Origin of the sequence: Lentzea tibetensis, from assembly GCF_007845675.1 — a bacterium.
Lineage (GTDB): Bacteria > Actinomycetota > Actinomycetes > Mycobacteriales > Pseudonocardiaceae > Lentzea > Lentzea tibetensis.
The window spans coordinates 57,672-115,342 of record NZ_VOBR01000030.1; the positions used below are offsets into that span (position 1 = coordinate 57,672).

The window sequence follows — 57,671 nt, forward strand, 5'->3', positions numbered from 1 at the left end:
GGAGGTGCGGTGCGACATGCTCGGCCTCGAGCAGTTCGCCACCGAGAACCCGCTGCGCGAGGATCTCCAGGCGCGGCTCATGCTCGCGCTGCACGCGTCCGGCAGGCGGTCGGACGCGCTCGCGGTGTACGAGCGGACGCGAGTGGTGCTGGCCGAGGAGCTCGGCGTCTCGCCCGGAGCCGAGCTGGCCGAGGCGCACCTGACCGTGCTGCGCACCGAACCCGAGCGCCGCAGGGGAAACCTGCCGGCACCGGTGAGCTCGCTGGTCGGCAGGGCGGACGACCTCGCGCGGATCGCCGCGCTGCTGGCCGAGCACCGGCTGGTCACGCTGACCGGGTTCGGCGGCGTCGGCAAGACGCGGCTGGCCGTGACGCACGCGCGGTCGTGCGAGGAGGCGTGGCTGGTCGAGCTGGACTCCGCGGCCGACCCGCTGTCCGCGCTGGACGCCGCGCTCGGGCCGAACCCGCTCGCGGCGGACCCGTTCGCGCGCCTCGGGTCGTGCCTGGTGGTGCTGGACAACTGCGAGCACGTGGTGGAGTCGGCCGCCGCGCTGTGCGCACGGCTGCTGGCTGCAGCACCGGGCGTGCGGGTGCTCGCGACGAGCCGCGAACCGCTCGGCATCCCCGGCGAGGTCGTGCACCCGGTGGCGCCACTGGACTCCGCGCACGCCGTCGAGCTGTTCTCCGCACGGGTCGGTCGCCCGGTGCGGGGTGCCGAGCGGCTGTGCCGCGAGCTCGACGGGATCCCGCTGGCGCTGGAGCTCGCCGCGGCACGGGCGCGGACGCTGACGGTCGCCGAGCTGACCTCCCGGCTGGACAGCAGGTTGCAGCTGCTCGACCGCGGCGTGCGCACCGGCCCCGCGCGGCACCGGACGCTGCGCGCCGTCGTCGACTGGAGCTGGGACCTGCTGCCGGACGACGAGCGGTCGCTGCTGAGCAGGCTGTCGGTGTTCGCCGGTGGTGCCACCGCCGAGGCCGTCACCGTCGTCACCGGCGCGGACGACCTGTGGAGCACCGTCGACCTGCTGTCCGCGCTGGTGGACAAGTCGCTGGTCGTCCGGTCCGGCGACCGGTACCGGCTGCTGGCGACCGTCCGCGAGTACGCGTCCGAACGGCTGACCGATCAGCACGTGCGCTTCGCTCACGCCGTGTACTACAGCTCGCTGGCCGCACGCCTGGAACCGGTGCTGCGCACGGCGGACCAGCTCGCCGCACTGTCCACTTCGGAGACCGAGCGCGGCAACCTCGACGCCGCACTGGACTTCCTGGTCTCCGGTGGGCACTTCGCGTTCGCGGCTCGCCTGATCGCTTCTCGCGCGTGGCACTGGCTGGTGATGACCAGACGGTTCGACGAGCTGCGGCGGTGGGCGTCGCTGGTGCCGGACGACCCGCTGTGCACCGCGCTCGCGAACCTGGGTGAGCCCGCGGCCCGTCCCGCGCTGCTGCGGTTGTGGGACACCGAGACGCCCACCGCGCTCTGCGCGATGCTGCTGACCAACGGGCAGGTGTGGGGTCAGCAGGAAGTGGCGTCCCGGCTGTGGGACCTGTCGTTCCGCATGGACGACGGCACCGACCGGTGGAACGCGGGCTTCGCCGCGTTGCTGCGCGGCGTGATCGCCGGTGAGTTCAGCGCCGGTTCCGCGCACTACGCCGAGGAGATGTACGAGGACGCGCTGCTGGAGTTCCAGGCCGTCGGCGACCGCTGGGCGATCGTGTACGCCCTGTCCTGCCTGGCGATGGTGCTCACCAACCGCGGCGCGTTCGCCGACGCTCTGTCCGCTCTGGAACAGGCGGGGTCGATCGCCGCGGAGCTGGGCGACGTGCTGGTACCGATGTCACTGCTGGTGCAGACGGCGCGGCTGCGCGCCCGCACCGGCGACCTGGCGGGCGCCCGCGCGGACCTGGACCGCGCGGGTCCGCCCTTCGACGCGCTGGAACGGGCCCGCATCGCGCAGGCCCGCGCCGACATCGCCTACTTCTCCGGTGACCTCACCGCGGCCGCGATGCTGTACCGCGCCGCACTGGCGGTCGACGTTCACGTTGCCGCACACCAGTTCCGCGCCACCCTCCACACCGGACTCGCGCTCGCGCTGACCCGGCTCGGCGACCTGGACACCGCCCGCGCCGAGCACAGCACCGCGCTGGAGGTCGTGTCCGCGTCGGCCGACGGCCCCGCTCGTGCGCTCGTGTGGGAGGGCTACGCGGACTGGCTCGGCGCCACCGGCGACCTGCCGGGTGCGCTGGCCGCGTTGCGGAAGGCCGAGTCGCTTCGTGGTGCGAACTTGAGCAGCGACCCGGCGGTGGTCGCGTTGCGCGGCCGGTGTGAGGCGGAAGTAGTCGCTGATCGCTGACCGGCCGGTCGTGGCGCTGTGTCGGTCGGGTCGGACGAGCATCGGGTTGTCGCGTGTCGTGGTGGACGGGGCCGCGTGGCTACGCGGCGCGATCCCGAACGGTGACCCGGCGGTGGTCGTGTTGCGCGGCCGGTGTGAGGCGGAAGTAGTCGTCGATGGCTGACCGGCCGATCGCGGCGACGTACCCGTCGGGCCGCACGAGCACCGGGCCGTCCGCGCGTTCGAGTGTGGTGAAGTGCGTGCCGCGCAACAGGTCGAAGACGCGGCCCTGCTCGACGAGCCCGTCCGGCATCCGGTCGCCCACCTGCAGTCCGGGCGCGTCGGGGTCGTCGCGGTAGCTGAGACTCAGCTGCAGGGTGTCCTCGTCGCGCTCGAACCTCCCGCTGGTGTGCAACCTCGTGGTGATGCCGAGCATGGACTCGGCGACCGGCTTGCGCTCGGACTCGTAGGTGTCGAGCAGCGCGTCGATGCCGAGCTTCCAGCCGAGGTTGTAGGCGTCCTGGATGCCGGTGTTCATGCCCTGCCCGCCCGCGGGGGAGTGCACGTGCGCGGCGTCCCCGGCGAGGAACACCCGGCCCACCCGGAACCGGTCCACCATGCGGATGTTGACCCGGTACAGCGAGCTCCACGTGACCTCGGTGATCTCGACGTCGTCGCGGTACCTGCCGATGATCGCCCGGAAGTGCTCCAGCGTCGGCTCGCCGTCGCCGGTCGCCTGGAACTGGTAGAGGTCGGTCGCGGGCAAGGGGCACAGCCCGACGAACCCGGTCTGGTCACCCCAGCCGTGCCAGTACTCGCGGTCCAGGCCGGTCGCCCGCACGTCGCCGACGAGCAGGCGCTGGTCCTCCCACGTCTCGCCGAGGAAGCCGACGCCGAGGTGCTTGCGCACGAAGCTCTTCCCGCCGTCGCAGCCGACGAGGTAGCGCGCGCTGACGGTCTCACCGTTGCCGAGCGTGGCGGTGACGTGCTCGTCGTCCTGGTGGAAACCCGTGAGCGCGGTGCCGAACTCGACCGCGCCGCCGAGCCGGTCGCGCAGGATCTGCTCGACCCGGAACTGGGGGATGATCAACGTGCTCGCGTACGGCCGGTCCGGTGTGGGATGGCGGCCCTCGTGCATGTCCAGCTCACGCAGGACCTCGCGGTCCCGGTAGTGGCGCATCCGCACGTGGAACCGGCCGTTCGCGAGGATCTCGTCGATGAGGCCGAGGTCGTCGAAGACCTCCATGCTGCGCGGCTGCAGTCCCTTGCCGCGCGACCCGTGGAACGGTCCCGGCGCCGCGTCGACGATGCGGAACGGCACGCCCCTGCGGGCGAGGTCGACGGCCAGCGTGAGCCCGGTCGGCCCCGCCCCGATGATCAGTACCTGCGTGTCCATGGGCCGAGCCTGACCGGCCGCGCTGTCACGCCCCTGCTGCGCCGCTGTCACGAGCTGTCCCGACATGCGAAAGGGCGCTCCCCGTGACGGGAAGCGCCCTTCAGCAGTGCGGTGTCGCTACTTCATGACCTTCAGCAGCTCGTCCACGTCCTTCGGGTCGAGCCCGCGGAACAGGGTGAGCGCCAGCTCGTAGTACGTGCGGATCGGGCTGACGTACCACTTGCCGTCGACCTCGGTGGCCACGACGCCGACGCCGTCCTTCATGACCTGGCCCGCGATGCGGCCGATCACGTCCACAGCGGCGGCCGGGATGTCCTTGCCGCCCTGCTGCTGAACGAGCTCGGTGATCTCGTTGGCGCACAGCTTCTGCGACTTGCCCTCGGCCTCGACGGTGTAGCAGTCGCCGGAGCGCGAGATGTCGAACTTGGAGCCCTCGGCCTCGATCGTCAGCTTCTTGATCGTGGCCTGCTTGCCGCCGGTGACGTCCTTGACGTCGGTCTCCAGCGCGATCAGCTTCGCGCCCGTCGCGGGCACCTTGCCGACCTGCTCCAGGATCACCGGGCCCGCCGCCTGCAGCACGCCCATCTCGTCCGGCGGCAGCAGTGCGATGACCTTCTCGATGTTGCCCTCGAGCGACGCCTCGACGATCTGCTTCGCGGCGTCACCGGCGGAAGCCGCACCGGCGGGCGCGATGCCCTGCGCCGGCCACTTGAGGTTCTCCTCCTCCAGCGCGATGTTCGCGACGGTGTAGAAGGCGCTCGGGTACCACTCGCCGTCGACGTTGATCGTCGCGATGCCGATCGGCTTGCCGCGCTTCTTGACCTCGGCGGTGATGTCGAGGGTCTCGGTCTGCGGGCCGGTCTCCAGCTTCGCGCCCAGCGCCTGGACGATCTTGTCCGTCAGCGGGATCTTCTTGGCGTCCGACGTGACCGTGATCTTGCCCTCGGTCAGCTTGTTGATCGTGAGCTTGTCGTTGATCTTCTCGGCGGCGGCCTCGTCGAACTTGATGCCCTCGCTCTTGAACTCGACGCCGCTGACCTTGTTCGGGTCGGCGTCGGCCTTGAGGATCTCGAGGCGCTTGGCCTCCTTGACGACGGCCTCGGTGTAGTCCTTGGAGAGGCTGGCCTCCGCGGGCGCCAGGCCGCTCATCACGCCGATGATGTCGCCGGAGCCGAGCGAGGTGATCAGCTTCTCGGCGGCGAGCTTCGGGGTGTCCTGGCCCGACGCCGCGGTCGTGCCGGACCTGATCACGGCGAAGTAGGTCACCGCGCCGCCGACGAGGAGCAGCACCGCGACGAGCGCGGTGATCACCAGGCCGGTGCGCTTCTTCTTCGGCGGCTCACCACCCGCGTAGCCGATGGGGCCCTGGCCGTAGGGCGGCTGGCCGCCGTACTGGTCGCCACCCCACTGCGGCTGCTGGCCCTGCTGCGGGTAACCAGGCTGCTGGCCCTGCTGCGGGAAGCCCTGCGGGCCGGTCTGCGGGTAACCCGGCTGCTGCGGGTATCCCTGCTGCGGCTGCGGGCCGGTCTGGGGGTAGCCGCCCTGCTGCGGCTGCGGGCCCGTCTGCGGGTAGCCGCCGGGCTGCTGGGGGTAGCCGCCCTGCTGAGGATGTCCCCCCTGCTGGTACGGGTCGTTCTGGGGCTGCCACTGGCCGCCGCCACCACCTGGGTAACTCACGGTCCTCCTCCTGGAGTACTCATCGCCGAGCGAGTTTTCGCGGTGAGCACCGTGATCGCCCCCACGATCGCTAGTACGGCACCACTGAGCGTCACTGCTGGTCCGGTCGTGTTGATCCCGATCAGCTGCCCCTCATCGCCCCCTTGGACGACGGCAAGTGCCGCCACCGTTCCCGTGATGGTGCCAAAAATTAGTCCGAGGCACGCGGCGAATCGGCGAAAACGGACCATCCACAGGGCGACTGCCAACACCGCCAACGGGGTGATTCCCACCCAGACCAGCGTGACTACCTGCCCAGGACCCGTGTCCAACCCGGCGAAATCACGGAGCGAGAGCACCTCGTAACTGTCCCGGTTGACGTTGCCGGACCTCAGCCACGGCAAGAAGGTTCCGGTGACTCCAGTGATCAAGCCCACGCCCGCTAGGGCCCCACCCATCCGTGTACGCACGGGGTTAGTTTGTACGGATGGTGTCGGAAGCGTGCGAGGTGGCACGGACGTTGGTCGCGTCCGCCCACCGGATCACGGTCCTGACCGGCGCCGGGGTGTCCACCGACTCGGGGATCCCGGACTTCAGGGGACACCGCGGCGGTACCGAGGTGTGGACGAACGACGCCGACACCGGCCCCGAGTTCGGCCTCCAGGCGTACCTGGCCGATCCCGAGGTGCGCAGGCTCGCGTGGCAGACCCGTCTGCACCATCCGATGTGGACCGCCCGGCCGAACGCCGCGCACAAGGCGCTGGTCGAGCTGGAACGGTCGGGCAGGCTGCGGACGGTCGTCACGCAGAACATCGACGGACTGCACCAGCGCGCCGGATCGGACCCGCACCGCGTGCTGGAGCTGCACGGCACGCTGCTCACGACGATCTGCCTCCAGTGCGGCACGACCGGACCGATGAAAGACGCGTTGAGGCGCGTCGCGGAAGGCGAATCAGAGCCGGACTGCCCGCGCTGCGGTGGAATCCTCAAGTCGGCGACCGTCTCCTTCGGACAGCCGCTCGACGCCGAGGTGCTGCGCAAGGCCCGCACCGCGGCGATCGACTGCGACGTCCTGCTCGTCGCCGGGACGAGCCTGCTCGTGCAGCCCGCGGCCGGACTCGTCGGGCTGGCCGCGAAAGCGGGCGCCTCGGTGATCATCTGCAACGCCGACCCGACGCCGTACGACGCGGTCGCCGAGGTCGTGCTGCACGAACCGGTCGGGGACGTGCTGCCCGACCTCGCCGCTGTTCCCCCATCCGGGCGAGGAACCTTCCGCTCCTGGGGCGACCCCAGTACCTGGAGGTAACCGACAACCGCGGGGACTGGGGGATCGCGGCAGGTGGTCGTAAGGTCACGACATGCGTGTGCCACTGACTGTTTCCGACTTCCTGGACCGCGCCGAGACCGTCTTCGCGGCCACGACAGCGACCGTCGACGAGCCCGACCAGCCAGCGAAGCCGGTCGACACCACCACTTACGGCGAGATGGCGACCCGGATCCGCGCCTGGCAGGCGGGACTCGACGCGCTCGGCATCGGTGAGGGCGAACGCGTGGCGATCGTCAGCCACAACTCCGCGCGCCTGCTGGAACTGCTGCACGCCGTGCCCGCGAGCGGCCGCGTCTGCGTGCCGGTCAACTTCCGGCTGCGGCCCGACGAGGTGAAGTACATCGTCGAGCACAGCGGCGCGTCGGTGCTGATGGTCGACCCGGAGCTGGAGCTCGGCGAGGTCACCGCGGCGCACCGCTTCACCCTCGGCGAGGAGACCGAGGCGCTGATGCGCTTCGACACCGAGCCCCGGCCGTGGAGCGCTCCGGACGAGGACGCCACCGCCACGATCAACTACACCTCGGGCACCACCGCGCGGCCCAAGGGCGTGCAGCTGACGCACCGCAACATCTGGATCAACGCCGTCACGTTCGCCATGCACACCCGCGCCTGGGAGCGCGACGTCTACATGCACGTGCTGCCGATGTTCCACTGCAACGGTTGGGGCATGCCGTTCGGCCTGGCCGGACTCGGCGTGCCTCAGGTGGTGCTGCGCAAGGTCGACGGTGCCGAGATCCTGCGCCGCGTGCGCGACCACGGCGTCACCCTCATGTGCGGCGCGCCCGCCGTGTGGAACGCCGTGCTCGACGCCGCCCAGGACTGGGACGGCGAGATCCCCGGCCGGGACCGGGTGCGCATCGTCTGCGCGGGCGCGCCGCCGCCCAGCCGCACGATCCAGCGCGTCTCCGAGGAGCTGGGCTGGGAGTTCCTGCAGATCTACGGCCTGACCGAGACGGCGCCGCTGCTCACGTTCAACCGCCTGCTGCCCGGCGGCGACGCGCACGAGCCCGAGGTGCGCGCGAAGAAGCAGTCCCGCGCCGGTGCGCCCGCGCTGGGCGCGCGGCTGCGGATCTCCGAGTCCGGTGAGGTCATGGCGCGCTCGAACGTCGTCATGGACGGCTACTGGGACAACCCGCAGGCCACGGCCGACGCGATCGAGGACGGCTGGTTCCACACCGGCGACGGCGGGTTCTTCGACGACGAGGGCCACCTGACGATCTCGGACCGCAAGAAGGACGTGATCATCACCGGCGGCGAGAACGTGTCGTCCATCGAGGTCGAGGACTGCCTGTTCAGCCATCCGGGTGTCGCCGAGGTGGCCGTCATCGGCGTCCCGCACGAGAAGTGGGGCGAGACGATCAAGGCGCTGGTCGTGCGGTCCGACGACAGCGAGGTCACCGAGGCCGAGCTCATCGCGCACTGCAAGCAGAAGCTCGCCGGCTACAAGGCACCGACCTCGGTCGAGTTCCGCGACTCCATCCCGCGCACGGCCACCGGCAAGATCCAGAAGTTCAAGCTCCGCGAGCCCTATTGGTCCGGGCTCGACCGCAAGGTCAACTGACCCAGTCGCGACACGCCGTAGCTGATCGGCCGAGTTCCGAGTACTCCCTGTGTTCAACTGTGACACGAGTGGTTGACGGTGTGTGAGTTCTTGCTGCGACAAATGGGTCTGATTGGTCTAATGCGGTGGGAGGTGATGGTCGGTGTTGACACGACTTTCCGCCGCGGTGGCGCTGGTGCTGACGTTCGTCCTCGCGGGGGCGGCGCACGCGGTCCCGCCGCCGCCTCCGAACCCGAGCGACGCGGAGATCGACGCCGGGCGCCGCGACGCGGACGCCAAGGCCGCGCGGGTCGGTGAGCTGACCGGTCAGCTCACCGAGGCCGAGGCGCGGCTCCAGCAGCTGAACGACGACGTCGCGTTCAAGGCCGAGCTGGCCAACAAGGCGCGCGTCGACCTGGAGAACGCCCAGAACGAGGCGGACAAGGCCAAGCAGGACGCGAACTCGGCGCGCATCGAGGCCGATGCGGCGGGCAAGGCCGTCGAGGACAGCCGCACCCAGCTCGACGAGTTCGCCGCCGCCAGCTACGCGCAGGGCAGCACGGTCGGGTCGGTCACGGCGTACTTCGGCGCCAAGAGCCCCGAGGACCTGCTGGCCCGTGCACAGCTGCTGGAGGCGGTCAGCGGATCGGGGCTCGACGCGCTCGACCGCGTGCACGCCGACCAGGCGGACAAGGCCAACAAGGACTCCTTCGCGCGGGCCGCGTTCGACAAGGCCGAGGAGAAGCAGGACGCGGCCGATCAGGCCAAGCGGGACGCGGACGCAGCGCAGCAGGTCGCGATCACCGCGCAGCAGTCGCAGGCCGGTCAGACGGCCGCGCTGGAGAACGACAAGTCCGCCGTCGAGCAGCAGCTGGCGCAGGCGCGGGGCAACGTGGGCGGGCTGGAGGCCCAGCGCAGGCAGTACGACCAGTGGTTGCAGGACAAGAAGCGCGAGGACGAGGAGAACGCGAAGCGCGCCGCCGCGGCCGCCGCTCCGGCTCGGCCCGGTCCCGTCGCGGCGGCTGCCGCGCCGTCCGGCAACCGCGTCGAGATCGTCGTCAACCGCGCGCTGGCGCAACGCGGCGTCATCTACGCGTGGGGCGGCGGCAACCACAACGGCCCGACCTACGGCATCCGCGACGGTGGCGTCGCCGACTCGTTCGGCGACTACCGCAAGATCGGTTTCGACTGCTCGGGGCTGATGATGTACGCGTTCGCGGGCGCCGGCGTGTACCTGCCGCACTACAGCGGCTACCAGTACAACGCGGGCCGCAAGGTGCCGCTCTCCCAGATGGCGCGCGGCGACATGCTGTTCTGGGGACCGGGTGGCGGTACGCACGTCGCCCTGTACCTGGGCGGCGGGATGATGGTCGAGGCGCCGTTCTCCGGTGCCGTCATCCGCGTCGCACCCGTTCGATATTCTGGGATCATGCCTTACGCGACCCGGTTGCTGTGACCGCTGCGATCATCCCTGCTGCGATCATTTTGGCAGGTGGTCAGGGCTCGCGGCTCGGCGGTGTGGACAAGGCCGCGCTGCGCTTCGGTGCCGGCACCTTGCTCGACCACGTCCTGTCCGTTGTGGACGGTTGTGCGCCGGTCGTGGTGGTCGGCCCGGAGAAGGACGTGCCCGGTGTGCGATGGGCCCGTGAGGACCCGCCCGGTGGCGGACCGCTGGCCGGGCTGGCGGCCGGGCTCGCGCACGTCGACACCGAGTTCGTCGTCGTGCTGGCCGTCGACCAGCCGGGGCTGACGCCCGAGACCGTGCAACGCCTGCTGGCCGTTGGCGACAACGCGGTGCTGTTCGACGGCAGGCAGCAGTGGCTCACCGGCGCGTGGCGCACGGCCGACCTGAAGGCCGCGCTGCCGGACGACCCGAGCGGGAGAGCGCTGCGCGCGGTGCTCGGGCCGCTGAACCCGGTGAAGGTGGCCGCGCGGCCCGGTGAGGCCCGCGATGTGGACACCCCGGAAGACCTCTCCAACCTTTAGCCGCGCTCGGGCGTTTACCGGGGTGTGGGGTTCGCGGGGTTCGAGGAGTTCGTGACGGAGCATCGCGCTGCGTTGCTGCGTTCCGCGTACCTGCTCACCGGGGAGCGGCACCGCGCCGAGGACCTGGTGCAGCAGGCGCTGACCAAGCTCGCCGAGCGGTGGGACCGGATCGGGCCGTCGCACCCGGAGGCGTTCGTGCGCACCGTGCTCTACCGCGACGCCGTGTCCGGCTGGCGCAAGCTGCGGCGCGAGCGGGTGACCGAGACCCCGCCGGACGTAGCCGGGTGGGGTGACCTGGCTGAGGACGTCACCCGGCGGCAGGAGTTGTTGCGCGCGTTGGCGGACCTCACGCCCAAGCAGCGGGCGGTGCTGGTGCTGCGGTACTTCGACGACCTCACCGAGTCCCAGACCGCGGCGGTGCTCGGGGTGCGGGTCGGCACGGTGAAGAGCCAGACGCACCTGGCGTTGCGGCGGATGCGTGAGCAGATGCAGGAGGTGACCGCGTGAGCGAGAGCGACATCAGGGACGCGTTGCGGAACCTCGCGCTGGACGCGCCCGAAGGTTCCGATGATCTCGCCACCGACGCGTGGGCGGGTGGTCAGCGGTTGCGCCGGCGTCGTTCCGCGACGCGCATCGGCCTGGCCGCCGCGGCGACCATCGCGGTGTGCGGGGTGATGCTCGTCGTCACGACACCGGCCCCCGAGGAACACCTGCCGCTCGCGCCGCCGCCGATCACGCAGACCACGCCCCGCAAGGTGTCCGAGACGCTGCCGCCGAAGAAGGACGAGCTCGCGCTGCCGCAGCTGACGACGTCCTACCCGGTGGCCGTCGACCCCGACCCGGCGCAGGCCACCCTGCTGAACGCCGATCCCGTGCGGCGTGCGCTGGCGTTGTTCCAGACCTCACCGGACATGCCCGTCGTGGTGCTCGGGGACGACGGCCGGATTCGGTGCATCGACGAGGACCTGCAGCCGATCGTCACCGCCGGTGGCGACACCGTCGGCGCGCTGCGGCCCGGTGCGCTGTCCGCCGACGGCAGGACCGCGGTGTTCCCGCAGCGCGACTCCGTCGTGCTGGTCGACCTGACGACCGGCGCCGACCGCCGCATCCCCGCTCCGGGCGCCAACGAGCAGGCGGCGCTCAGCGCCGACGGCCTGCTGGTCGCCGTCACCACCGGCAGTTCCACGTCACTGCGCCGCGTTCCGGGCGGTGAGGTGGTGACCGAGTGGCCGCGGCCCGCGCCGATGGCCGGTGGCGCGGTCGACCCGCCGTTCCACGGTGCCGGCGACGTGGGCGGCACCCCGTCCGTGTGGTCGATGGAGCCCGACGGCGAGTCGACCACGTACCGGATGCCCGACCTCGTCGGCCAGTTCTGGGGTCTGCCCGCGGTGAACCGGACCAGGCTCGCCGCCGCCGGTTTCGGCGGGTACGACACCGACGCGGTGGTCATCGCGCTGCACGACCACCACCGGGGGCCCGTGCGCGTGCTCGGCTCACCGACCACGGACGGCAGGTGGAAGGGCGGCACCCGGCCGTTGCGCTGGCTCGACGACACCACGTTGCTGCTGCTCAGCGATGGTCCGGAACCCGTGGTGCTGTCCTGGAACACGAACACCGGGGAGATCAACCGGGTGATGCATGTGAAACGGATGGGGACAATCGTCCTTTAGTTGGCGGACAATCGGTGCGTGGCGCCGAGGTCCCGGCTCGTCCCGGCCGCCGTGCTGGTCGCGGCGTTCGTGGCGACGGCTGTCGTGATGCGCCTCGAACCGTCGCTCCCGCCACCGAAACCGCCCGATGCCGTGGTGACCCGCGCGGTCGACGTCAACCTCCCGTTGCGCGGCACCGAGGACTCGCTGCGGTACCTGGACACGGACTTCCCCGCCCGCGTCGACCCCGATCCGGCCGGTGCGATGCCGCTGCGGGAGAACCCGGTCACGCGCGCGCTCGCGTTGTTCCAGACGGCCGCGTCCGCGCCCGTGCTGGTGCTGGGCGAGGACGGCTTCCTGCGGTCGCTGGACGTGCCGGCCACGGCCACCAGCTCGGGCGAGCCGGTGTGGGCGATGCGGCCCACCTCGCTGTCCGGCGACGGCCGCACCGCGGTGTTCCCGCAGCGCGACGCGGTGCTGATCGTGGACCTCACCACCGGACTGAGCAGGAGCGTTCCGGTGCCGGGCGCCAACACGCACGCCGCGATCAGCCCCGACGGGAAGCAGCTGCTCACGGTCAGCGGCCGGGGTACGCAGCTGGTGGACGCCGCGGACGGCTCGGTGATCATCCGGATGTCGGACCGCAGGCGCCCGTCGTCGTTCTCCGGGAGCGACGCGACCGCGGCGGGCGTCAGCAACGGACGGCGCAACCCGGAGATCATGCTGTCGTACTTCTACGGGCCCGAGCACATCGGCCGAACGATCAGCCACTCGCTGAAACCGCTGGTGGACGACGTGCGCGACATCCCGGCGGCGCGTGGCCAGCGGATCGCCGTCGCGGGCAACGGCGGGTACGCCGTGCCGATGGTGATCATCATGACCTACTACAGCTTCGTGCCGATGGCCGGAGCGCCGCCGCGGGTCCTGGGGGCGCCGTCCGGGGACGCTCGGGTGCTGCGCTGGTTCGACGATTCGACGTTGCTGGTGCTCAGCGGCGACCACATCCTGTCGTGGAACGTCGACACCGGCGAGATCAGGCGGGTCACGCACATCGCCCGGCACACCGAGATCGCGGTTTAACGGGACCCTTCACAGGAGTTAAACCGCACGTCGGGAAGACTCGGTCCCGTCGCACAACCATGTCCATGGAGGCCTTCCTCGTGACCGAGCCCGCCGCCGAGGCGCCCAACACGCCTGCTCGTGACGCACAGCTGCTCGAACGCACGGTGTTCGAGGTCAAGCGCGTGATCGTCGGGCAGGACCGGCTGGTCGAGCGCATGCTCGTCGGTCTGCTGTCGAAGGGGCACCTGCTGCTCGAAGGTGTGCCGGGTGTCGCGAAGACGCTGGCCGTCGAGACCTTCGCCCGCGTGGTCGGCGGATCGTTCTCGCGCGTGCAGTTCACGCCGGACCTCGTGCCCGCCGACATCCTCGGCACCCGCATCTACCGGCAGTCCAGCGAGGCGTTCGACGTCGAGCTCGGGCCGGTCGTCGCCAACTTCGTGCTCGCCGACGAGATCAACCGCGCGCCCGCCAAGGTGCAGTCGGCGATGCTCGAGGTGATGGCCGAGCGGCACGTGTCGATCGGCGGCAAGACGTTCCCGATGCCGAACCCGTTCCTCGTGCTCGCCACGCAGAACCCCATCGAGAACGAGGGCGTGTACCCGCTGCCCGAGGCGCAGCGCGACCGCTTCCTGTTCAAGATCCAGGTCGAGTACCCGACGGCCGAGGAGGAGCGGGAGATCGTCTACCGGATGGGCGTCGAGCCGCCGGAGCCGAGCCAGGTGCTCAGCCCCGAGGAGCTGGTGCGCCTGCAGGGTGTGGCGTCCCGCGTCTTCGTGCACCACGCGCTCGTCGACTACGTGGTGCGCCTGGTGATCGCGACCCGCGCGCCCGGCGAGCACGGACTGTCCGACGTGGCCGGGTGGGTCGCGTACGGCGCGTCGCCGCGCGCCTCGCTCGGCATCATCGCGGCCGCGCGTGCGCTGGCGCTGGTGCGCGGGCGCGACTACGTGCTGCCTCAGGACGTCGTCGACGTCGTGCCGGACGTGCTGCGCCACCGGCTCGTGCTGTCCTACGACGCGCTCGCCGACGGTGTGCCGATCGACCACATCATCACCCGCGTGCTGCAGATCGTGCCGCTGCCGCAGGTGTCGGCACGCCCTCAGCAGCCGGTTCCGGCTGGTAGCAGGTAGTGAGCGAGTCGAAGAAGCCAGCCGAGCGCCCTTCGTGGGCGCCACCGGTGCTGCACGGCGGTCGCATGGAGGCCGCGCTGCGCATGCTGGAGCTCGACGTCCGGCGCAGGCTCGACGGCCTGCTCCAGGGCAACCACCTCGGCCTCGTGCCGGGGCCCGGCAGCGAGCCCGGTGAGGCGCGGACCTACCAGCCAGGCGACGACGTGCGCCGGATGGACTGGGCCGTCACCGCGCGCACGACCGTGCCGCACATCCGCGAGACGGTCGCGGACCGCGAGCTGGAGACGTGGGTCGCGATCGACCTGTCGCCGTCGCTGGACTTCGGCACGGCGGCGTGCGAGAAGCGCGACCTGGTGATCGCGGCCACCGCCGCGATCGCCCACCTGACCCGCGGCGGCGGCAACCGCATCGGCGCCGTCGTGTCGACCGGTGCGTCCACCGTCCGCATCCCGGCCCGCGGCGGACTCGCGCACGCGCGCGGCATGATCCGCCGCATCGCCGAGATCCCCCGCGCCGGTGACGGCACCCGAGGTGATCTCGCCGAGCTGCTGGAACAGCTGCGCCGCCCGCCGCGCCGCCGCGGCCTCGTGGTGGTGGTCTCGGACTTCCTCGGCGGCATGGAGTGGCAGCGCCCGCTGCGCGCGCTGTCGGCGCGGCACGAGCTCGTCGCGGTCGAGGTGATCGACCCGCGGGACATCGACCTGCCCGACGTCGGTACCGTCGTGCTGTCCGACCCGGAGAGCGGCAGGCAGCGCGAGGTGCACGCGTCGGCGTTGCTGCGCAAGGAGTTCTCGGCCGCGGCCGCGGAACACCGCGCCTCGGTCGCGTCCGGTCTGCGCCGTGCCGGTGCCGGGCATCTGGTGCTGCGCACCGATTCGGACTGGATCGCGGACATGGTCCGCTTCGTGGTCGCTCGCAAGCGGCGTTGGTCGGGAGGTGTGGCATGAGCTTGTCCAGCTTCGTCGCCCCCTGGTGGTTCCTGCTGTTGCTGGTGGTCGTCGCCCTCGCGGCGGGATACGTGGTGCTGCAACGGATCCGTCGCCGTCGGGTGATGCGCTTCACCAACCTCGAGCTGCTGGAGAAGGTGGCGCCCAAGCGCGAGGGCTGGAGCAGGCACGTGCCGGCGACCCTGCTGCTGGTGGCGTTGTCGTTGCTGACCGTCGCGCTGGCCGGGCCGACCGCCGAGCAGCGCGTGCCCCGCAACCGCGCGACCGTGATGCTCGTGGTCGACACGTCGCTGTCGATGAAGGCCACGGATGTGCAGCCGTCGCGGCTCGAAGCCGCTCAGGTGGCCGCGAAGTCGTTCGCCGAGGGCCTCACGCCCGGCATCAACCTGGGCCTGATCTCGTTCGCCGGCTCGGCGACCGTGCTCGTGGCGCCCACGACGGACCGTCCCGCGGTGACGCAGTCGATCGACGGCCTCAAGCTGGCTCAGTCGACCGCGACCGGTGACGCGATCGTCGCTGCCATGGCCGCGATCGACTCGTTCGGCAAGGTCGTCGGCGGCGCCGAGGGCCCGCCGCCCGCGCGCATCGTGCTGATGACGGACGGCAAGGAGACCGTCGGCACGCGCAAGGCGTTCGACGCGGCCGAGGACGCCAAGAAGGCGGGCATCCCGATCTCGACGATCTCGTTCGGCACCGAGGAGGGCACCGTCGACATCGAGGGACGGCAGCAGCCCGTCCCCGTCGACGACGAGTCGATGAAGGAGATCGCCCAGCTGTCCGGCGGCGAGTTCTTCAAGGCCGCGTCCGCCGAGGAGCTGCGCCGCGTGTACGACACGCTCGGCGAGCAGATCGGCTACGAGAAGAAGAAGGCGGACGCCTCGAAGCCGTGGCTCATCATCGGCACCCTGTCGTCGGTCTTCGCCGCCGCGCTGGCGCTGCTGCTGGGCCAGCGACTGCCCTGATCACCCGTGCAGGCGGCGGTACTCCGCCGCCGCACCGGGGTGGAGGCCGATCCGGCCGGTGACGATCAGCGAGCGCACGTCGAGGAACTGGGTGCCCAGCGCCTGCGCGGGCACCAGCTGGGCCGCCCGCTGGACCAGCATCCGCACCACGGCACCGGCCAGCTCGTCCGGGAGCGTCGGCTTGCACACCAACAGGTTCGCCGTCCCCACGGTCGGCACCTCGGCCACCGAGTCGTACACGCCCGCGCGCACGGTCACCAGCTCGTAGACCGAGCCGTACGCGGCGCGCAGTCGGGGGATCTGCCCGTCGAGTGGCAGCAGGCGCAGCCCGCGCTCGCGCGCCAGCCGCGGTGTGGGCACGCCACCGGACCAGAGGAACGCGGTGATCTCGCCGCGTTTCAACGCGTCCACGGCGTCGTCCAGCGGCATGTGCCGCACGTCCGCGCCGAGCTCCAGCCGGGAACCCTGCAGCGCCGCACCGGAACCCAGTGCGCCCAGCGACACCGGTTTCCCGGCCAGGTCGGCGACGCCGCGCACCGGTGAGTCCGCGAGCACGACGAGCTGCAGGTAGTTCTCGTACACGCGGCCCAGTGCGAGCAGTTCGGGTGTGGCGCTGTCGGCCAGCGTCAGCGCCAGGTCCACCTCGCCGGCGCGCAGCCGGTTCAGGTTGTCCATGCTCCCGCCGCTCGCGACGGGCGTGATGCGCAGGCCGGACGGCGCGTTGGCGGCGAGCAGGCGGGCGAAGTCCAGGTACAGCCCGCCTTCCTCGCCCGCGGCGAGCACCAGCGAACCCGAAGGCTCGCCCGAGGAGCACGCGGACACGGCCAGCGCGCCGAGCAGGAACGTCCGCCGCTTCACAGCACCGGCTCCCTCGGCAGCGCGAGCGTGACCGAAAGTCCCTGTGGCGACGCGAGTTCCAGCGTCCCGCCGCGCGCGGTGACCAGGCGTTCCGCGATGGCCAGCCCGAGCCCGGTGCCGCGCCGGTCGTCGCGGCCGCGCCAGAACCGCTCGGTGGCCCGTTCGATGTCCTCAGTGGACAGGCCGGGACCGTTGTCGGACACCGTCAGCACGGCCCGGTCGTGCGTGATGGTGACGGTGTTGCCGCCGTACTTGATGGCGTTGTCCAGCAGAACGTCCAGCACCTGCGCGAGGTCGGACTCGGGGCACCGCACCAGCGACGGCATGCCGTCGACGATCGTCAGCGCCACCCCGGCCTCGGTCGCGGACGGGAGCCAGAAGTCGACCCGCTCGTGCACCACCACCCCCAGGTCGGCCAGCTCGGGCTCCCGGCCGCCCGCGGCCACCTCGGTCGCGGTGCTCTCCGCCGACGCGAGCGCGAGCAGGCCGTCCAGCAGCGACTCGAGCCGTTCGACCTCGGCGACCACGGACTCGTTGCCCGGCAACATGTCCACCCGCAACCGCAGCGCGGCCATCGGGTTGCGCAGCTGGTGCGACGCGTCCGCGATGAGCCTGCGCTGCTGGTCCGCGGCCTCGGTGACGGCGTCGGACATGCGGTTGAACGACTCGGACAAGGCCCGCAGCTCGGCCGGTCCGGCGGTGTCGACGACGTGCGCGCGCCGCTGACCGGCCGCGACCGCGCGCACCCCGCGGTCCAGCTCCTTCAACGGGCGCAACAACCAGCGCGCCACCACGAGCACCAGCAGCACGGACGCCACCGCGGCCAGCACGGCACCGGCCAGCACCCACGCCCACCGGCGCAGCACGTCCGTCGCCGTGGCCTCGGTGGACGCGCGCAGCACGACGGCGCCGTTGACCCGCGTGCCGGTGCCGATCGGGCGGGCGAACAGCACGTCGCCGCCGTTCCACGGCAGCACGGTCGGCACCGGCGCGGCGGGCTGGTTGCGCAGCGCGGACTCGATGACGTCCGGCACGTCGAGAACGTCCATTCCCGACTCGACGACCACACCGCCCGACGCGTCCACGATGACGATCTCCTCGCCGTACAACGAGGTGTAGCGGACGGCCTCATCGGCGACGACGTCGCGGGGGAGCGCGGCGAACCGGTCGAGGTCGGCGGTCCGGCTGATCACGAACTGCTGGGTGCGTTCGGACGCGGTGCTGGCGAGCAGCGGCACGGCGAACGCCGCCACCGCCGACAGCGAGAACAGCAGCAGCACGAGCAGAAGCCGTTGGCGCATCAGTCACCGAGCCGGTAGCCGAAGCCGCGGATCGTGGTGAGCAGGCCGGGCCGCCGCAGCTTGGACCGCAGCCCGGTCAGGTGCACGTCCAGCGACCGCGACACGGCCACGAACGCGTCACCCCACACCTCGTCCATCAGCTGCTGCCTGCTGACCGCGGTGCCCGGCCGCCGCGCGAGCACCGCGAGCAGCTCGAACTCCTTGGTGGTCAACGAGATCTCCTCGCCACCGACCGACACGCGCCTGCGTTCGAGGTCGATCTCCACATCGGACACCCGCACGATGTCGTCGGGCGCGGCGGACCGGGCCGCGCTGCGCCGCACGACGGCGTCCATGCGCGCCAGCAGCTCGGCCAGCCGCACCGGCTTGACCAGGTAGTCGTCCGCGCCGAGCCGCAGCCCGCGCACCACCGTGCGCTCGTCGCCGCGCGCGGTGAGCACCAGCACCGGCTGGGTGTCCACCTTGCGGAGCTTGCGCAGCACCTCGAGGCCGTCCTCGTCGGGCAGGCCGAGGTCGAGCAGCACCACGTCCGCGTCGCGGTGCGCGATCAGCGCGTCCGCGCCCCTGCTCACCCGCGTCGGCTGGTGCCCGTGCGCGCGCAGCGCCTCCACCAGGGCGTCCGCGACACCATCGTCGTCCTCGACCAGCAGCACTCGCACGCGCACCAGTATCGCGCCGGGTGAGCTGCCGGGCGGCTTAAGGGAACGTAAAGAAGCCCGTGCCGCCACTTCCGCACGCCGAAATCAAGATCGACCCTCGGCCCATCGAGCTTCCTGAAGTCGCGCCGAACCAGCTCGCGCCTCCGCGCGAGCGTGCGAAACGCGTGCGAAACAGCCCTGAGCGCAGGGAGAAGTGGCGTCGAGATCTGCTGCCTAAGGGAACGTAAAGAAGCACGCGTCCGCCTTCTTCGACACCACCAGCGCCCCTGATCGTGTGGTGATCACGCAACGGGAGGGCGACTATGGCAGTCGTTGAGCAGCGGTCCGAGCGCCGGGTGGTGGCGAACGTCCTGCGAGGTTCCATCGGCAACCTCATCGAGTGGTACGACTGGTACGCCTACACGGCGTTCAGCATCTACTTCGCGGCGGCGTTCTTCCCGAAGGGCGACCAGACAGCGCAGCTGCTCAACACGGCGGCGGTGTTCGCCGTCGGCTTCCTGATGCGCCCGCTGGGCGGCTGGATGCTCGGCCGGTACGCGGACCGCCACGGCCGTCGCGCGGCGCTGACCCTGAGCGTGACGCTCATGGCGTTCGGCTCGCTGCTGATCGCGCTGACGCCGTCGTTCGCGACGATCGGAGTCGCCGCGCCGATCCTGCTGGTCACCGCACGCCTGCTGCAAGGGCTGTCAGTGGGTGGCGAGTACTCGACCTCGGCGACCTATCTGTCCGAAGTGGCCTCGAAGGGCAAGCGCGGGTTCTACTCGAGCTTCCAGTACGTCACGCTGACGGCGGGCCAGCTGGTCGCGCTCGGCGTGCAGATCGTGCTCCAGCAGTTCCTGACGAAGCAGGAGATGCTGAGCTGGGGCTGGCGCGTGCCGTTCGTCATCGGTGCCACCGGCGCGATCATCGTCATGTACCTGCGGCGCGGCATGGACGAGTCGGAGAGCTTCGAGAAGCAGAACGCCAAGGGGACCGAGACCCAGCGCGGCACGTTGCGAGTGCTGCTCAGCTACCCCAAGGAGTGCCTGCTCGTCGTCGGCCTCACCCTCGGCGGCACGGTCGCGTTCTACACCTACACGACCTACCTGCAGAAGTTCATGGTGAACACCAGCAAGATCGACGAGTCGACGGTCAGCTGGGTCAACTTCCTGGCATTGCTGGTGTTCGTGGTGATCCAGCCGCTCGCGGGTGGCCTGTCGGACCGCATCGGGCGACGTCCGCTGCTGCTGACGTTCGGCGTGCTCGGCACGTTGTGCACGGTGCCGCTGCTCAGCACGCTCGCCACCACGAGGCAACCGGTGCTGGCGTTCCTGCTGATGCTCGCCGGCCTGGTGATCGTCACCGGCTACACGTCGATCAACGCGATCGTGAAGGCCGAGCTGTTCCCGACGAAGATCCGCGCGCTGGGTGTCGGCCTGCCGTACGCGCTGACCGTGGCGATCTTCGGCGGCACCGCCGAGTACGTCGCGCTGGGCCTCAAGAAGGCGGGCCACGAGTCGCTGTTCTTCTACTACGTCGCGGGTTGCGTGCTCGTGTCGCTGATCGTCTATGGCACGATGCGCGAAACGTCGAGGGACTCGGTGCTCGACAGGGACTGACCTGGGGGAACGGTGCGAAGACCGCTGGTGGCGCTGTGCATTGCGTTGCTCACGGCGTGCACAGCGACACCGCCACCCCCGCCATCCCCGACGACCAAGCCCGCCCCGTTCACCGAAGCGGAGAAGCTGACGAAGTCGGTCGGCAAGTCGGCGGTCGCGAAGGACTGGGTACGCACCGTGGACACGGTCACCCAGGGCGGCAAGGAGGTCGTGCGGGGCGAGTGCCTGCACCGGCTGCGCAACCTCCCCCGCCGCGACTGCCGGTTCCAGCACGACATCGCGGGCCAGCCGCGCAGCTACCGCATCGTGTTCACCCAGTTCATGTTCATGGAGCTGCCCGCGGACTGGGCCGCGCAGACGGGCAAGCCGTGGGTCCAGGTCAGCCCGTGGTTCGGCGCCTCCGCGCTCGACAAGGCGCTGGCGCCGATCGCCGACCGCTTCCCGGCACCGGCGGACCTCGACCGCGACCTGCCGCGCGGTAGCCGGATCGAGTCGTCCGGCGAGACGCTCGACGGCAGGCAGGTCACCCACTACCGCAGCACCGTCCAGTACGCCGACCTGCACGCGACCGCCACGACCGAGCGGGAACGCGGGGAGCTGAAGCAGCTCATGGACGCGGGGCTCACCGAGATGAGCACCGACGTGTGGGTCGACTCCGAGGGGCTGCTCGTCCGCGTGGAGACCGACCGGCCGGTGCTCGGCGGTGGCCGGCGGATCGCGACCAGGACGTTCACCGACTGGGGTGCGCGCGGCGTGATCGAGGAACCGGCCGCCGAGCAGCTGGGATCAGCTCCCGAGATCAACTGACCGACCTGGGGGAACGATGAGAGGAACGCTGGCGGCGCTGTGCGCTGCCCTGCTGACGGCGACCACGGCGTGCACGGCCGCACCGGCACCACCGGCACCACCGACGTCGACCAAGCCCGCCCCGTTCACCGAGGCGTACGCGCTGACGTCGGCGGTGAGCAAGGCGGCGGTTGCGAAGGAATGGGTCCGCACCGTGGACACGGTCACGGAAGGCGGGGTGGAGAGCTCCAGAGCGGAGTGCCTCCACGCGGTCCGCAACCTGTCCAGCCGCGACTGCCGCTACGAGCACCAGTTCGGCAGCCAGCGGCGCGGCTACCGCATGGTGTTCACCAACTACATCTTCATGGAGCTCCCCGCGGAGTGGGCTGCGCAGACCGGGAAGCCGTGGACCAAGGTCGACCCGTGGTACGGCAACTCCCCGCTCGACCGGACGCTCGCCACCATCGCCGACCGGTTCCCCTCACCGGCCGCCATCGACCGCGACCTGCCGCGGGGCAGCCGGATCGAGTCGTCCGACGAGGTGCTCGACGGCAGGCAGGTCACGCACTACCGCAGTGCCGTGCAGTTCACCGACCTCCACGCGACCGCGGAGTCCGACCGGGAGCGGGCACACCTCAAGCAGCTGATGGACTCGGGTCTGTCCGAGATGAGCACCGACGTGTGGGTCGACTCCGACGGGCTGCTCGTCCGGCTGGAGACCGACGAGCCGGTGCTCGGTGGCGGCCGGAGCATCACGACCAGGACGTTCACGCAGTGGGGTGTGCCCGGTGTGATCGAGGAGCCGGCCCCCGAGCTGCTGGGACCGGCTCCCGAGATCACCTGATCAACGTGCCGCGATCTCCGTCGCGAGCACCTCGACGTGCGGGGCGGCCAGCATGGTGAAGTGGTCGCCCGGCACGGTCACCACCTCGATGGGCTCTCGTGAGAACTCGGCCCACCCGCGCCACTGCTCGGCTGTGTCGCCCGCGTCGTGCGCGCCGAAGTACACGATCCGGCCCTCGAACGGTTCGGCAGGCGTGTAGGTGCTGCGCTGGTCGGCCCACAGGGTGCGCAGGAAGCCGGTGAACCGCTCGGCGTCCATCTCCGGTGGCAGCAGGTCGAGCGCCCGCATCCGGGACCGCAGGTGCTCTTCCTGCGCGGCGTCGTCCAGTCCGGCGACGTCCGCGGCCCGGACACCCGGATCGCGGCCGTAGAGCCGGTGGAACAGCACCGCGACCGACTCGATCCACTCGGCGTGCGAGGCGGGTTCGGGAACGGGTGTCCGGCCCGGTGAGAACGTGTCCGCCATGCCGAGCAGGGCGACCTCCTCGCCGACTGCGCGCAGCCGGGTGGCGATCTCGAACGCGACGCCGCCGCCGAACGAGTGCCCGACGAGGCGGTACGGGCCGTGCGGCTGCACGGACCGGATCTCGTCGAGGTACGCCGACGCCAGGTCCTCGACCACGCTCGACCCCGTCGTGACGGGCTGCAGGCCGTACACCGTGAACGCCTGCGGCAGCCGGGTGACCAGGTCGTACAGCGACACCAGGCTGCCGCCCGCGCCGGGCAGCAGGAACAGCGGCACCGAGCCGGACGTCCGCAGCGGCACCACGACCCGCGGGTGGTCGAACGTGTCGAGCAGACGCACCAGCCCGGCCACCGTCGGCGCCTGGAACAGCGACGACAGCGGCAACCGCTCGCCGAACTCCCGTTCCACCGCGGCCAGCAGGCGCACCGCCAGCAGCGAGTGGCCGCCGGTGCGGAAGAAGTCGTCGTGCACGCCGATCGGGCGCACGTCGAGCACCTCCTCCCACAGCGCGGCCATCCGCAGCTCGCGGAAGTCGCGCGGTGCCACCGAGTCCGACATCGAACCGCCGGGCGTCGGCAACGCCCTGCGGTCGAGCTTCCCGTTCGGCGTGTACGGCAACGACGGCAGCGGCACCACGTGCGACGGCACCATGTACTCCGGCAGCCGTTCGGCCAGGAACTCCCTGACGTCCGAGGCGTTTCCGGTCACGTACGCGACGAGACGCTCGTCGCGCAGCACCACCGCGGCCCCGGTGACGTGCGGGTGCTCGCGCAGCACCGACTCGATCTCACCGAGCTCGATGCGGTAGCCGCGCAGCTTCACCTGGTCGTCCGTGCGGCCGAGGAACTCCAGCACGCCGTCACGCCGGTACCGCACCAGGTCACCGGTGCGGTAGATCCGCCCGTCCCCGAAGGAGTTCGGGAGGAACCGCTCGGCCGTGAGCTCCGCCCGGCCGAGGTACCCGCGCGTCACGCCCGCGCCGCCGATGTGCAGTTCTCCCGGCACGCCAACGGGAACGGGCTCGTGGTGCGCGTCCAGCACGTACAACGAGGTGTTCGCGATGGGCCGTCCGATGGCACACGTGTCGCCGGTGGTCGACCAGATCGTCGTCTCGGTCGGCCCGTACATGTTGCGCACCGGCACCAGCTCGGTGAGCTCCTCTGCGAGCGGCGGCGACAGGGCCTCGCCACCGACCAGCAGAGAGCTCAACGAGGACAGGGCTTCCCTGCCGCCGGGCTCCAGCAGGATCATCTCCGCCTGCGACGGCGTGCACTGCAGGTGCGTGACCCCGTGCGCGCCGATCAGTCCGGGCACGGACGTGTCCGCGGCGCGCTGCGCGTGCAGCGATCGCGCCTCCGCCAGGTGTTCCAGCGACGCCAGCACCTCGTCCTCCGGCACGCCGAAGTCGATGAGGCACGCGACCTCGTCGACACCGGCGTCCGCGATGGCGGCCAGCTTCTCCGCGCACTGCTCGGGCGTGCCGAACAGGCCGGACGAGTGGTAGTGCCGCTCGAACGCCCGGTCCAGCAACGCCTCCACCTCGTCGTCGGACGCCGTCACGAGGTTGCGCATCAGGTTCGCGGACGTCGCCAGGTAGCGCCGGAACGGATCACGCACGACCGAGCGGACGACGTCCGCGTCCGGGCCGACGAACGCGTGCACCATCAGCGAGACGCGTCCCGGCCCGTCATGTCCGGCCCGAGCGCGTGCCTTGCGGTACAACGACACCCGCTCGGCGAGCTGGTCGAGGTCCTGGCCGAGCAGGTGGGTCAGCAGGTTCGACCCGCTCTCGCCCGCCGCCTCGAACGTGGCCGGGCTGCCCGCCGCGGTGAGCCACACCGGCAGCTCGGGCTGCACGGGCGCGGGGTGCACCCGCACGTCGATCTCCTCGCCCTCGCCGTTCATCCGGCTCACCGAGCCGCCGCGCCACAGCGTGCGGATCTCGTCCATCGCCGACATCATCACGTTCTTGCGGTCGGCGTAGTTCTCCGGTGCCAGCACGAAGTCGTTGGCCTGCCAGCCGGACGCGAATGACACACCCACCCGGCCACCGGACAGGTTGTCGACGACCGACCACTCCTCGGCTACCCGCAGCGGGTTCTGCAGCGGTGCCACGACACTGCCAGCCCGGATGCCGATTCGCGACGTCACGGCCGCGATCGCCGCGCCGACGACCGCGGGGTTGGGAAACGGCCCGCCGAACTCGTGGAAGTGCCGCTCGGGCGTCCAGACCGCCTCGAAACCGTTGCGGTCGGCGAACTTCGCCCCCTCCAGCACCAGCCGGTACGGGTCGTCCGCTACGGACGTCCCGAAGTAGAACAGGCTCAGGTCCGCGACCTTGCCCGGTGTCGCGGCCGCGTCCGGTTGCAGCACCACGGTCGTGCCCGCGGTGAGCGTCCAGAGCAGCTCCAGCACGGAGATGTCGAACGACACCGTCGTGACCGCGAGCCACTTCGCCGGCCGGTCGAGCACGTCGTCCATCGCCGCGCAGAAGTTCACCGCGTTGCGGTGCTCGACCATGACGCCCTTGGGCCGCCCGGTCGAACCCGAGGTGTACATGACGTACGCGAGGTCCTCCGGTTGCGGTCCCTCGAACGCCACTCCGTCCAGCAGCTGCAGTGCCCGGAGCTCGTCGGCGTCCAGCACCAGCGCCACCGACGCGTCCCGCGCGATGTGCTCCCGCCGGGCGGGTGGTGCGGCCGGGTCGAGCGGCAGGTACGCGGCACCGCAGCGCAGCACCGCCAGCAACGCCGTGACCAGCGATGCCGTGCGGGGCAACAGGATTCCGACGAGCGAGCCCCTGCCGACGCCGCGCTCGGCGAGCCGGGCGGCCAGCCGCCCGGACTCCTCCCACAGCTCGGCGTAGGTCAGCGCCGCCGAACCGGCGTGCAACGCGATCGCGTCCGGGGTGCGCGCCACCTGCTGTGCCACCAGTTCGGGCAACGTCGCCTGAGCGACTGGCCGCGACGTGGCGTTCCACTCGACGAGCAGCCGGTGCCGTTCGGCCGAACCGAGCATCCCGAGCTTCGACACCGGCGTCTCCGGTGCGCCGAGTGCGTTGCGCAGCAACGTCTCCCAGTGCTCCAGGTAGCCGGCCGCGGTCTCCGGGTCGAACAGGTCGGCCGCGAACTCCAGCGCGCAGCGCAGCTCGTCCGGGTGTTCCTCGACGGTGAGCGTCAGGTCGAACTTCGACGCGCCGCCGTGCACCTCCTCGGGGTGCGCCACGAGGTCGCCGATCGTCGTCGTGCGGATCGGTGCCTCGTACTGGATGAACATCGTCTGGAACACCGGCGCGTGCCGCAGCGAGCGGTCCGGCCGCAGCCGCGCGACGACCTGCTCGAACGGCACGTCCGCGTGGTCGTAGCCCGCGAGGCAGCGGGTGTGCACCCGGTCGAGCAGCGCGCGGAACGACGGGTCGCCCGCCAGGTCGACCCGCCACGGCAGCGCGTTGACGAAGTACCCGACGAGCGGGGTCGTCTCCGGCCGCTGCCGGTAGCTGACCGGCGAGCCGATCACCAGGTCGTCGGTGCGCGCGTACCGGCCGAGCACGGCCGACCACGCCGACAGCAGCACGGTGTACGGCGTGACCCGCGCGGCCTTCGCCAGCTCGCGCACGCCGCGCACCACGTCCTCACCCAGCACGCGCTTGGCGACGCCGCCGCGGTAGGACTGCTGCGCCGGACGCGGCCGGTCGGTCGGCAGCTCCAGCAGCGGGGGAGCGCCGTCGAGCACGTGCTGCCAGTACGCCAGCTGCCGCTCTTCGTCCACAGGGGACAGTGCGCGGTGCCGCCACACGGCCACGTCCGGGTACTGCACGGTCAGCGCGGGCGGTTCGTCGCCCGCGTAGAGCGTGAACAGCTCGCGGAACAGCACACCGAGCGACCACGCGTCCGCGCAGATGTGGTGGACGGACAGCACGAGGTGGTGCTGCTCCGGCCCGAGCCTCAGCAGCACCGCCCGCATCAGGCGGCCCGCCGCGAGGTCGAACGGCCTGGCAGCGTGAGCCTGGATCACCGCATCGGCGTCCGACGGTGCCACGTCGACGCACGGCAGCGGCACCGGCAGCGGTGGCAGCACGACCTGCTCCGGCCCCGGCCGGAACGCGGTGCGCAGCGACTCGTGCCGTGCCGCGACGGTGGTGAGACAGCGTTCGAGCCGGGCCGCGTCGAGCGGCCCGTCGAACCGGACGCCACCGGTCAGCACGTAGGTGGCCTGGTGGCCGTCCAGCTCGTCGAGCAGCCACAGCGCGCGCTGGTTCGGTGCCAGCGGCAGGTTCTCCCGCCGCACCACCTCGATCGCGCCGATCGCGGCCTCGTAGGCCCGCAGGTGCTGCACCAGCTCGGCCTTGTGCGACGCGAGCCGGAGCCGCAGCCCGGTCGTCATCGCGTCCTTCGGCGCGGACACCCGCAGTGCCTCGCCGTCGAGCAGCAGGCGGATCTTGGCCGCCCTGAGGTCGTCCAGGAGTTCAGCCACGAATTCTCCGGTCACAGCACGAACTCCTCTCGTTCCGAGTCGTCGGCCAGCTCGGCGAGCTGGGCCGTCACCGTCTCCGTCAGCTCGGCGAGGCTCGCCCCGCTGAGCACCCGCACCGCGGGCACGTCGACCCCGAGGTCGCGCTTGAGGTCCCCGAGCAGGTCCATGGACATCAGCGAGTCCAGCCCGAGGTCCGTCATCGGTTGCTCGGAGTCGATCCGAGCCGGGTCGATCTCCAGCACGAGCGCGAGCCGGTCGCGCAGCTGCGCGCCGATGTCGGACGACGCGAACGACGCGGAGCCGCTCGTCTGCCGCACGACCTTCAGCCGCATGCCCAGCGCCTGCGCGAACACGCCACCGGAATCCGACCAGCGCACCGTGCCCGAGCAGACGTCGCCGCTCGTGTCCGCCGCGGTCGCGTGCGCCAGCACCTGCCCCACCGGCTCGCGCAGCACGTCCACCCGGTCGACACCGACCGGCAGAACCAGCGAGCTGCCGTCGAGCAGCAGGCCGAGCAGCTGGAACCCGGTGTCCAGCAACGCCTCCTGGCCGGACGGCCGCAACGAGGCGAACGACTCGCCGTCGGCCACCCACGCCCGGTCGACGCAGCGCAGCGACGGTCCGTACTCGACGCTGCGCGCCATGATCCGGTAGTACTCGGCCGCGTCGACCTGGCGGCCGTGCGGGTCGATCGGGTCCGCCTTGATGACCGGTTCGGGCGTCAGCACCCCCGACGCGTGCAGCGTCCGTTCCGGTCCACTGCGGACGGTGAAGCGCATGCGGTCGTCCAGCGCCACCTGGATGGTGCGCGTGCCGGTCAGCGCCAGCACCGCGTGGAACTCCACGTGCTCGGCGCGGTGCCGCGCACCGGTGAGCTCCCGCGCCGCGGTCAGCGCCATCTGGACGTACCCGACGCCCGGCACCACGACCTGCCCCTGCACCCGGTGGTCGTCGAAGACGTCCACGCCGCCGGGGGAGACCACGCGCTGCCACAGGTGTTGCGGCGCGACCACGTCGTCATTCTTGTCAGGCAGCCACAGCCGCCTGCGCTGGAACGGCGTCGTCGGCAGCGCCACCTTGCGGCCGCGGTACGGCCAGCGCACCGCGGCACCCGCGACCCACGCGGTCGCGAGGTCGTCGGCGGGCGGGACCGACCGGCCCAGCACGAAGTCCGACAACGCGGCGGCGAGCTCGGCGGTGCTCGTGCCCGCCACGGCGAGCCGGAACGCCTGCGCCGCGCGGCCGGTGTTGGCCGTGGCGCACACGTCCGCGACGTGCAGGTCGCCCTCGGCCAGCCGGTCCGCGTACAGCAGCGCCAGCTCGTGCAGCGCGGCCTCGGTGTGCGCCGACAGCGCCAGCACGTACCGGCTGTGCGCGGAGCGCTCGACCGGGCTGCGCGGCGCCTCGGCGACCACGACGTGCGCGTTGGTGCCGCCGAAACCGAACGAGCTGACACCGGCGACCCTGCGCGGCCACTCGGCGTTCGCCGCCGGGATCGACAGCGGCGACCCGATCGCGTCGATGTGCGGGTTCAGCACACCGAGGTTGCGGTGCGCGGGAATCCGGCCGTTGCGCAGCGACAGCACGACCTTGATCAGGCCGGCGACGCCGGCGGCCGACTCCAGGTGGCCGATGTTCGTCTTCGCCGACCCGAGCAGGCAGCCCTCGTTGCCGCGCAGCACGTCCGCGAGCGCCCCGTACTCGATGGGGTCACCCAGCGGCGTGCCGGTGCCGTGCGCCTCGACGTAGCCGATCTCGGCGGGCGTCACGCCCGCGTCGGCCAGCGCGTCGGTGATCACGGCGCGTTGCGCGGGGCCGTTCGGCGCGGTGAGCCCGTTGCTGCGGCCGTCCTGGTTCACCGCGGAACCGCGGATGACCGCCAGCACCTCGTCGCCGTCGGCCAGCGCGGTCGACAACGGCTTGAGCACCACGACACCGCAGCCCTCGGAACGCACGTAGCCGTCCGCGTCCGCGCTGAACGTCTTGCAGCGGCCGTCCGGCGCGAGCATCTTCGCCCGCGTGAACACCGTCGACAGGTGCGGCGCGAGGATCAGGTTCACCCCGGCCGCCAGCGCGATGCGGCTCTCACCGCTGCGCAGCGACGCGCACGCCTGGTGCACCGCCACGAGCGACGACGAGCACGCCGTGTCGATCGCGACGCTCGGGCCGCGCAGGTCGAGCACGTAGGACAGCCGGTTCGCGGCGATGCTCAGCGCGTTGCCGGTGCCGTAGTGGGCGTCCAGCCGGTCGCCGAGCAGCCGCGCGTAGTCGTTGTTGCTGATGCCGACGAACACGCCAGCCCGCGTGCCAGCCAGCGAGGTGGGCGCGATCCCGGCGTGTTCCAGCGCCTCCCACGCGACCTCGAGCAGGAGTCGTTGCTGCGGGTCCATCCCGACGGCCTCGGACGGCGCGATGCCGAAGAACTCGGCGTCGAACCCGGCCACGTCGTCCAGGAAGCCGCCGCGCACGCCGTCCCGCTCGGTGATCGCGTCACCGCCGCGGTCGAGCAGGTCCCAGAACTGGTCCGGGTTCTGCGCGCCGGGGAACCGGCAGCCGATCCCGATGACCGCGACGGGCTCGTCGGCGCCGTTGGCCGCCACCGACGGCCGGTGCTCGTCACCGGAGAGGAACCGGGCGACGGCCTCCGGCGTGGGGTGGTCGAACAGCAGCGTCGCGGGCAGCGGACGCCCCATGAGGCGCTGCAGGTCACCGGAGATCGCGACCGCGGTGACCGAGTCGACGCCCGCGCTCGCGAACGCCTGGCCCGGTGCGATGCCCCGGCCGAGCCGGTCCGTGACCGCGGCGAGCACCTCGTCGTAGATCGGCCGCCAGCGCCCGACCACGTCGAGCGCGCCGTCGAGGTAGGCCTTCCGGCACGCCCTCCGCGCGATCTTGCCACTGGTCGTCTTCGGCACGCTGCGGGTCCGGATCAGCACCAGCTCGTGCAGTGACACCTCGTGGTCCGCGGCGAGCGCGGCCGCCACGGCGGGCCCGGCGTCGACCGCTTCGTCGACGACCTCCTGCACGAGCACGAGCTTCTCGTCGTCGTCCCCGACGGTGAACGCGGCGCCGCAGCCGGGACGCAGGCCGGGGTGGGCCTCCTCGGCGGTGCGCTCCAGGTCCTGCGGGTACAGGTTGCGGCCGTGCTGGATGATCAGGTCCTTCATCCGGCCGGTGAGGAACAGCTCGCCGGTGTCGTCGAGGAAACCGAGATCACCGGTGCGCAGCCACGTCCCCGGCTCGCCGGGCAGCTCGTTGCCGAACGTCGCCAGGCTCTCCTCCGGCCGCTGCCAGTAGCCGATCCCGGTGCTGGACCCGGTCGTCCAGACCTCGCCGACCGCGTTCGGGCCCAGTGCGACGCCGCTGTGCGGCGAGACGATCCGCAGTCGCTGGTCACCGGACATCCGGCCCAGCCCGACCAGCGGGTGCTCACCCGGCCGCACCTCGTCGCGCTCCAGCGCCTTGCGGTCCACAGTGGACACCTTCGGCAGGTCGCCGCTGCCGGGGCCGCAGACGAACACCGAGTTCTCCGCGAGCCCGTAGCACGGGAACATCGTCTCGGGCCGGAGGCCGTGCGGGCCGAACGTCTCGGCGAACGCGCGCACCGTGTCCGCGCGCACCGGCTCGGCCGCGTTGTACGCGACCCGCCAGCTGCTCAGGTCGAGACCTTCGCGCTGCTCCGGCGTGGTGCGCCGGACGCACAGGTCGAAGGCGAAGTTCGGTGCCCCGCTGACGGTTCCGCCGTGCTCGCTGATGGCGCGCAGCCAGCGGATCGGGTGCTGCAGAAAAGCGGACGGAGGCATGACGACGCACTCGGCGCCCCAGTGGAAGGCCTGGAGCAGCTTCGCGATGAGGCCCATGTCGTGGAACAGCGGAAGCCACGACACGAACTTCGGATCGCCGCCGTGCGCGATCCCGTCGGCGAGCAACTTCAGGTTTCCCAACAGGTTCGCGTGCGTCAGCACGACGCCCTTGGGGTTCCCGGTGGAACCCGAGGTGTACTGCAGGAGAGCGACGTCGGGGAGTGCGGGCTCACTCCATTCGCCGGAGGCGTCCGGCAGCCGATCGGTCGCGATCACCTTGGTACCGGGGAACTCCAGATCCTGCGGGGTGAGCACGAGCGACGCCTTGGCATCGGCGACGATCGCGCGCAGGCGGCCGAGGTGCTTGTCGGACCGGGGCGGATATGCGGGCACCGCGATCACGCCGGCGTACAGGCAGCCGAGGAACGCGGTGACGAAATCGGGACCTGACGGGTAGAGCAGCAGCGCTCGTTCGCCCGGCTGACCCAGTTGCGCGGCGATCGAACGGGCTTTCCGGTCGATCTCCGCGTAGTCCGTGCGGACGGCGATGTTCTCGCCGTCCGCCAGGAAGGTGAGGGCGGTGTGGTGGGGGCGCTGTCGTGCGTGGCCGCGTAACAGGTCGACCATGCTCTTCATCGGAGGGGTATCTCCTCTTGCCGCAGATTCGGGACTACGTGGTCGTTGTCTATGTAGCGGGTCGTCAGCAAGATCAGGGTGCCGCTGAGGCCCGCCACCCAGGCCAGCGCGAGCAGGCTCGTGGCCGCTCCGTGTGGCGCGGTGAACGTGGTGATGGCGAGCGAGAGCACGCCCCCTGCGCCTACGAGTCCGTACGCCCAGGCGTAGGCCTGAGCACGTACCCGCGGCGGCGAGACGTAGGTGACGAGCGTGTAGAAAGCCGGCTGGTAAGCGCCGATCATCACGGCGTTGAAGAACTTCACCACCAGCACGGTGCTCTCCCACGGCATCAGCACCATCGCGCTTTGCGTGCCCGCGACGATCGCGATCGTGAAGCCGACGACCAGACCGAGCCCGCGGACGTTGCCACGCGAGACGGCGCGTTCGGCCATGATCGCACCGAGCACGATGCCGACGATGAGTCCGATGCCACCGAGCGCGAGGATCGTCCCGCGCCCGACCGGACCGTATCCGAATCTCTGCTCGAAGAACAAAGAATGCAGCTGGCGCAACGGAACGATGAGCACTCCGAGCAGCAGCGCGCCGGCCCACAGGCCGCGCAGGGTCTTCACGGCGAACAGCTGGCGGCACGCCTCGCGGAACGGCACGGCCGGTTGCCGCGTCGTCTCACCCATCGTGCCGCCGCGCACTGGTTCCTTCAGCCGCAGGCCGACGAGTGCGATCACGAAGGTGGGCAACGAGATCAGCACGAACGTCGTCTGCCAACCGTACTCGGAGCCGAGCCAGCCGATCAGCACGCCCGCCGCCGCGGCGCCGGGGTTCGCCAGGCGGTGCACGAAGAAGACGCCGGGCAGGTTGCGCGGCGGGTAGAGGTCACCGAGCAGGCTCGAGTGGATCGGCTCGTTGGACACTCGCGCGAGACCCGCGATCACGCGCAGCACGACGAAAATCGTGAACGTGCTGGCGAGCCCGGTGAAAGCACCGGCAAGACCCCAGATCAGCGCCGCGCAGCACACCACTCGCACCCGGTTGGCCCGGTCGCCGATCACACCGGCGGGCACCGCGCCGAGCATCGCCGCGAGCGCGAGGATCGTGCCCATCGCGATGATCTGCGAGTTGGACAGCCCGAACGCGTCCCTGATCTCCGGTGTGAGTGTCTGGAAGGCGAGCGCGTCCAGCTCGTCGGAGATGTTCAGTCCGAACAGGACGGCCAGGGGGAAGAGCGGCGCTCCTCCGGTGAGGCGTTCCCGCAGCGCGAGCTTGTGCATGGGAAGAAGAACGCGCGCGTCTCAGATTAGGTTCACGGTTGCGGACAGATCACTACTTAAGGGGGGTCTTCGTGTCTCGTTAGGTTTCTTTGGAGACCAATCCAAGTGTGCTGGCAATCACGGTTGCCAGATGAACCGGTTCCTTTGCTGATCCGTGACGGATCTGCGTCCGGCAGCTGAATCCGTCCGCGACGACCTGTGCTTCCGTTTCTCTGACCGCGGGGAGAAGTCCCTGCTCAGCGCACGCCATGGACACCTCGTAGTGTCCTTTCTCGAAGCCGAAATTCCCGGCCAGACCGCAACAACCGGAGTCCAGAACGGTCGCGTCGACACCGGCCGTCTCAAATACGTTGCGATCGGCCACGAAACCCAGGTCCGCGTACTGGTGGCAGTGGATCTGCACGAGTGCTTTCCCGGAGCCGACGGCCTGCGGCAGGTCTTGTTCAATTTGTTCGGCAAAGGTGCGCATCGAGTTGGCGAGCAACTTCACGTCGCTGTCATCGGTCAACTTCTGCGCCTCGTTGCGCAGGAACGAGGTGCAGCTCGGTTCGAGTCCGACGACCGGCGTGCCCGTCGACGTCCACGGCCGCAGGATGCGCGCGGTGCGGCGCAGCACCCGCTCGGCCACTCCGAACTGGCCGGTCGAGTGCCACGTCAGTCCACAGCAGACCGTCGGCTTCGGCAGGTCCACCTGGTACCCGAGGTGCGTCAGCACGTTCGCCGCGTCGAGCCCGATCCGCGGCTCGAACCGGTTGGTGAAGGTGTCGGGGAACAGCAGGACCCTGGTGCCGCCCTGGTTCGTCCGGCGGAAGAGCTGCTGGAGCGTTCGCCGTGCGGGCACGGGCAGCTCGCGTTCGGGCGCGATGCCGCCCAGGCGGCGGAACCGGGTGGCCAGTCGATGGACAAAACCCAGGCGCAGCCACAGTGGGAGCCATCCCATGGAGTAGTGCGCGGCGGGCCTGACGCGCCACTTGTAGTGGTGGTGCAGGAACTCCGCTTTGTACGCGGCCATGTCCACGTCGACCGGGCAGTCGCGCTTGCAGCCCTTGCACGCCAGGCACAGGTCGAGCGCGTCGCGGACCTCCGCCGACCGCCAGCCCTTCCTGATCACGTCACCGGTGAGCATCTCGAACAGCAGTCGCGCTCGTCCGCGCGTGGAGTGCTTCTCCTCCTTGGTGACCCGGTAGCTGGGGCACATCACGCCGCCCTTGGTGTTGAGGCATTTGCCGACCCCGACGCACCGGCGCGTGTCCGCCGCGAACTCGGCCCTGGTCGGGATGCGCGGCGGCGCCACGACGACGCGCAGGTCGGCGTCGAGCGGCAGCGGGTCGACGATGCGACCGGGGTTGAGCAGGTTGCGCGGGTCGAACGCCGCCTTGAACCGCCCGAACGCCTTGATCGCCGCGGGCGGGTACATGCGGGTCAGCAGCTCGGACCGCGCCTGGCCGTCGCCGTGCTCGCCGGACAGCGACCCGCCGTGCGCGACCACGAGGTCCGCCGCGTCCTCCAGGAACGCGCGGTAGCCGTGCGCCAGGTCGAAGTCGATGCGGACGTGCAGGCAGCCCTCGCCGTAGTGGCCGTAGGTGATGCCGCGCCGTCCGTGGCGGGACAGGAGTGCGTCGAACTCGCGCAGGTAGCGGCCCAGGTTCTCGGGCGGCACGGCCGCGTCCTCCCAGCCGGACCACGCCTCGCCGCCGTCCGGCGTGCGCGTCGTCAGGCCGGCGCCGTCCTCGCGGATGCGCCACAGCGCCCGCTGGTGCGCGGCGTCCTCGATGATCAGGTGGTGCCGCGAGATCCGCGCGGCCTGTTTCGCGGTGTGGTGGTCGGAGACCTCGACGAACAGCCAGCTGCGGCCCGGTGGCAGCTCCGGACGCTGCCGGACCGCCCTGACCAGCGCCTCGTCGATCCCCTCGACGGCGAGCACCGGCAGTTCCCGCAGCGCGACGACCTGGTCGGCGGCGTCGTAGGTGTCGGCGAAGCCCAGCACGACGAGGATGCGCCGTTCCGGCGCGCGGACGAGCTTCAGCTCCGCGCCGAGCAGCACCACGCAGGTGCCCTCGGTGCCCACCAGCGCCTTCGTGAGATCGGGCAGTGCGTCCAGCGCGTAGCCGCTGACCCGGCGGCTGAGCTCCGGGAACCACGCGGGGTCCGCGGTGGGCAGGTCTAGCTCCGGCGGGGCGTCGGTGCGGAACCGCCTGCCGTCCGGGAGGAGCACGTCCAGCCGCGTCACGTTCTCGCTCGTCTTGCCCCACCTGACCGAGTGAGCGCCGCACGCGTTGTTGCCGATCATGCCGCCGACCGTGCAGCGGGAGTGCGTGGACGGGTCGGGGCCGAAGAGGAACGGCGTGGCCAGCGCGTTCACCCGGTCGAGCACGGCGCCCGGTTGCACCGTCGCCCGGTCACCGTCGATCTCGACCGCGTTCAGGTACCGCGAGAAGTCGATCACCAGGCCGGTGCCGCACGCGTTGCCCGCGATGGACGTCCCGGCACCTCTGCTGGTGATCGGCACCCCGTGCGCTGCGGCGACAGCGACCGCCTCGACCACCGCGTCGATGCTCTTCGGGCGGAGCACCACCTGGGGCACGTGCCGGTAGTTCGAGGCGTCCGCCGAGTACAGGGCGCGGGTCGCCGGGTCGTGCAGCACGTCGCCGTTCACCCGGCGGAGTTGATCGAGGAACTCGCTCACCGATCAAGTGTGACGGGGCGGACTGTGACGTGCCTCGGCCGATGACGGGGTACTCAGCGGTAGCCGATAGCCTCGGGCTGTCAACCAGCAGCGATGAGGAGTACTCGTGGGACGGTCCGTTCTGGTCACCGGCGGCAACCGGGGCATCGGCCTGGCCATCGCCAAGGCGTTCCTCGCCCAGGGCGACAAGGTGGCGGTGACGCACCGCGGCTCCGGCGCACCCGAGGGCATGCTCGGCGTCAAGTGCGACGTGACCAGCTCCGCCGAGATCGACGCCGCGTTCGCCGAGGTGGAGGCCGCGCACGGGCCCGTCGAGGTGCTCGTCGCGAACGCCGGCATCACGGACGACACGCTGCTGCTGCGGATGAGCGAGGAGCAGTTCACCCGCGTGCTCGACGCGAACCTCGTCGGCGCGTTCCGGTTCGCCCAGCGGGCGTCGAAGGGCATGCTGCGCAAGAAGTTCGGCCGCATCGTGTTCATCTCGTCCGTGGTCGGCCTCTCGGGCGGCGCGGGTCAGGTGAACTACGCCGCCAGCAAGGCCGGCATGGTCGGCATGGCGCGCTCCATCACCGCCGAGCTCGGGTCGCGCAACATCACCGCCAACGTCGTCGCACCGGGCTTCATCACCACGGACATGACCGCCGAGCTGCCGGACGCCGTGCGCGACGGCGTGCTCAAGCGCATTCCGGCCGGTCGCTACGGCTCGGTCGAGGACATCGCCAAGGCCGTGACGTTCCTCGCCGCCGACGACTCCGGCTACATCAACGGTGCCGTGCTGCCGGTCGACGGCGGCCTCGGCATGGGCCACTGAAAACTTCGTACAAACCGCCAAGACGGAGGACGTAAGTGACGGGACTGCTCGAAGGCAAGCGACTGCTGATCACCGGTGTCATCACCGACGCGTCGATCGCCTTCCACGTGGCACGGGTCGCGCAGGAGCAGGGCGCGGAGGTCGTGCTCACCGGGTTCGGCAGGCTGAGTCTCGTCGAGCTGATCGCGAAGCGGCTCCCGAAGAAGCCGCCGGTGGTCGAGCTCGACGTGCAGAACCAGGAGCACCTCGACACGCTGGCCGACCGCGTGCGCGAGCACGTCGACGGGCTCGACGGCGTCGTGCACGCCATCGGCTTCGCGCCCCAGTCGTGCCTCGGCGCGCCGTTCATGGACGCGCCGTGGGAGGACGTGGCGACGGCCATGGAGGTCTCCGCGTTCTCGTACAAGTCGCTGGTGAAGGCCACCCTGCCGTTGATGGGCCCCGGCTCGTCGGTCGTCGGCCTCGACTTCGACGCGCGCCAGGCGTGGCCCGCCTACAACTGGATGGGCGCGGCGAAGGCCGCGTTCGAGTCGGTCAACCGCTACATGGCGCGCGACCTCGGCCCGCAGGGCATCAGGGTCAACCTGATCTCGGCCGGTCCGGTGAAGACGATGGCGGCCAAGTCCATCCCCGGCTTCATCGAGCTGGAGAAGATGTGGGCGGAGAAGGCGCCGCTCGGCTGGGACGTCGAGGACGCCGAGCCGGTCGCGAAGTCCGTCTGCGGCCTGCTGTCCGACTGGTTCCCGGCGACCACCGGCTCGATGGTGTTCGTCGACGGCGGCGTGCACTTCTTGGGTCTGTAGTTCTGTGCGGCCCGGCGCCCTTCGCGGGCGCCGGGTGAGGGGGGACCGTGCGAGCCACGGACGCGACGCAGTTCCTGTCCACGGCCGCCGTGCTGTTCACGATCTTCCTGACCGTGGCGGCAGGCGCGCTGATCAGCGGGCTGCCCCGCAACCCGGCCGAGCTGGCCGAGCCCGATCCCGGCGACAACGTCGAGAAGGGCTTCGCTCGCGCCATGCGGTCGCTGCTGTTCGACCTGGTGGTGCTGAACGCGATCGGCGTGCTGCTGCCGTTCTCGTGCCTGTTCGCCGGTGTCTTCGTGCGGCTGCCCACGTGGCTGCTGATCGTGTGCTTCGGCTACACCACGCTGGTGTTCCTCACGAACCTGGCCGCGGTGCTGCTGATCAAGTTCGCGCCGCGGCTGTACGCGGCCGCCATGCGCAAACGCGGTGAGACCGAGCGCGAGGACGCGGGTCATCTCTAGGAGCCGGCGAAAGTCTTGATCCAGCGGATCACGAAGTAGATCGGGAAGAGCAGGACCGCCAGCACCAGCAGGACACCTGTGCGTTTCCGTCGCTTCGCCACGAAGTCGATTATGCCCGCGGATCGTGCGGCTGTGGGCGGATACGGTGACCCCGTGGACTGGCCGGCGCTCCGAGCCGAGATCAGCGCCGCGACGGCGCGGGTGTGCGAGCTGCTGCGTGCGCTGCCCAGTGGCGACCTGCCGCTGGCGCGCGTGACGTGGACCGCCGCCGAGCTCGGTGCCCATCTGGCCGGACTGCCAGGACGGTACGTGCGGATGTCCGGCGAGCCGCACCCGTTCCCCGCCTCGCTGGCCGACGAGAACCAGCGCGAGGTCGACGCCGTAGCCACCCGTGATCCGGTCGCGCTGGCCGGGCTGCTCGAAGCCGAGATGGCGTCCTTCCTGGCGGCGTCCGGCGCCGACGGACAGCGGCGCGCGTGGTACTTCACCGTGCCGCACACGGTCGAGGGCGTCGGTGCGAGCCTGCTCAGCGAGCTCCTGTTGCACGGCACGGACCTGGCGCGTGCGCTCGGCCGGCCATGGCCGATCAGCCGGGTGCAGGCGGTGACGTGCCTGCGCGGCGTGCTGCCCGCGGTGGTGCTGGCGGTCGACCCGCGCGCCGCCCGCACCGCGACGGGGACCTACCACGTGGCGTTGCGCGGTGGCGACGACTGGGCGTTCCGCGTGCGCGACGGCGAGCTGACCGTCGCCCGCGAGCGCCCGGCTCGGGCGGACCTGCACCTCTCGGTCGATCCGGTGGGGTTCCTGCTCAACTCCGTCGGGCTCGTCGGCTCCGCGCGGTTCGCGTTGTCCGGCGGCGTCCTCGCCTGGGGGAGGCGGCTGTGGCTCGCGCCGAGGTTCAGCCGGCTGTTCGTCCCGATCTGACCCCGGTTGTGCGCTCACCATCTGCGCGTACCAGGATGGAGCGGTGAGTTTCGACGCGCTGCTCTGGCTGTCCTTCGGAGGCCCGGAAGGCCCCGAGGACGTCCGCCCCTTCCTGGAGAACGTGGTCCGCGGCAGGGGAGTGCCGCCCGAGCGGCTCGACGAGGTCGAAGCGCACTACCAGCACTTCGGCGGCGTCTCGCCGATCAACCGGCTGAACCTCGAGGCGATCGACGCCGTCCGCGCCGCGGGCCTCGACCTGCCCGTCTACTTCGGCAACCGCAACTGGCACCCGATGGCCGAGGACACGCTCGGCAAGATGACGAGCGACGGCGTCCGGCGCGCGCTCGTGTTCCCGACGTCCGCGTACGGCGGCTACTCCGCCTGCCGCCAGTACGACGAGGACATCCTCCGCGCCCGCGCCGCGGTCGGCGACGACGCGCCGGAGCTCGTGAAGCTGCGCCAGTTCTTCGACCACCCGCTGTTCATCTCGTCCTTCGCGGACGCCGTGCGCGCGGCGGGCGCGGAGCTGACCGGGCCGTACCGAGTGGTGTTCACCGCGCACAGCGTGCCGGTGTCGGCGGACAAGGCCGCCGGTCCGCCCGCCGACGGCGGCCACCTGTACTCGCGTCAGGTCGCCGAGGCCTCCCGCCTGGTGGCGCTCGAGCTGGGGCTCACCGAGTACGACGTGGTGTGGCAGTCCAGGTCCGGTCCGCCGCAGATCCCGTGGCTGGCTCCGGACATCGTCGACCACATCGACGCGCTGCACGCCGACGGTGTGCGCGGTGTCGTGGTGGTCCCGATCGGGTTCGTGTCCGACCACCTGGAAGTCGTGTGGGACCTCGACACCGAGGCCCGTGAGCGTGCCGGTGAGCTGGGGATGGAGTTCGCCCGCGCGGCGACGCCCAACTCCGACCCCCGGTTCGCCGAGCTGGTGGTCGAGCTGGTCCGCGAGCACACCGAGGGGCTCGAGCCCCGCAAGCTGTCGTCGTTCACGTCGCTGGGCTGCACGACGGACGGCGCGTTCTGCGCGCTGCTGTGCTGCGAGCTGGCGAAGCGGCCGGTCCGGTCCTGACAGGGCCGCTCGCCCTCCCTCGGGGTGTGTCGGGGACTCGGGAGGGCGAGCGGTGCTCATCGGTGGTGCGACGGGGCCGGGAGCTCACGGCCGTTGATGGAGGGCTGCCGGTCTCGGACCAGCCCCGTCGCAGGTCGACGCCGGGAACAGCCGCTTGTCCCGCGCCGACCGCTCTCAGCGCTTCCGCACCACGTAGCGGATCGCGTCGATGACGACGGCAGGCGGCGGGATGAGCGCACCCGGCGCGCTGACCCAGCGGGTCGGCACACCGTCCACTTCGGTCGGCGGCAACGCGATCGGTCCACTCTGGACGTTCACGCCCGGCGGCAGCCGCTGAAAGGGTTCCTCCGTCAGGAAGACCCAGTGGTGCGTCGAGGCGAGGATCGGGACGACGATCTCCCGCCGCCGGATCTCGGTGTTGACCTCACCGGCGAGGCCCGCGGCGAGCCGCAGCCCGGCGATGCCCAGGTTGGCTGGCAGGAAGATCCCGTTGTTCTGCAGCAGCAGCGGCCACCCCAGGTCTCTGGCGTACCGGCTGATCACGGTGTGCGGTAGGACTGACATCTGCCGATTCCCCTCTCCTATGCCTGGTGTTCGCAGCGGAACACCATTGCGGTTGAGGGGGAATCGCATAAATCAGCGAAGCATCTCCGCGAAGTGCTCGGACACCTCGTCGGCCACCTGTTCGGCGTTCCTCGAACCGTCCACTTCGTACACCCGGATGCCGTAGGCACGTGCCCGCGAAACGGCGTCCTCGCCGATGATCCGGTCGCGGTCGATGTTGCGCACCGCGGCGCGGGCGAGCGTCTCCGCCTGGTGCAGGCGGAACTCCTCCGACGGCACCATCACGATCATCCGGTCGGGCTTGCTGAACTCCATCACCAGCTCCGGCCGCAGCCCCCAGCCCTCGGCGAGCACGGGACGTCCGGACACCAGTGCGCGCAGGTCGTCGAGCGTCCACTCGAACCGGTCGGCGAACGACGACTCGATGATCCGCCGCGCCTCCAGCTCGGCCGTCGGCTCGGGCTCGGCGCCGTAGAGCGGCTGACTGCGCAGCGCGCGCTGGGCGATGCGCCGGTCGTTGTGGCCGCGCGCGTCGTGGTAGTCGTAGTGGTACGCGGTGATCCCGTGCCGGTGCGCCAGGATTCGCGCCACGGTCGACTTACCGGCCCACTGGGCGCCACCGATCCACAACGCGTTGGCCAGCGTGCCGAACGGATCCCACATTCGAACCAGCTAACCAGGCGCCGACGCCCAGGCGCTCGCCCTTTCGGACGCTAGTGCCGCCCGGCAGCCTGGTCGGCGAGCACCCGGACGGCCTCGTCGACGGCGGCGCACCGGGCCCGGCGCACGGCCTCGGACAACGGCCGCAGCGCGTCGTCGCGCGCCTGGGTCGCCGACGCGGACACGGCGCTACCGGGTGCGTCCGACGCGGCGACGCGCAGGATCGCGTCGACCTCCGCGGCGCGCTGCAGGACGCGCAGCGCACGTGGAGGCATGGCGGCGGGCCACGGCAGCGTCGAGTTCTCCGTCGCCAGCTCGGCGATCTCCTTGCGCACGTTCGGCCGGTGCCGGGCGACGTCCAGCGTCACCAGCGCGGACGCGGCCTCGCGCATCGCGGCGGCCAGGCCGTTCTCGGCCTCGCCGAGCGGGATGTGCTCGAGGCCGTTCGCGCTCGGCAGGTCGAACACGGTCCAGCGCATCACGCCGTCCGCGACGATCTTCGGCACGAGCCCGACGCTCACCGACGGCACCACGATCGCCTCACCGGCGCGCAGCGCGCACTGCGAGAGCGGGCCCTTGCCGCCGAGGCCGCGCACGTCCCCGGCGACGGGCAGGACGAGTCGTGCGCCGACCGCTCCGGCGCGCCGCAGTGCGGCCAGCAGCAAAGCGGGCCCCACCGGGGCCTCGTCGGGACCGGGGAGGTCGAGCGCAGTGGCGGTGCCGTCGTCGTCGGCGACCACCTCGTGCAGCTCGGCCCACGTTTGCAGGGCGTCGAGGACGTCGTCGGAGGCAGCCAGACCGTGCAGCCATCCCGACGCCCACACGACCAGCGTGGCGCTCGCACAGGACACGCATCGAGATTACGGGGCCAGCGGAAAGCGGACCCACCCGGTGTCTCGCATGGGGGACAAGAGGGGATTGACACTCAGGTAACACCGGGCACAATCAAACGTAACCAGGCAACAAACGGAAGGAACCGGGCATGTACGCGACGGAGCGGCACCGGCTGCTGGTGCAGCGAGCTCGTCAGGACGGGCGGGTCGACGTCGCGGACATGGCGGCCGAGCTGAACGTCGCCCCTGAGACCATCCGCCGTGACCTGGGCATTCTCGAGCGCCAGGGTCTCGTGCGCCGGGTGTACGGCGGCGCGGTCATGATCGATCGGCTCGACTTCGAACCGGGCGTGGCGCAACGCGACCAGACCAACGCCGCCGAGAAGGAGCGCATCGCCAAGGCGGCGCTCCAGGAGGTGCCCGACCGCGGCGCGATCCTGCTCGACGCGGGCACCACGACCAGCAGGCTCGCCACGTTGCTGCCGGCGGACAAAGAGCTGATCGTCTTCACCAACTCGCTGCCCGTCGCCACGATCGTCGCCGCCCGCCCGAACCTCACGCTGCACCTGCTCGGCGGCCGGATCCGCGGCACGACGCTCGCCGCCGTCGAGTCGTGGACGCTGCAGGCGCTCGACGGGCTGCTGGTGGACGTGGTGTTCCTCGGCACCAACGGTTTCTCCGCCGAGCACGGGTTCACCACGCCGGACGTCGCCGAGGCCGCCGTGAAGCAGGCCATGGTCCGCGCCGGGCGCCGCCGCGTCGTGCTCGCGGACCACAGCAAGCACGGAGCGGACCAGCTCAGCCGGTTCGCGCACCTGTCCGAGGTCGACCTGCTCATCACCGACTCCGGACTCACCGAAGAGCTCGAGGACCTGGAGGTCGTCCGAGCATGATCATCACCGTCACACCCAACCCGAGCCTCGACCGCACCGAGCTGGTCGAGGACTTCCGCCGCGGCGAGGTGCTGCGCGCGAAGAGCACCCGGCTGGACCCCGGTGGCAAGGGCGTCAACGTGTCCCGCGCGCTCGCCGCCGCCGGGACGCCGACCGTCGCCGTGCTGCCCGCGGGCGGTGCGGCCGGCGAGCGGCTCTCCGAGATGCTGGCGCCGGAAGGGGTTCCGGTCGTGTCCGTGCCGATCGCCGGTTCGACGCGCAGCAACATCGCGATCGTCGAACCGGACGGCACCACCACGAAGATCAACGAGCCGGGGCCTGAGCTGAGCCCGCGCGAGCTGACCGCGCTGGAGCACCGGGTCACCGCGCTGGCGCAGAGCGCGGAGTGGGTCGTCTTCTCCGGCAGCCTGCCGCCCGGCGCGCCGTTCGACTTCTACGCACGGGTCATCCGCAGGCTGGGCGACACCCGGATCGCGGTCGACACGTCCGGCGGCGCGCTCGTCGCCGCCTGCGTGCCCCGGACCGACCTGATCAAGCCGAACCGCGAGGAGCTGGCCGAGCTCGCCGGTCGTCCGCTGAACACGCTCGACGAGATCGCGGACTTCTGCGCCGGGCTGCCCGTCGCCACCGTGCTGGTGAGCCTCGGCGCCGACGGCGCGCTGCTCGTCCAGCACGGCAAGGCGTGGCACGCCACCGGTCCCGCCGTCGAGGTGCGCAGCACGGTCGGCGCGGGCGACGCGATGCTCGCCGGTTTCCTGCACGCGGGCGCCCGAGGCCCGGACGCGCTGCGCATCGCCGTCGCGTACGGCACCGCCGCGGTCGCGCTCGAGGGCAGCCGCATGCCCACCCCCCAAGACGTGCACCCGCACGAGGTGCGCTGCCTCCCCTTCGAAGTCACCCACGGAGCCGCCCGATGAACGCCGCACTGATCACCACCGATCTCGTCGACCTCCACCTCGAGGGCGAGCGCCGTTCCGCCGTCCGCGAGCTGGCGCAGCGGCTCGTCGACGCGGGCCGCGTCACCGACATCGACCTCTTCCTCACCGACATCGAGAAGCGCGAGCAGCAGATGGCCACCGGACTGGAGGGCGGCATCGGCATCCCGCACTGCCGCTCGGCCGCGGTCACCGAGCCCACGCTCGCGTTCGGCCGCAGCACCAACGGCGTCGACTTCGGCGCGCCGGACGGCCCCGCGAAGCTGATCTTCCTGATCGCCGCGCCGGAAGGCGGCGGCGCAGACCACATGACCGTGCTCGCCGCGCTGGCCCGCCGCCTGGTGCGCGCCGAGTTCAAGCAGACGTTGTTGCAGGCCGACGACCCCGCCGCCGTCGCGGCCTACGTCCAGCAGGAGGTGTCCCCGTGAAGTTCGTCGCCGTCACCGCATGCCCCACGGGCATCGCGCACACCTACATGGCCGCGGAGTCGCTGGAGCAGACCGCGAAGGCCAACGGGGACGAGATCCTCGTGGAGACGCAGGGCTCCGCGGGCTCGACGCCGTTGAAGGCCGAGGAGATCGCGGGCGCCGATGCGGTGATCCTCGCCGCGGACGTCGCCGTGCAGGGCAAGGAGCGCTTCGCGGGCAAGCCGATCGTCGAGGCGTCCGTGAAGCAGGCCATCAGCGGAGCCACCGGCTTGTTCGACCAGGCTCGTGCCGCTGCTGCGGCTGGTCCAGCGCCTGCCGCACCTGCGTTGACCACCAAGGTCAGCGCCAACGACAAGCTCGGCACCAAGATCCGGCAGTGGCTGATGACCGGGGTCAGCTACCTGATCCCGTTCGTCGCGGCAGGCGGCCTGCTGATCGCGCTGTCGTTCGCGCTGGGCGGCTACGAGATCGTCAACGCCCCCAAGGTGACCGACCAGTTCGCCATCGGCTCGCTGCAGAGCTGGGCCGCGCTGATGTTCCAGGTCGGCGCCGCCGCGTTCGGGTTCCTGGTGCCGGTGCTGGCGGGGTTCATCGCGTTCGCCATCGCCGACCGGCCCGCCATCGCACCCGGCTTCGTCGGTGGCGCGATCGCGGTGACCGTCGGCGCGGGCTTCCTCGGCGGTCTCGCGGCCGGCCTGCTGGCCGGTGGCGTGGTGACGCTGCTGAAGCGCTGGAAGGTGCCGCGCTCGGTCGCGGGCATCATGCCGGTCGTCGTGTACCCGCTGCTCGGCTCGGCGATCGTCGGCATCCTGATGTACGTCGTGGTGGGCAAGCCCATCGCCGCCGCCACGACCGGTCTGACCAACTGGCTCAACGGGTTGAGCGGCGCGTCCGCGCTGCTGCTCGGCGCGCTGCTGGGCCTGATGATGGCGTTCGACATGGGCGGCCCGGTGAACAAGGCGGCCTACGCGTTCGCCGTCGGCGGACTCACCACCGGCGCCGAGGCGTCGCTGCAGATCATGGCCGCCGTGATGGCCGCGGGCATGGTGCCGCCGCTCGCGCTGGCACTGGCGTCGACCGTCCGCAAGAAGCTCTTCACCGAGGCGGAACGCGAGAACGGCCGCGCCGCGTGGCTGCTGGGCGCCTCGTTCATCACCGAGGGCGCGATCCCGTTCGCCGCGGCCGACCCGCTGCGGGTGATCCCGTCGATCATGCTCGGCTCGGCGGTCACGGGCGCGCTGTCGATGTCGTTCGGCGCGACGCTGCGCGCGCCGCACGGCGGCATCTTCGTGCTCCCGCTGATCGGCTCACCGCTCCTGTTCGTCGTCGCGCTGCTGGCCGGTGTGCTCGTGTCCACCGCGGCCGTCATCGGACTCAAGCAGCTGCGGCCCGCGCCGTCGCTGGTCCCCGCCTGAGGAGGCACCCGTGTACAAGGCAACCGTCGTCGTCGCGTCGTCCGTGGGCCTGCACGCCCGCCCAGCTGGGCTGGTCGCCCAGCTCGCGGCCCAGCAGTCCGCACCCGTGCTGATCAGCAAGATCGGCGGTGAACCGGTGGACGCGGCGAGCGTGCTCAGCCTCATGACCCTCGGCGCCGGGCACGGCGAGGAGGTCGAGCTGACGTCGGCCTCCGAGGAGGCGGTGCGGGCCGTGGCCGACCTGATCGGTCAGGACCTGGACGGACCTATGTGACGTTCCAGCAGCTCGCGGAACCGCTGCTGGTCGTCCGTTCCCGAGAAGGCGCGGTGCGGCACCGAGAGTGCGACCGCGCCTTCGTCCAGCGTGCTCAGCACGAACCCGGTGCGCGTCTCGGTCCAGCCGGGCAGCTCGGCCCAGTCGATCTCCTCGCGGATCGCCCCGCCGACCGCCATGCGGAACGAGTACTCGTCGGCGCTGCCCACGACCGTCTGGCTGACCAGGTCGTTCGAGCTGAACCGCCACCACACGGCCACCGGCTCCATGAACCCGATGACGACCGCGAACACCAGCCCGAAGATCCCGGCCGCGGTCATGTCGAGGAAGAACAGCACCACGGACATGGCGCCGAGGACCAGCGCGAACCAGGGGGCCCAGCGGAACATCGGGACCATCGTGCGCAGGCTGGCACGCCAGTCGGCCGGTTCGGGGGCCCATCGAAAGTCAACACTCATCGCGCGAACAGCCTAGAGCAGCTCCACGTCGACTGCGGCGGAAAGCGCAAGTAGCGTCGATGAGGTGACCCAGAACCTGCCCCGCACGGCGGGCGAACTGCGCGCCGCCGGACACCTGCCCCGCGGCGTGAAGACGGAGATCAGGGAGAACCTGCTCGCGGCGCTGCGCGAGGGACGTGACCCGTGGCCGGGCATCGTCGGGTTCGAGCGCACGGTGCTGCCGCAGCTCGAACGGGCGTTGCTCGCCGGGCACGACGTCGTCCTGCTGGGCGAACGCGGCCAGGGCAAGACGCGGCTGCTGCGCACCATCGTGACGTTGCTCGACGAGTGGACCCCGGTCATCGAGGGCAGTGAGCTCGGCGAGCACCCGCTGGAGCCGATCACGCCCGAGTCGAAGCGGCGCGCCGAACAGGAGGGCGACGACCTGCCCGTGAAGTGGCGGCACCGGGACGAGCGGTACGCCGAGAAGCTCGCCACGCCGGACACCTCGGTCGGTGACCTGGTCGGCGACGTCGACCCGGTGAAGGTCGCGGAGGGCCGCAGCCTCGGCGACCCGGAGACGATCCACTACGGCCTGCTGCCGCGCAGCCACCGCGGCATCATCGCGATCAACGAGCTGCCCGACCTCGCCGAACGCATCCAGGTCGCGCTGCTCAACGTCATGGAGGAGCGCGACATCCAGGTCCGCGGCTACACGCTGCGGCTGCCGCTGGACGTGCTGCTCGTCGCGACCGCGAACCCCGAGGACTACACGAACCGCGGCCGCATCATCACGCCGCTGAAGGACCGCTTCGGCGCGGAGGTGCGCACGCACTACCCGCTGGAGATCACGCACGAGGTGGCGCTGGTGCGGCAGGAGGCCGAGCTGGTCGCCGAGGTCGGCGACCACCTGCTGGAGATCATCGCCCGGTTCGTGCGGCACCTGCGCGAGTCGTCGTCCATCGACCAGCGGTCGGGCGTGTCCGCGCGGTTCGCGGTCGCGGCGGCGGAAACCGTTGCCGCGTCGGCGTTGCGGCGCAGCGCGTTGATCGGTGAGACGCCCGCCGTCGCGCGGCCGGTCGACCTGTTGTCGGTGCCGGACGTGCTGCGCGGCAAGCTCGAGTTCGAGGCTGGTGAGGAGGGGCGCGAGGACGAGGTGCTCATCCACCTGCTGCGCCGCTCGATCGCGGACACGGCGCGCGCCCGGTTCGCCGGGCTCGACCTGCGGACGCTCGCGCACACCGTGTCCGACGGGCACCCCGTCGCGACCGGCGACCGCGTGCACGCGGGTGACCTGCTCGCCGCGTTGCCGGAGCTGCCGGTGCTGCACGAGGTCGCGGCGCGGCTCGGCGCGGGCCCGAAGGACCCGGTCGGGCGGATCGCGTCGGCCGTCGAGCTGGCGCTGGAGTCGCTCTACCTGACGCGCAACCTCGCGAAGGACGAGGACGACGAGCGACAGGTCTACGGGTGAGGTACCGGTACGGACGCTGGGGAGGCGGCGCGGATCCGCTCGCGCCGCCCACCGACCTGCGTGCCGCCGTCGACGACCTCGGCCGCGAGATCATGGAGGGCGCGTCACCGGCGTCGGCGTTGCGCGAGCTGCTGCGCCGCGGCGTGGACGGCACCCGCGGCCTCGACGACCTGACCAGCAGGCTGTGGCAGCGGCGGGCCGCGATCCAGCGCAGGCACCGGCTCGACGGCACGCTCCAGGAGATCCGCAAGCTGCTGGACGACGCGCTGGCAGCGGAACGCCGCGCGCTCTTCCCCGATCCGGCCGACGACGCGCGGTTCCGCGAGGCGCAGCTCGACGCGCTGCCGCCGGGCACCGCGGCCGCAGTCCGCGAGCTCGCCGAGTACGACTGGCAATCGCCGCAGGCGCGCGAGTCGTACGAGAAGATCCAGGATCTGCTCGGCCGTGAGCTGCTGGACCAGCGCTTCCAGGGCATGAAGCAGGCGCTGCAGGGCGTCGAGCGCCAGGACGTCAAACGCATCCAGCGGATGCTGCGCGACCTGAACGCACTCCTCGACGCGCACGGCAAGGGCTCGCCGGACACACCGCGCCTCTTCGACGAGTTCATGCGCAAGCACGGCGAGTTCTTCCCGGAGAACCCGCGCAACGTCGACGAGCTGATCGACGCGCTCGCCGCCCGCTCCGCCGCCGCGCAACGCATGATGAACTCGATGACCGCCGAGCAGCGCGCCGAGCTGGCCTCGTTGAGCGAGCAGGCGTTCGGGTCGTCCGGCATCGGCTCCGAACTGTCCCGGCTGGACTCGATGCTGCAGTCGCTGCGGCCGGGCGAGGACTGGACGTCCTCCGCGCGGTTCCGCGGCAAGGACCCGCTCGGGCTCGGCGAGGGCGCGCAGGCGATGGCCGACCTCGCGGAGCTGGACGCGCTGGCCGAGCAGCTCTCGCAGTCCTACCCCGGCGCCCGCCTGGAGGACATCGACCTCGAGGCGCTGGAACGCCAGCTCGGCCAGGAGGCGTCCGTCGACGCACGCCGTCTCGCGGACCTGGAACGCCAGCTGCGCCAGCAGAACATCCTCGAACGCGCACCCGACGGCTCGATGCGCCTCACCCCGAAAGCACTGCGGCGGCTGGGGGAGACGGCGCTGCGCGGCGTGATCGACAAGATCCGCCGGCGCGGCGAACGCGACAGCAGGCGCGCGGGCGCGGCCGGTGAGCTGACCGGCAGCACCCGCCCGTGGCAGTTCGGCGACACCGAGCCGTGGGACGTGCCGCGCTCGTTGCGCAACGCGGTGCTGCGGTCCGGTGAGATGAAGCTCAACGTCGTGGACGTCGAGGTGTCCGAGACCGAGCAACGCTCGCGCGCCGCGATCGCGCTGTGCGTCGACACGTCGTGGTCGATGGTCCAGGACGGCCGCTGGGTGCCGATGAAGCGCACCGCGCTGGCGCTGCACCACCTCGTGCGCACCCGGTTCCGCACGGACGCGTTGCAGCTCATCACGTTCGGCCGCTACGCGGAGACCGTCGACATAGGACAGCTGACCGCGCTGGAAGGCGTGTGGGAGCAGGGCACGAACCTGCACCACGCCCTGCTGCTGGCGGGACGGCACCTGCGCCGCCACCCGGACGCGCAGCCGGTCGTGCTGGTCGTGACCGACGGCGAGCCGACCGCGCACCTGGAGGCCGACGGCGAGGCGGAGTTCACCTACCCGCCGCTGCCCAGGACCCTGGCGCGCACGCTGGCCGAGGTCGACTCGATGGCCCGGCTCGGCGCGACGATCACCGTGTTCATGCTCGGGGACGACCCCAGGCTGGCCGCGTTCGTCGACCTCGTGGCCCGGCGCAGCGGCGGTCGTGTGGTGGCGCCCGGTGAGGACGGGCTGGGTGCCGCGGTGGTGAGCGACTACCTGAGGTCCAGGCGAAGGTCGTGAAAGCCGCGGTGCGGGCCTGGGCGCTCGCGGCGGTGATCGGCGGCGCGCCGTCGACCGCGCACGCGCTGCTCACCGGTCGCGACCCGCTGGCGGCGACCCGTGCCGCGGGCGCGATCCTGGGCAGACCTGGGGTGGCCGCGGGAGTCGCGGCGCACGTGCTGATCTCCGCCTGGTGGACGCTCGTGCTCGCGGCCGCGCACCGGCGACGACCACTGGGCGCGGCGAGCGGTGCGGTGGCGGGCCTGCTGATCGCCGCACTCGACCTCGGCGTGCTCGCCCCGGCCGAAATTCGCGCGCTGCCGCAATGGCCCCAGTGGCTGGACCACGTCGTGTTCGGCGCGGTCGCCGGGGCAACGCTGAGCGGGTTGGGAGAGCGACCTCCCAACCACACCTCGGGCCGCTAGTTGTTGCAGTTCTGCCGGCAGTCCTCCAGCGCGGTGGCGCAGTTCTGGGTGCAGGTCTCGATGTCAGCGGGATTCTGCGCGCACTTGAGCTCGCACTCGGTGAAGATCCGCACGCACTTGACGCAGTCGATGACGCCTGCCTGGGCCTTGGCCGCGCCGAACTCGGGGAACACGGCACCGAACACGGTGGCCGCCGCCGCGACGGCCGCGAGCTGGATCGCGGGCGAGAAGCCGCTGACGCCGATCCGGGAGAAGCCGTGCAGCGCCACGGCGGTCACCGCGGCGAGCAGCACCGCGTTGCGGATCAGCTCGCCGAGCGTGCCGAAGCAGCCGCAGGAGATCTTCAGCCCGCGCACCAGGCCGCTGACCACCGCGCCGGTCACGGCCACACGGGCGTGGACGAGAGTTTCGCAAATCCGGCGACCAGCAGCAGAACGCCCACCACGAGCCTGGTCAGCAGTTCGAACCCGATCCACATCGGCATCACCCCCCGTTTCGACGTCGAAGCCAGCGGCGACCGTAGTGATCGGATACGCTCGACTGGTAGTGACTTTCGGCCACACCCGAAATGGGTACTGGGAAAAGGACGTTCGTAACTAACGTAGACACCGGTCATCCGCTCGTCGCAAGGATTTCCCCGTTGATCGGAACACGCGAACCAAGACCGGTGCGTTCACGTGCTGGGTGCGATGAGAACCTTGCTGAAACTGTTCGCAGAGCAAGTAGTCCGAAATCCCGATGCGATCGCCCTCGTCTGCGGCGCCGAAGAAGTGTCCTATGTGGACCTTCATGTGCGCGCGGGCGAGCTCGCGCGGGAGCTCGTCGCACGCGGGGTGCGGCCGGGTGAGCTGGTCGCGGTCAGCACGCCCCGGTCGGTCGAGCACGTCGTCGAGATCCTGGGTGTCCTGATCGCGGGCGCGGCCTACGTACCGCTGGACTCGCGCTGGCCGGAGGTCCGCAAGCAGCTCATCCTCGACGACATCGCGGGCCACGTCGACGAGGACCTGGCGTACGTCATGTACACGTCCGGGTCGACGGGCAGGCCCAAGGGCGTCATGGTCACCCACGACAACGTGGCCGCTCTCGCGCTGGACCCTTGCTGGCGCAATCAAGAACGCGTTCTCGCAATTGCGTCCACCGCATTCGACGCGGCCACGTTCGAGATTTGGGTGCCGCTGTTGCGCGGCGGTACGGTCGTTCTCCACCGGGGTGATGTCGATACCGCTTCGGTGCGGCACGAGATCGGAGAACACCGAATCACTTCGCTCTTCCTCACCGCCGCATTGTTCGACGTGATCGCACGGGAGGATCCGGCCTGTTTCCGCGGTGTCCGCGAGGTGCTGGTCGGCGGTGACGTCGTCGCGCCCGCCGCCGTCAGGGAGGTGCTCGACGCGTGTCCGGGCACCGCCGTCTGCAACGTGTACGGCCCAACGGAAACCACGGTGTTCGCCACCCGGCACCCGATCAGCGGCACCGGTGGCCCCATCCCGATCGGCACGCCGCTGCACGGCGTCCAGGCGCACGTGCTCGACGAGCACGGGCGGTCCGCGCGGGAAGGTGAGCTGCACCTCGCCGGAACCCGCGTCGCCAAGGGCTATCTGAACCAGCCGGAGCTGACGGCCGAGCGGTTCGCGGGCGGCCGGTACCGCACGGGCGATCTCGTGCGGCGGCGGTGGGACGGCTCGCTCGACTTCCTCGGCCGCGCCGACCGGCAGGTGAAGATCCGCGGCTTCCGGGTCGAGCTGGGTGAGGTCGAGGCCGCGCTGGCCGAGTTCGGGCAGAACACCGTGGTGGTCAGGGACGGCGCGCTCGTCGCGTACCTCGTGCCGAACTCCGGTCGTGACGTCAGGCAGGAGCTCACCACCACCCTGCCGGACTTCATGGTGCCGCACACGATCGTCGCACTGGACCGGCTGCCGCTCACCACCAGCGGCAAGATCGACCACGCCGCGCTGCCGGCACCGGAACGGGCCACGCACGGCGGTGAGCCGCGCACCGAGACCGAGGAACTGGTGTGCCGCGTCGCGCACGACGTGCTCGGACGCGAGGTCGGTGTGCGGGACCGGTTCCTCGAGGTCGGTGGCGACAGCGTCACGGCGATCGCATTGGTCAGCCGGATGCGTTCGCACGGCTGGGAGCTGACCGTGCGCGACGTGCTGCGGCTGGACGTCGAACACCTCGCGCAGACCGCGAAACCGGTCGACACCAGACGGCCCGAGGTGGCGTTCGGCCGCGAGCTGCCGCTGACCCCGTTGCAGGAGGGCATGTTCTTCCACGCCCTGCTCGACGCGGACAGCTACGCGGTGCGGCTGGTGGTCGCCGTCGGCAGGCCGCTCGACCCGGCACGACTCGATGCGGCGGTAGCAGAGCTCGTGGCCCGGCACGCGGCACTGCGCGCACGCTTCCACAACCGGCCGAACGGGCCCGTGCAGACGATCGGCGACGGCACGACGCTGTGGGTCGGGCTCGACGGCGACCGGCTCGTGCTGACCTACCACCACCTGCTGTTCGACGGCTGGTCCGTGCCGGTGCTCGTGCGCGACCTCCTCGCGCTGCACGACGGCGCCGAACTGCCGCCGGCCGCGGACTTCCGCGACCACCTCGCGTGGCTCGCGACGCGCGACCGCCGCCCGGCCGAGGAGGCGTGGCGGAAGGCGTTGGCGGGACTGGACGAGCCGACGCTCGTCGCGCACGCGGACGGGAAGCAACCGCACGAGGCCGTGCACGCCGAGGTGGATCCGCCGCGGCACCACGGGATCACGCTCGGGACGGTGGTGCGGGTCGCGTGGGCCGTCACGCTCGGCGTGCTGACCGGCCGTGACGACGTCGTCTTCGGGTCGACGGTCTCCGGCCGCTCGCCCGAGGTGCCGGGCGTCGAGGACGTCGTCGGCTGCCTGATCAACACCGTGCCGACGCGCGTGCGGCTCGACCCCGCCGAGACGATGCCGCGCCTGCTCCGCCGGGTGCAGGCCGAGCAGGCGGACCTGCTGGCGCACCAGCACCTCGGGCTCGCCGCGATCCAGCGCGAGACCGGGCCGCTGTTCGACACCGCGACGGTCCTGGAGAACTTCCCGGCGGACGTGGCGTTCGAGTCGTTCGACGCGCCGCACTACCCGCTCGCGCTCGCGGTGACGCCCGGCGAACGGCTGCACCTGCGGCTGACCTACCGGCCCGACCTGTTCACCCGCGCCGAGGCCGAGACGATCCTGCGCCGCTTCGAGCGCGCGGTCACCGCCGGCGACCGGCCGGTGGGCGAGATCGACCTGCTCGATCCCGCGGAGCACCGGCTCTTCGCCGAGGCGAACGACACGACAGTCGACGTGCCGCGACGAACACTGCCCGACCTGCTCGCCGACCAGGCCGCGCGAACACCGGACGTGACAGCGATCGTCTGCGAGGACACCGAGCTGACGTACGCACAGCTCAACGCGAACGTGAACCGCCTGGCGCACGAGCTGATCGCCCGGGGCGTGACACCGGGGGACCGGGTCGTGCTGACGATGCGCAGGTCGGTCGGCCTGGTCACCGCGATGTTCGCCGTGACCCGCGCCGGCGCCGCGTACGTGCCGATCGACCCGGACTACCCGGCGGAACGCGTCGCGCACATCCACCGCGACGCGGACCCGAGGCTCGTGCTCGACGAGGCGGACGCCACCGGTTCTCCCAGCACACCACCACTAATCGACGTTCCCCTCGACGCGACGGCGTACGTGATCTACACCTCCGGATCGACCGGCACGCCGAAGGGCGTCGAGGTCACGCACCGCGGCATCGCGAGCCTCGTGGCCGCGCAACCGGCGGAGCCCGGCACGCGGGTGCTCCAGTGGGCGTCACCGGGTTTCGACGCCGCGCTGTGGGAGATCGCGGGGGCTCTGCTGAACGGCGCCACGCTCGTCATCGCACCACCGGGCAGGCCAGACTTCGGGAAGCTGGTGGCTGAGCACGGGATCACGCAGATCACGCTGCCGCCGTCGGTGCTGAAAGCGTTGCCACCACGAGCGATTCCCGCGGGTACCACGCTGATCGTCGCGGGTGAGGCGTGCGACGAGGAGACCGCGGCGAGGTGGTCGCCCGGCCGCCGGATGATCAACGCGTACGGACCGACGGAGACCACGGTGTGCGCCACGACGTGCGAACTGCCGTCCGGCAACGGGATCCCGGCGATCGGCCGTCCCATCGCGAACACCCGCGTGCGCGTGCTGGACGCGTGGCACCGGCCCGTCCCGGTGGGCGTCGCGGGCGAGCTGCACATCAGCGGGCCGGGTGTGGCACTGGGATACCTGCACGGGCAACGGTTCGACGGCACCTACCGCACCGGCGACCTCGTGCGCTGGCGGCCCGACGGGCAGCTCGAGTACGTCGGCCGCACCGACGACCAGGTCAAGATCCGCGGGTACCGGGTCGAACCGGGTGAGGTCGAGTCCGTGCTCGCCCGGCACCCGGACGTCCGGACGTGCGCGGTGGTCGCGGTGTCCGGCAGACTGGCCGCGTTCGTCGTCGGCGACGTGCCGGCCGCCGCGCTGCGCGCCCACGTGACGACCACTCTGCCCCCGTACATGGTTCCGGCCAGCTACCACCGCCTCCGCCGGCTGCCCGCCACCCCGAACGGCAAGCTCGACCGGCGCGCGTTGGCCGCTCTAGCGCGGCCTGAGGAGATCGACCCCGGTGACCTCGCGCCGGGTTCGGTGCTGGAACAGCGGATCGCGGCGATCTGGTGCGACCTTCTCGGCCGCGCGCGGGTCGGCGTGCGGGACAACTTCTTCGACCTCGGCGGCGACTCGCTGCTGGTGGTCCGACTGCAGGCCGCGTTGACCACGGCGGTCGGGCGCGAGGTCCCGCTGGTGGACCTCTACGCCCATCCGACGGTCGCCGAGCTCGCCGCCCACCTCGGCGAAGGCGACCGGACCACGGTTTCCCGTGCGCGTCAGCGCGCGGCCTGTCAACGCGCGGCCCGTCAGGGTCGTGCGGGGAAAGGACTGCATTGACCACGTCCGTGAACTCCACCGACATCGCCATCGTCGGGATGGCCGCGCGCCTGCCCGACGACCCCTTCGAGTTCGACGCGCGATTCTTCGGCTGCACCGACACCGAGGCCGCGGAGCTGGACCCGCAGCACCGGCTGTTCCTCGAATGCGCCTACCACGCGATGGAACGCGCTGGTCGCGTGCTGGACCGCTGGGACGGTGTCGCCGGGATCTACGGCGCCACCAACCTGAGCTGGTACTACCTGCGGCACGTGTATCCGCGCGCGGGCCACGACCCGTTGTTCGGCAACACACCGGACGGGCTCGTCACGCGCGCCGCGTACGAGCTGAACGCGACCGGCCCCTGCGTCACCGTGCAGGCGGCGTGCGCGTCGTCGCTCGTCGCGGTGCACATGGCGTGCCAGGACCTCCTGAGCTACCAATGCGATCTGGCCGTCGCGGGCGGCGTGTCGGTCGACGACGAGGGCGCCGGAACCGGTGTCGTGGTGCTGCGCAGGCTCGCCGACGCGCTGGCGTCCGGCGACCACGTGCACGCCGTGATCAAGGGCTCCGCCGTGGCGAACGACGGCAGGCGGCGCGTCGGCCCCGCGAGCTGCGGCTCGGCGGGCGCGCGGGAGGCGGCGCTCGCCGCGCTGGCCGTGGCGGGCCTCGAACCGGAGGACGTCGGGCACGTCGAGCCGCACCGGCCCGGTGACGCGGCCGAGGCGGCCCTGTGGGACGAGGTGTACCCGATGGCCATGCCGGGGTCGGCCAGCTCGACGGAGCTCGGCCAGGCGGCCGCGGTGGTGTCGCTGATCAGGACGGCGCTGGCCGTCGAGCACGGGTGGGAGCCGTCGGTGCCCGGCTTCCCGGCGGTCGGCTCGATGCCGGATGGACGGCTGGCCGGTGTCGCCGCGTCCGGGTCCGGCGGTGTGCACGCGCACGTCGTGCTCGGTCAGGCACCACGCCGATCGCAGGCCCCCGACGACGTGGAGTGGCACCTGCTCCCGTTCTCCGCCAAGACACCCGCGGCACTCGGCGTGCTCGCCGAGCAGCTGCGCGAGCACCTGCGGGTCAACGAGGTGCGCATGGCCGACGTGGCGCACACCCTGCGGTCCGGACGGCGCGAGCTGGGGCACCGGACGTTCGCGGTGTGCCGCGACGGCGAGTTCGAGGTCGCGCCGGTGACCCGTCCGGACTTCGCGTCGCTGGTGTTCTCGTTCACCGGCGAGTCGATCGAGTCGGACGTGCTCACCGCGCTGCGGCTGATGAACGCCGGCATCAGGCCGGTCGCCGTGCTGGGCACCGGTTTCGGCGAGTACGCGGCGGCGTGCGTCGCGGGCACGCTCACCCTCGACGAGGCGCTCGCGCTGGCGAAGGCGCGGGAGAGCCCGGAGTCCTATGAGAAGGCGGTGTGCAACGCTCAGCCGCGTGCGGGGGAACTCCCGCTGCTGTCCGGTGCGACGGGCGCCGTCGTCACCGAGGACGAGGTGACCGACCAGCGGCACTGGCTGTCCATGGTGGACGACATGTGCCCGGCCGTGCCCGCTGTCTCGGCGTTCGTCGTGGAGGTGTCCACGGCGGTCGACGAGCCGGCGTTCCTCGCTCTCGTGGGGTCGGTGTGGGCGCGCGGTGCCGAGGTCGACTGGGACGCGCTCAGCTCCGGGGCTGCTCGGCGGGTTCCGCTGCCGGGCTACCCGTTCGAGCGGCAGCGGTACCACCTGCCGTGACGTAGTCGTCCGGGTCGAAGTCGCGGATGCGGCGCATCATGCGGATCGTGGACCACGGCCACATGGTGCTGTTGCGGCCGTTGGCGTCGAGGTAGTAGCTGACGCAGCCGCCCGCGTTGTACACGGTGCGCTGAAGTGCCTGCTGCACCTCGGTGTTGTAGGCGTGCTGGACGTCCTCGCGCACGTCCACGACCGGCCAGCCCGCCGCGCGCATCGCGGTGAGCGCGCTGGTGATGTAGTTCAGCTGCGTCTCGATGACGGTGAACGCCGACGAGTGCCCGGTGCCGAGGTTCGGGCCGAGCAGGAGGAACAGGTTCGGGAAGCCGTGCACCGAGGTGCCGAGGTAGGCCTGCGGGCTGCCGCGCCACACGTCGGCGAGCGTGCGTCCGCCGCTGACGACCCGCTTGGCCACGGACGGGTCGCTGAAGTGGAAGCCGGTGCCGAAGATGACCGCGTCGACCTCGCGTTCGGTGCCGTCGGCCGCGACGATCCCGTTGGGGGTGAACGACCGCACGGCCTGCGGGACGAGCTCGACGTTCGGCCGCGCGAGCGCGGAGTAGTAGGTGTTGGACATCAGCAGCCGCTTGCAGCCGAGCACGAAGTCCGGGGTGAGGTGCGCGCGCAGCTCGTCGTCCTCGATGGCCCTCCGCAGGTTGTAGGTGCCCAGTTTCTGCACCAGCTTCATGATCCGCGGGTGGCGGAAGCCGACGCTGAACAGCTCCATGATCCCGAACACCACCTGGCGGGGGAGCTTGGCCGACGGCTTGGGCAGCACCCTGGGAGCGGTGCGCTGGAACAGGTACAGCTGGTCCACTGTGGATTGAATCTCGGGGACGAACTGGATCGCCGACGCGCCGGTGCCGACGACGGCGACGCGCTTGCCGCGCAGGTCGTAGTCGTGGTTCCAGCGCGCCGAGTGGAAGACCTCGCCCTCGAACGGTCCGGCGTCGGGGATCTTCGGCTCGTGCCACGGCCCGGTGGCGGAGACGATGGTGCGCGCGCTGATCTCACCGTTGATCAGCCAGCGCGCGCCGTCCCACTCGGCGCTGCGCACCTCGGTGCCGTAGCGGGGCCGGACGCCGTGCCGCTCGGCGGTGATCCTGAGGTACTGGAGAATCTCGCGCTGCCCGGCGAAGGCGCGTGACCACGTGCCGGGCGCGAACGAGTACGAGTAGAGCGACGACGGCACGTCGCACGCGCAGCCGGGATAGGTGTTGTCCCGCCAGGTACCGCCCAGCTCGGGCGACTTCTCCAGCACCTCGACGTCGAAGCCCTGTGCGCGCAGCCGGATGGCCGCACCGATACC

At 71.3% G+C, this 57,671-nt stretch carries 45 protein-coding genes and 2 pseudogenes (2 of these 47 cut by a window edge); 29 read left to right on the top strand and 18 right to left on the bottom strand.

The window, feature by feature from the left end:
• Nucleotides 1-2,350, top strand: the 3' portion of a protein-coding gene (locus FKR81_RS34760) for a BTAD domain-containing putative transcriptional regulator (protein WP_235922007.1). It extends 383 nt beyond the left edge of the window; 2,350 of the gene's 2,733 nt are visible here — the last part of the coding sequence; its start codon lies beyond the left edge, outside the window; the stop codon is at nt 2,348-2,350.
• A gap of 79 nt (nt 2,351-2,429) precedes the next feature.
• Here FKR81_RS34760 and FKR81_RS34765 read toward each other — a convergent pair whose 3' ends face one another.
• The 3 genes from FKR81_RS34765 to FKR81_RS34775 all read right to left on the bottom strand — a co-directional run bounded on the left by FKR81_RS34765 (nt 2,430) and on the right by FKR81_RS34775 (nt 5,818).
• Entirely contained in the window at nt 2,430-3,725 is a 1,296-nt protein-coding gene (locus FKR81_RS34765; protein ID WP_146358484.1) for an FAD-dependent monooxygenase, read from the bottom strand.
• 117 nt (nt 3,726-3,842) lie between these two features.
• On the bottom strand, nt 3,843-5,402 hold the full coding sequence (locus tag FKR81_RS34770) for a flagellar basal body-associated FliL family protein (RefSeq protein WP_146358485.1): 1,560 nt from the start codon (nt 5,400-5,402) through the stop codon (nt 3,843-3,845).
• Nucleotides 5,399-5,818, bottom strand: coding sequence for a hypothetical protein (locus tag FKR81_RS34775; protein ID WP_186763355.1), 420 nt, complete (start codon nt 5,816-5,818; stop codon nt 5,399-5,401). The genes FKR81_RS34770 and FKR81_RS34775 overlap by 4 nt, the downstream gene beginning before the upstream one ends.
• A 50-nt stretch (nt 5,819-5,868) precedes the next feature.
• On the opposite strand from FKR81_RS34775, the gene FKR81_RS34780 reads away from it, so the two are divergent.
• From FKR81_RS34780 to FKR81_RS34825, 10 genes are all read left to right on the top strand, one after another.
• Complete coding sequence (locus FKR81_RS34780; RefSeq protein ID WP_146358487.1) at nt 5,869-6,687, top strand: SIR2 family NAD-dependent protein deacylase; 819 nt, start codon at nt 5,869-5,871, stop codon at nt 6,685-6,687.
• A 52-nt stretch (nt 6,688-6,739) separates the two neighbouring features.
• The gene (locus FKR81_RS34785) at nt 6,740-8,269 is read left to right on the top strand and encodes an AMP-binding protein (RefSeq protein WP_146358488.1); all 1,530 of its coding nucleotides are present in this window, start codon (nt 6,740-6,742) and stop codon (nt 8,267-8,269) included.
• Between the two features lie 142 nt (nt 8,270-8,411).
• The gene (locus tag FKR81_RS34790; RefSeq protein WP_146358489.1) at nt 8,412-9,704 is read left to right on the top strand and encodes an NlpC/P60 family protein; all 1,293 of its coding nucleotides are present in this window, start codon (nt 8,412-8,414) and stop codon (nt 9,702-9,704) included.
• On the top strand, nt 9,701-10,234 hold the full coding sequence (gene mobA, locus FKR81_RS34795; RefSeq protein ID WP_235921994.1) for a molybdenum cofactor guanylyltransferase: 534 nt from the start codon (nt 9,701-9,703) through the stop codon (nt 10,232-10,234). Before FKR81_RS34790 ends, mobA begins: the two co-directional genes overlap by 4 nt.
• A gap of 24 nt (nt 10,235-10,258) precedes the next feature.
• Entirely contained in the window at nt 10,259-10,741 is a 483-nt protein-coding gene (locus tag FKR81_RS34800) for a SigE family RNA polymerase sigma factor (RefSeq protein WP_146358490.1), read from the top strand.
• The gene (locus FKR81_RS34805) at nt 10,738-11,904 is read left to right on the top strand and encodes a cytochrome D1 domain-containing protein (RefSeq protein ID WP_146358491.1); all 1,167 of its coding nucleotides are present in this window, start codon (nt 10,738-10,740) and stop codon (nt 11,902-11,904) included. The genes FKR81_RS34800 and FKR81_RS34805 overlap by 4 nt, the downstream gene beginning before the upstream one ends.
• 18 nt (nt 11,905-11,922) lie before the next feature.
• Nucleotides 11,923-12,963 (top strand): TolB-like translocation protein, encoded by a 1,041-nt coding sequence (locus tag FKR81_RS34810; RefSeq protein WP_146358492.1) that lies wholly within the window; start codon nt 11,923-11,925, stop codon nt 12,961-12,963.
• Between the two features lie 65 nt (nt 12,964-13,028).
• Nucleotides 13,029-14,075 carry an AAA family ATPase gene (locus tag FKR81_RS34815; protein ID WP_146358493.1) on the top strand — a complete coding sequence of 349 codons (1,047 nt, stop codon included), beginning with the start codon at nt 13,029-13,031 and terminating at the stop codon, nt 14,073-14,075.
• A 65-nt stretch (nt 14,076-14,140) separates the two neighbouring features.
• On the top strand, nt 14,141-15,022 hold the full coding sequence (locus FKR81_RS34820) for a DUF58 domain-containing protein (protein ID WP_186763358.1): 882 nt from the start codon (nt 14,141-14,143) through the stop codon (nt 15,020-15,022).
• A complete protein-coding gene (locus FKR81_RS34825; RefSeq protein WP_146358495.1) occupies nt 15,019-15,984 on the top strand; it encodes a VWA domain-containing protein in 966 nt (321 codons plus the stop codon). The genes FKR81_RS34820 and FKR81_RS34825 overlap by 4 nt, the downstream gene beginning before the upstream one ends.
• Here the strand turns inward: FKR81_RS34825 and FKR81_RS34830 are convergent, their stop codons facing one another.
• From FKR81_RS34830 to FKR81_RS34840, 3 genes are read right to left on the bottom strand one after another with little or no spacing between them, the layout of a single operon-like run.
• A complete protein-coding gene (locus tag FKR81_RS34830; RefSeq protein ID WP_146358496.1) occupies nt 15,985-16,842 on the bottom strand; it encodes a TAXI family TRAP transporter solute-binding subunit in 858 nt (285 codons plus the stop codon).
• Nucleotides 16,839-18,143 (bottom strand): sensor histidine kinase, encoded by a 1,305-nt coding sequence (locus tag FKR81_RS34835; RefSeq protein ID WP_146358497.1) that lies wholly within the window; start codon nt 18,141-18,143, stop codon nt 16,839-16,841. The genes FKR81_RS34830 and FKR81_RS34835 overlap by 4 nt, the downstream gene beginning before the upstream one ends.
• Nucleotides 18,143-18,802: a response regulator transcription factor gene (locus tag FKR81_RS34840; protein WP_186763356.1), complete on the bottom strand. Its 660-nt coding sequence runs from the start codon at nt 18,800-18,802 to the stop codon at nt 18,143-18,145. The genes FKR81_RS34835 and FKR81_RS34840 overlap by 1 nt, the downstream gene beginning before the upstream one ends.
• Before the next feature lie 302 nt (nt 18,803-19,104).
• Here FKR81_RS34840 and FKR81_RS34845 point away from each other — a divergent pair, with 302 nt between their 5' ends.
• Genes FKR81_RS34845 through FKR81_RS34855 form a run of 3 tightly spaced genes read left to right on the top strand, consistent with a single transcriptional unit; the run spans nt 19,105 to nt 22,030 of the window.
• Entirely contained in the window at nt 19,105-20,400 is a 1,296-nt protein-coding gene (locus tag FKR81_RS34845) for an MFS transporter (RefSeq protein WP_146358499.1), read from the top strand.
• A 12-nt stretch (nt 20,401-20,412) separates the two neighbouring features.
• On the top strand, nt 20,413-21,207 hold the full coding sequence (locus FKR81_RS34850; protein WP_146358500.1) for a hypothetical protein: 795 nt from the start codon (nt 20,413-20,415) through the stop codon (nt 21,205-21,207).
• 16 nt (nt 21,208-21,223) lie between these two features.
• Nucleotides 21,224-22,030 (top strand): hypothetical protein, encoded by an 807-nt coding sequence (locus FKR81_RS34855; RefSeq protein WP_146358501.1) that lies wholly within the window; start codon nt 21,224-21,226, stop codon nt 22,028-22,030.
• On the opposite strand, the gene FKR81_RS46245 is transcribed toward FKR81_RS34855, so the two are convergent.
• The 6 genes and pseudogenes from FKR81_RS46245 to FKR81_RS34875 form a co-directional block, all read right to left on the bottom strand.
• Nucleotides 22,031-24,928, bottom strand: a complete 2,898-nt coding sequence (locus FKR81_RS46245) for a MupA/Atu3671 family FMN-dependent luciferase-like monooxygenase (protein ID WP_456319426.1) — start codon at nt 24,926-24,928, stop codon at nt 22,031-22,033.
• Nucleotides 24,902-25,513, bottom strand: a pseudogene (locus tag FKR81_RS46250) (AMP-binding protein); the annotation flags it as partial. The pseudogene FKR81_RS46250 and the gene FKR81_RS46245, both read right to left, overlap by 27 nt.
• Nucleotides 25,493-26,983: pseudogene (locus FKR81_RS46255) on the bottom strand (condensation domain-containing protein); the annotation flags it as partial. The pseudogenes FKR81_RS46250 and FKR81_RS46255, both read right to left, overlap by 21 nt.
• Entirely contained in the window at nt 26,980-31,407 is a 4,428-nt protein-coding gene (locus FKR81_RS45875; RefSeq protein WP_146358503.1) for a beta-ketoacyl synthase N-terminal-like domain-containing protein, read from the bottom strand. The gene FKR81_RS45875 and the pseudogene FKR81_RS46255, both read right to left, overlap by 4 nt.
• A complete protein-coding gene (locus FKR81_RS34870) occupies nt 31,404-32,675 on the bottom strand; it encodes an MFS transporter (protein ID WP_146358504.1) in 1,272 nt (423 codons plus the stop codon). The genes FKR81_RS45875 and FKR81_RS34870 overlap by 4 nt, the downstream gene beginning before the upstream one ends.
• A gap of 79 nt (nt 32,676-32,754) precedes the next feature.
• Nucleotides 32,755-35,361, bottom strand: a complete 2,607-nt coding sequence (locus tag FKR81_RS34875) for an FAD-binding and (Fe-S)-binding domain-containing protein (protein WP_146358505.1) — start codon at nt 35,359-35,361, stop codon at nt 32,755-32,757.
• Between the two features lie 106 nt (nt 35,362-35,467).
• On the opposite strand from FKR81_RS34875, the gene fabG reads away from it, so the two are divergent.
• From fabG to FKR81_RS34900, 5 genes are all read left to right on the top strand, one after another.
• Nucleotides 35,468-36,172: a 3-oxoacyl-ACP reductase FabG gene (gene fabG / locus FKR81_RS34880; protein ID WP_146358506.1), complete on the top strand. Its 705-nt coding sequence runs from the start codon at nt 35,468-35,470 to the stop codon at nt 36,170-36,172.
• Between the two features lie 35 nt (nt 36,173-36,207).
• On the top strand, nt 36,208-36,975 hold the full coding sequence (gene fabI, locus FKR81_RS34885; RefSeq protein WP_146358507.1) for an enoyl-ACP reductase FabI: 768 nt from the start codon (nt 36,208-36,210) through the stop codon (nt 36,973-36,975).
• A 47-nt stretch (nt 36,976-37,022) separates the two neighbouring features.
• Nucleotides 37,023-37,436, top strand: a complete 414-nt coding sequence (locus FKR81_RS34890; RefSeq protein WP_146358508.1) for a hypothetical protein — start codon at nt 37,023-37,025, stop codon at nt 37,434-37,436.
• A 153-nt stretch (nt 37,437-37,589) separates the two neighbouring features.
• Complete coding sequence (locus tag FKR81_RS34895) at nt 37,590-38,360, top strand: maleylpyruvate isomerase mycothiol-dependent enzyme family protein (protein ID WP_146358509.1); 771 nt, start codon at nt 37,590-37,592, stop codon at nt 38,358-38,360.
• A gap of 43 nt (nt 38,361-38,403) precedes the next feature.
• Nucleotides 38,404-39,432 carry a ferrochelatase gene (locus tag FKR81_RS34900; RefSeq protein WP_146358510.1) on the top strand — a complete coding sequence of 343 codons (1,029 nt, stop codon included), beginning with the start codon at nt 38,404-38,406 and terminating at the stop codon, nt 39,430-39,432.
• A 174-nt stretch (nt 39,433-39,606) separates the two neighbouring features.
• Here FKR81_RS34900 and FKR81_RS34905 read toward each other — a convergent pair whose 3' ends face one another.
• The 3 genes from FKR81_RS34905 to FKR81_RS34915 form a co-directional block, all read right to left on the bottom strand.
• Complete coding sequence (locus FKR81_RS34905; protein ID WP_146358511.1) at nt 39,607-39,996, bottom strand: hypothetical protein; 390 nt, start codon at nt 39,994-39,996, stop codon at nt 39,607-39,609.
• Nucleotides 39,997-40,068: 72 nt separating this feature from the next.
• Nucleotides 40,069-40,659 carry a hypothetical protein gene (locus tag FKR81_RS34910; protein WP_146358512.1) on the bottom strand — a complete coding sequence of 197 codons (591 nt, stop codon included), beginning with the start codon at nt 40,657-40,659 and terminating at the stop codon, nt 40,069-40,071.
• 50 nt (nt 40,660-40,709) lie between these two features.
• Complete coding sequence (locus FKR81_RS34915; protein WP_146358513.1) at nt 40,710-41,507, bottom strand: hypothetical protein; 798 nt, start codon at nt 41,505-41,507, stop codon at nt 40,710-40,712.
• Between the two features lie 131 nt (nt 41,508-41,638).
• Between FKR81_RS34915 and FKR81_RS34920 the strand changes: the two genes are divergently transcribed.
• The 5 genes from FKR81_RS34920 to FKR81_RS34940 are packed head-to-tail and all read left to right on the top strand — an operon-like array spanning nt 41,639 to nt 45,434.
• A complete protein-coding gene (locus FKR81_RS34920; protein WP_146358514.1) occupies nt 41,639-42,382 on the top strand; it encodes a DeoR/GlpR family DNA-binding transcription regulator in 744 nt (247 codons plus the stop codon).
• The gene (pfkB, locus tag FKR81_RS34925) at nt 42,379-43,299 is read left to right on the top strand and encodes a 1-phosphofructokinase (protein ID WP_146358515.1); all 921 of its coding nucleotides are present in this window, start codon (nt 42,379-42,381) and stop codon (nt 43,297-43,299) included. The genes FKR81_RS34920 and pfkB overlap by 4 nt, the downstream gene beginning before the upstream one ends.
• Nucleotides 43,296-43,745: a PTS sugar transporter subunit IIA gene (locus FKR81_RS34930; RefSeq protein ID WP_146358516.1), complete on the top strand. Its 450-nt coding sequence runs from the start codon at nt 43,296-43,298 to the stop codon at nt 43,743-43,745. The genes pfkB and FKR81_RS34930 overlap by 4 nt, the downstream gene beginning before the upstream one ends.
• Entirely contained in the window at nt 43,742-45,160 is a 1,419-nt protein-coding gene (locus tag FKR81_RS34935) for a PTS fructose transporter subunit IIC (protein WP_146358517.1), read from the top strand. Before FKR81_RS34930 ends, FKR81_RS34935 begins: the two co-directional genes overlap by 4 nt.
• A 10-nt stretch (nt 45,161-45,170) precedes the next feature.
• Nucleotides 45,171-45,434 carry an HPr family phosphocarrier protein gene (locus tag FKR81_RS34940; RefSeq protein ID WP_146358518.1) on the top strand — a complete coding sequence of 88 codons (264 nt, stop codon included), beginning with the start codon at nt 45,171-45,173 and terminating at the stop codon, nt 45,432-45,434.
• Here the strand turns inward: FKR81_RS34940 and FKR81_RS34945 are convergent.
• The gene (locus FKR81_RS34945) at nt 45,410-45,823 is read right to left on the bottom strand and encodes a YcxB family protein (protein ID WP_186763357.1); all 414 of its coding nucleotides are present in this window, start codon (nt 45,821-45,823) and stop codon (nt 45,410-45,412) included. The genes FKR81_RS34940 and FKR81_RS34945 overlap by 25 nt on opposite strands.
• Nucleotides 45,824-45,956: 133 nt before the next feature.
• Between FKR81_RS34945 and FKR81_RS34950 the strand changes: the two genes are divergently transcribed.
• The 3 genes from FKR81_RS34950 to FKR81_RS34960 are packed head-to-tail and all read left to right on the top strand — an operon-like array spanning nt 45,957 to nt 49,671.
• Nucleotides 45,957-47,342 (top strand): sigma 54-interacting transcriptional regulator, encoded by a 1,386-nt coding sequence (locus FKR81_RS34950; protein WP_146358520.1) that lies wholly within the window; start codon nt 45,957-45,959, stop codon nt 47,340-47,342.
• Nucleotides 47,339-49,267, top strand: coding sequence for a vWA domain-containing protein (locus FKR81_RS34955; protein ID WP_146358521.1), 1,929 nt, complete (start codon nt 47,339-47,341; stop codon nt 49,265-49,267). The genes FKR81_RS34950 and FKR81_RS34955 overlap by 4 nt, the downstream gene beginning before the upstream one ends.
• Nucleotides 49,264-49,671: a hypothetical protein gene (locus tag FKR81_RS34960; RefSeq protein WP_235922003.1), complete on the top strand. Its 408-nt coding sequence runs from the start codon at nt 49,264-49,266 to the stop codon at nt 49,669-49,671. Before FKR81_RS34955 ends, FKR81_RS34960 begins: the two co-directional genes overlap by 4 nt.
• Here FKR81_RS34960 and FKR81_RS34965 read toward each other — a convergent pair.
• Entirely contained in the window at nt 49,668-50,054 is a 387-nt protein-coding gene (locus tag FKR81_RS34965) for a MauE/DoxX family redox-associated membrane protein (protein ID WP_146358522.1), read from the bottom strand. The genes FKR81_RS34960 and FKR81_RS34965 overlap by 4 nt on opposite strands.
• Before the next feature lie 306 nt (nt 50,055-50,360).
• Between FKR81_RS34965 and FKR81_RS34970 the strand changes: the two genes are divergently transcribed.
• The gene (locus FKR81_RS34970) at nt 50,361-54,656 is read left to right on the top strand and encodes a non-ribosomal peptide synthetase (RefSeq protein WP_146358523.1); all 4,296 of its coding nucleotides are present in this window, start codon (nt 50,361-50,363) and stop codon (nt 54,654-54,656) included.
• Nucleotides 54,653-56,365 carry a beta-ketoacyl synthase N-terminal-like domain-containing protein gene (locus tag FKR81_RS34975; protein WP_146358524.1) on the top strand — a complete coding sequence of 571 codons (1,713 nt, stop codon included), beginning with the start codon at nt 54,653-54,655 and terminating at the stop codon, nt 56,363-56,365. Before FKR81_RS34970 ends, FKR81_RS34975 begins: the two co-directional genes overlap by 4 nt.
• Here FKR81_RS34975 and FKR81_RS34980 read toward each other — a convergent pair.
• On the bottom strand, nt 56,292-57,671 hold the 3' portion of the coding sequence (locus FKR81_RS34980; protein ID WP_222598502.1) for a flavin-containing monooxygenase. It continues 36 nt past the right edge of the window; only the last 1,380 of its 1,416 coding nucleotides appear in the window; its start codon lies off the right edge, out of view; the stop codon is at nt 56,292-56,294. The genes FKR81_RS34975 and FKR81_RS34980 overlap by 74 nt on opposite strands.

What these genes read in the sequence shown, in the direction of transcription:
- FKR81_RS34930 (WP_146358516.1), top strand. Translation starts at nt 43,296, where the DNA reads ATGAACGCCGCACTGATCACCACCGATCTCGTCGACCTCCACCTCGAG.
- FKR81_RS34845 (WP_146358499.1), top strand. Translation starts at nt 19,105, where the DNA reads ATGGCAGTCGTTGAGCAGCGGTCCGAGCGCCGGGTGGTGGCGAACGTC.
- FKR81_RS34835 (WP_146358497.1), bottom strand. Translation starts at nt 18,143, where the DNA reads ATGCGCCAACGGCTTCTGCTCGTGCTGCTGCTGTTCTCGCTGTCGGCG.
- FKR81_RS34785 (WP_146358488.1), top strand. Translation starts at nt 6,740, where the DNA reads ATGCGTGTGCCACTGACTGTTTCCGACTTCCTGGACCGCGCCGAGACC.
- FKR81_RS34910 (WP_146358512.1), bottom strand. Translation starts at nt 40,659, where the DNA reads ATGTGGGATCCGTTCGGCACGCTGGCCAACGCGTTGTGGATCGGTGGC.
- FKR81_RS34780 (WP_146358487.1), top strand. Translation starts at nt 5,869, where the DNA reads ATGGTGTCGGAAGCGTGCGAGGTGGCACGGACGTTGGTCGCGTCCGCC.
- FKR81_RS34825 (WP_146358495.1), top strand. Translation starts at nt 15,019, where the DNA reads ATGAGCTTGTCCAGCTTCGTCGCCCCCTGGTGGTTCCTGCTGTTGCTG.
- FKR81_RS34815 (WP_146358493.1), top strand. Translation starts at nt 13,029, where the DNA reads ATGGAGGCCTTCCTCGTGACCGAGCCCGCCGCCGAGGCGCCCAACACG.
- FKR81_RS34820 (WP_186763358.1), top strand. Translation starts at nt 14,141, where the DNA reads ATGGAGGCCGCGCTGCGCATGCTGGAGCTCGACGTCCGGCGCAGGCTC.
- FKR81_RS34855 (WP_146358501.1), top strand. Translation starts at nt 21,224, where the DNA reads ATGAGAGGAACGCTGGCGGCGCTGTGCGCTGCCCTGCTGACGGCGACC.
- FKR81_RS34765 (WP_146358484.1), bottom strand. Translation starts at nt 3,725, where the DNA reads ATGGACACGCAGGTACTGATCATCGGGGCGGGGCCGACCGGGCTCACG.
- FKR81_RS34905 (WP_146358511.1), bottom strand. Translation starts at nt 39,996, where the DNA reads ATGTCAGTCCTACCGCACACCGTGATCAGCCGGTACGCCAGAGACCTG.
- pfkB (WP_146358515.1), top strand. Translation starts at nt 42,379, where the DNA reads ATGATCATCACCGTCACACCCAACCCGAGCCTCGACCGCACCGAGCTG.
- FKR81_RS34970 (WP_146358523.1), top strand. Translation starts at nt 50,361, where the DNA reads ATGAGAACCTTGCTGAAACTGTTCGCAGAGCAAGTAGTCCGAAATCCC.
- FKR81_RS45875 (WP_146358503.1), bottom strand. Translation starts at nt 31,407, where the DNA reads ATGAAGAGCATGGTCGACCTGTTACGCGGCCACGCACGACAGCGCCCC.
- FKR81_RS34920 (WP_146358514.1), top strand. Translation starts at nt 41,639, where the DNA reads ATGTACGCGACGGAGCGGCACCGGCTGCTGGTGCAGCGAGCTCGTCAG.
- FKR81_RS34945 (WP_186763357.1), bottom strand. Translation starts at nt 45,823, where the DNA reads ATGTTCCGCTGGGCCCCCTGGTTCGCGCTGGTCCTCGGCGCCATGTCC.
- FKR81_RS34870 (WP_146358504.1), bottom strand. Translation starts at nt 32,675, where the DNA reads ATGCACAAGCTCGCGCTGCGGGAACGCCTCACCGGAGGAGCGCCGCTC.